The organism is Actinacidiphila bryophytorum (assembly GCF_016916835.1).
Taxonomy (GTDB): Bacteria; Actinomycetota; Actinomycetes; order Streptomycetales; family Streptomycetaceae; genus Actinacidiphila; species Actinacidiphila bryophytorum.
Genome location: NZ_JAFFIX010000011.1, coordinates 114800 through 172127, shown reverse-complemented (window position 1 = coordinate 172127; position 57328 = coordinate 114800). Strand labels below are relative to the sequence as shown.

48 protein-coding genes, 1 tRNA gene and 1 pseudogene (2 of these 50 cut by a window edge) are annotated in these 57328 nt (G+C 72.7%); 33 read left to right on the top strand and 17 right to left on the bottom strand.

Features of this window, described 5'->3' with window-relative positions; translation table 11 throughout:
* Positions 1–1308 (top strand): annotated as a pseudogene (locus tag JT723_RS18455) (ATP-binding protein); it begins 1617 nt to the left of the window's first position.
* 94 nt (positions 1309–1402) lie between these two features.
* Entirely contained in the window at positions 1403–2227 is an 825-nt protein-coding gene (locus JT723_RS18450) for an SAM-dependent methyltransferase (protein ID WP_205045767.1), read from the top strand.
* Positions 2228–2276: 49 nt separating this feature from the next.
* On the opposite strand, the gene JT723_RS18445 is transcribed toward JT723_RS18450, so the two are convergent.
* Together JT723_RS18445 and JT723_RS18440 are read right to left on the bottom strand one after the other, a co-directional pair.
* A complete protein-coding gene (locus JT723_RS18445; RefSeq protein WP_205045766.1) occupies positions 2277–3188 on the bottom strand; it encodes a helix-turn-helix domain-containing protein in 912 nt (303 codons plus the stop codon).
* A gap of 96 nt (positions 3189–3284) precedes the next feature.
* A complete protein-coding gene (locus JT723_RS18440) occupies positions 3285–3578 on the bottom strand; it encodes a DUF397 domain-containing protein (RefSeq protein ID WP_307794025.1) in 294 nt (97 codons plus the stop codon).
* Between the two features lie 364 nt (positions 3579–3942).
* Between JT723_RS18440 and JT723_RS18435 the strand changes: the two genes are divergently transcribed.
* Both JT723_RS18435 and JT723_RS18430 read left to right on the top strand, forming a co-directional pair.
* Positions 3943–6951: a beta-galactosidase gene (locus tag JT723_RS18435; RefSeq protein WP_205045765.1), complete on the top strand. Its 3009-nt coding sequence runs from the start codon at positions 3943–3945 to the stop codon at positions 6949–6951.
* Positions 6952–7089: 138 nt separating this feature from the next.
* Entirely contained in the window at positions 7090–8091 is a 1002-nt protein-coding gene (locus JT723_RS18430; RefSeq protein ID WP_205045764.1) for a serine/threonine-protein kinase, read from the top strand.
* 99 nt (positions 8092–8190) lie between these two features.
* Here JT723_RS18430 and fahA read toward each other — a convergent pair whose 3' ends face one another.
* Entirely contained in the window at positions 8191–9423 is a 1233-nt protein-coding gene (gene fahA / locus JT723_RS18425; RefSeq protein ID WP_205045763.1) for a fumarylacetoacetase, read from the bottom strand.
* A gap of 173 nt (positions 9424–9596) precedes the next feature.
* On the opposite strand from fahA, the gene JT723_RS18420 reads away from it, so the two are divergent.
* The 3 genes from JT723_RS18420 (at position 9597) to JT723_RS18410 (ending at position 14010) form a co-directional block, all read left to right on the top strand.
* A complete protein-coding gene (locus tag JT723_RS18420; protein ID WP_205045762.1) occupies positions 9597–11075 on the top strand; it encodes an SDR family NAD(P)-dependent oxidoreductase in 1479 nt (492 codons plus the stop codon).
* 105 nt (positions 11076–11180) lie between these two features.
* Positions 11181–12929 (top strand): multicopper oxidase family protein, encoded by a 1749-nt coding sequence (locus JT723_RS18415; protein WP_205045761.1) that lies wholly within the window; start codon positions 11181–11183, stop codon positions 12927–12929.
* A gap of 58 nt (positions 12930–12987) precedes the next feature.
* Positions 12988–14010, top strand: coding sequence for a zinc-dependent alcohol dehydrogenase family protein (locus tag JT723_RS18410; RefSeq protein WP_205045760.1), 1023 nt, complete (start codon positions 12988–12990; stop codon positions 14008–14010).
* A 60-nt stretch (positions 14011–14070) separates the two neighbouring features.
* Here JT723_RS18410 and JT723_RS18405 read toward each other — a convergent pair.
* Positions 14071–14158: transfer RNA gene (locus JT723_RS18405), tRNA-Leu, on the bottom strand.
* A gap of 188 nt (positions 14159–14346) precedes the next feature.
* Between JT723_RS18405 and JT723_RS18400 the strand changes: the two genes are divergently transcribed.
* The 3 genes from JT723_RS18400 to JT723_RS36155 all read left to right on the top strand — a co-directional run bounded on the left by JT723_RS18400 (position 14347) and on the right by JT723_RS36155 (position 17061).
* Entirely contained in the window at positions 14347–15696 is a 1350-nt protein-coding gene (locus JT723_RS18400; RefSeq protein ID WP_205045759.1) for a M20/M25/M40 family metallo-hydrolase, read from the top strand.
* A gap of 148 nt (positions 15697–15844) precedes the next feature.
* A complete protein-coding gene (gene chpH, locus JT723_RS18395; RefSeq protein ID WP_205045758.1) occupies positions 15845–16078 on the top strand; it encodes a chaplin ChpH in 234 nt (77 codons plus the stop codon).
* A gap of 128 nt (positions 16079–16206) precedes the next feature.
* Positions 16207–17061, top strand: a complete 855-nt coding sequence (locus JT723_RS36155) for a chaplin (protein WP_205045757.1) — start codon at positions 16207–16209, stop codon at positions 17059–17061.
* A 16-nt stretch (positions 17062–17077) separates the two neighbouring features.
* On the opposite strand, the gene JT723_RS18385 is transcribed toward JT723_RS36155, so the two are convergent.
* Complete coding sequence (locus tag JT723_RS18385) at positions 17078–17266, bottom strand: DUF5703 family protein (RefSeq protein ID WP_205045756.1); 189 nt, start codon at positions 17264–17266, stop codon at positions 17078–17080.
* Between the two features lie 47 nt (positions 17267–17313).
* Here JT723_RS18385 and JT723_RS18380 point away from each other — a divergent pair, with 47 nt between their 5' ends.
* Positions 17314–17922 carry a hypothetical protein gene (locus JT723_RS18380; protein WP_205045755.1) on the top strand — a complete coding sequence of 203 codons (609 nt, stop codon included), beginning with the start codon at positions 17314–17316 and terminating at the stop codon, positions 17920–17922.
* Between the two features lie 42 nt (positions 17923–17964).
* Here JT723_RS18380 and JT723_RS18375 read toward each other — a convergent pair whose 3' ends face one another.
* Positions 17965–20616, bottom strand: coding sequence for an AAA family ATPase (locus tag JT723_RS18375; protein WP_205045754.1), 2652 nt, complete (start codon positions 20614–20616; stop codon positions 17965–17967).
* A 35-nt stretch (positions 20617–20651) separates the two neighbouring features.
* A complete protein-coding gene (locus JT723_RS18370; protein ID WP_205045753.1) occupies positions 20652–21632 on the bottom strand; it encodes an aldo/keto reductase in 981 nt (326 codons plus the stop codon).
* A gap of 129 nt (positions 21633–21761) precedes the next feature.
* Between JT723_RS18370 and JT723_RS18365 the strand changes: the two genes are divergently transcribed.
* A complete protein-coding gene (locus JT723_RS18365; protein ID WP_205045752.1) occupies positions 21762–22811 on the top strand; it encodes an LLM class F420-dependent oxidoreductase in 1050 nt (349 codons plus the stop codon).
* A gap of 21 nt (positions 22812–22832) precedes the next feature.
* Here JT723_RS18365 and JT723_RS18360 read toward each other — a convergent pair whose 3' ends face one another.
* Positions 22833–23444, bottom strand: a complete 612-nt coding sequence (locus JT723_RS18360) for a hypothetical protein (RefSeq protein ID WP_205045847.1) — start codon at positions 23442–23444, stop codon at positions 22833–22835.
* A 224-nt stretch (positions 23445–23668) separates the two neighbouring features.
* Here JT723_RS18360 and JT723_RS18355 point away from each other — a divergent pair, with 224 nt between their 5' ends.
* The 4 genes from JT723_RS18355 (at position 23669) to mshC (ending at position 27184) form a co-directional block, all read left to right on the top strand.
* Positions 23669–24370: a histidine phosphatase family protein gene (locus JT723_RS18355; protein WP_205045751.1), complete on the top strand. Its 702-nt coding sequence runs from the start codon at positions 23669–23671 to the stop codon at positions 24368–24370.
* A 109-nt stretch (positions 24371–24479) separates the two neighbouring features.
* Positions 24480–25070 carry a DUF3090 domain-containing protein gene (locus tag JT723_RS18350; RefSeq protein ID WP_205045750.1) on the top strand — a complete coding sequence of 197 codons (591 nt, stop codon included), beginning with the start codon at positions 24480–24482 and terminating at the stop codon, positions 25068–25070.
* Positions 25034–25855, top strand: coding sequence for an SCO1664 family protein (locus JT723_RS18345; protein WP_205045749.1), 822 nt, complete (start codon positions 25034–25036; stop codon positions 25853–25855). Before JT723_RS18350 ends, JT723_RS18345 begins: the two co-directional genes overlap by 37 nt.
* A gap of 99 nt (positions 25856–25954) precedes the next feature.
* Positions 25955–27184, top strand: a complete 1230-nt coding sequence (gene mshC / locus JT723_RS18340; RefSeq protein ID WP_205045748.1) for a cysteine--1-D-myo-inosityl 2-amino-2-deoxy-alpha-D-glucopyranoside ligase — start codon at positions 25955–25957, stop codon at positions 27182–27184.
* A 150-nt stretch (positions 27185–27334) separates the two neighbouring features.
* Here mshC and JT723_RS18335 read toward each other — a convergent pair whose 3' ends face one another.
* On the bottom strand, positions 27335–27595 hold the full coding sequence (locus JT723_RS18335) for a helix-turn-helix domain-containing protein (protein ID WP_205045747.1): 261 nt from the start codon (positions 27593–27595) through the stop codon (positions 27335–27337).
* 333 nt (positions 27596–27928) lie between these two features.
* On the opposite strand from JT723_RS18335, the gene JT723_RS18330 reads away from it, so the two are divergent.
* On the top strand, positions 27929–28909 hold the full coding sequence (locus JT723_RS18330) for an AraC-like ligand-binding domain-containing protein (protein ID WP_240165799.1): 981 nt from the start codon (positions 27929–27931) through the stop codon (positions 28907–28909).
* A gap of 219 nt (positions 28910–29128) precedes the next feature.
* On the opposite strand, the gene JT723_RS18325 is transcribed toward JT723_RS18330, so the two are convergent.
* Entirely contained in the window at positions 29129–30148 is a 1020-nt protein-coding gene (locus tag JT723_RS18325; protein ID WP_205045746.1) for a PAC2 family protein, read from the bottom strand.
* A gap of 86 nt (positions 30149–30234) precedes the next feature.
* Entirely contained in the window at positions 30235–31272 is a 1038-nt protein-coding gene (locus JT723_RS18320; protein ID WP_205045745.1) for a glycoside hydrolase family 18 protein, read from the bottom strand.
* A gap of 108 nt (positions 31273–31380) precedes the next feature.
* Between JT723_RS18320 and JT723_RS18315 the strand changes: the two genes are divergently transcribed.
* From JT723_RS18315 to JT723_RS18285, 7 genes are all read left to right on the top strand, one after another.
* Positions 31381–32697, top strand: a complete 1317-nt coding sequence (locus tag JT723_RS18315; protein WP_205045744.1) for an L-fuconate dehydratase — start codon at positions 31381–31383, stop codon at positions 32695–32697.
* Entirely contained in the window at positions 32694–33482 is a 789-nt protein-coding gene (locus JT723_RS18310; RefSeq protein WP_205045743.1) for an SDR family NAD(P)-dependent oxidoreductase, read from the top strand. Before JT723_RS18315 ends, JT723_RS18310 begins: the two co-directional genes overlap by 4 nt.
* A 91-nt stretch (positions 33483–33573) precedes the next feature.
* Positions 33574–34611 carry a sugar ABC transporter substrate-binding protein gene (locus JT723_RS18305; protein WP_205045742.1) on the top strand — a complete coding sequence of 346 codons (1038 nt, stop codon included), beginning with the start codon at positions 33574–33576 and terminating at the stop codon, positions 34609–34611.
* A gap of 6 nt (positions 34612–34617) precedes the next feature.
* A complete protein-coding gene (locus tag JT723_RS18300; protein WP_205045741.1) occupies positions 34618–36177 on the top strand; it encodes a sugar ABC transporter ATP-binding protein in 1560 nt (519 codons plus the stop codon).
* Entirely contained in the window at positions 36174–37211 is a 1038-nt protein-coding gene (locus JT723_RS18295) for an ABC transporter permease (protein WP_205045740.1), read from the top strand. The genes JT723_RS18300 and JT723_RS18295 overlap by 4 nt, the downstream gene beginning before the upstream one ends.
* A 44-nt stretch (positions 37212–37255) precedes the next feature.
* Positions 37256–38245 (top strand): aldo/keto reductase, encoded by a 990-nt coding sequence (locus JT723_RS18290; RefSeq protein WP_205045739.1) that lies wholly within the window; start codon positions 37256–37258, stop codon positions 38243–38245.
* 2 nt (positions 38246–38247) lie between these two features.
* Positions 38248–39075 carry an amidohydrolase family protein gene (locus JT723_RS18285; protein ID WP_205045738.1) on the top strand — a complete coding sequence of 276 codons (828 nt, stop codon included), beginning with the start codon at positions 38248–38250 and terminating at the stop codon, positions 39073–39075.
* A gap of 277 nt (positions 39076–39352) precedes the next feature.
* Here JT723_RS18285 and JT723_RS18280 read toward each other — a convergent pair whose 3' ends face one another.
* Both JT723_RS18280 and JT723_RS18275 read right to left on the bottom strand, forming a co-directional pair.
* On the bottom strand, positions 39353–40024 hold the full coding sequence (locus JT723_RS18280) for a FadR/GntR family transcriptional regulator (RefSeq protein ID WP_205045737.1): 672 nt from the start codon (positions 40022–40024) through the stop codon (positions 39353–39355).
* A 100-nt stretch (positions 40025–40124) separates the two neighbouring features.
* Positions 40125–40922 carry an AraC family transcriptional regulator gene (locus tag JT723_RS18275; RefSeq protein ID WP_205045736.1) on the bottom strand — a complete coding sequence of 266 codons (798 nt, stop codon included), beginning with the start codon at positions 40920–40922 and terminating at the stop codon, positions 40125–40127.
* 67 nt (positions 40923–40989) lie between these two features.
* On the opposite strand from JT723_RS18275, the gene JT723_RS18270 reads away from it, so the two are divergent.
* Both JT723_RS18270 and JT723_RS18265 read left to right on the top strand, forming a co-directional pair.
* Positions 40990–41553: a TIGR03086 family metal-binding protein gene (locus JT723_RS18270; RefSeq protein ID WP_205045735.1), complete on the top strand. Its 564-nt coding sequence runs from the start codon at positions 40990–40992 to the stop codon at positions 41551–41553.
* On the top strand, positions 41550–42308 hold the full coding sequence (locus tag JT723_RS18265) for a nucleotidyltransferase family protein (RefSeq protein ID WP_205045734.1): 759 nt from the start codon (positions 41550–41552) through the stop codon (positions 42306–42308). Before JT723_RS18270 ends, JT723_RS18265 begins: the two co-directional genes overlap by 4 nt.
* Before the next feature lie 6 nt (positions 42309–42314).
* Here the strand turns inward: JT723_RS18265 and JT723_RS18260 are convergent, their stop codons facing one another.
* The 4 genes from JT723_RS18260 to JT723_RS18245 form a co-directional block, all read right to left on the bottom strand.
* Positions 42315–43919, bottom strand: a complete 1605-nt coding sequence (locus JT723_RS18260) for a glycerol-3-phosphate dehydrogenase/oxidase (protein ID WP_205045733.1) — start codon at positions 43917–43919, stop codon at positions 42315–42317.
* Positions 43920–44042: 123 nt separating this feature from the next.
* Positions 44043–45599 (bottom strand): glycerol kinase GlpK, encoded by a 1557-nt coding sequence (gene glpK, locus JT723_RS18255; RefSeq protein WP_205045732.1) that lies wholly within the window; start codon positions 45597–45599, stop codon positions 44043–44045.
* A 63-nt stretch (positions 45600–45662) separates the two neighbouring features.
* Positions 45663–46451 carry an MIP/aquaporin family protein gene (locus JT723_RS18250; RefSeq protein WP_205045731.1) on the bottom strand — a complete coding sequence of 263 codons (789 nt, stop codon included), beginning with the start codon at positions 46449–46451 and terminating at the stop codon, positions 45663–45665.
* A 111-nt stretch (positions 46452–46562) separates the two neighbouring features.
* A complete protein-coding gene (locus tag JT723_RS18245) occupies positions 46563–47327 on the bottom strand; it encodes an IclR family transcriptional regulator (protein WP_205045730.1) in 765 nt (254 codons plus the stop codon).
* A gap of 232 nt (positions 47328–47559) precedes the next feature.
* Here JT723_RS18245 and metH point away from each other — a divergent pair, with 232 nt between their 5' ends.
* The 7 genes from metH to JT723_RS18210 all read left to right on the top strand — a co-directional run.
* A complete protein-coding gene (gene metH, locus JT723_RS18240) occupies positions 47560–51081 on the top strand; it encodes a methionine synthase (protein ID WP_205045729.1) in 3522 nt (1173 codons plus the stop codon).
* 194 nt (positions 51082–51275) lie between these two features.
* Positions 51276–51992 (top strand): HAD family hydrolase, encoded by a 717-nt coding sequence (locus JT723_RS18235; protein ID WP_205045728.1) that lies wholly within the window; start codon positions 51276–51278, stop codon positions 51990–51992.
* Between the two features lie 315 nt (positions 51993–52307).
* Complete coding sequence (locus JT723_RS18230; protein WP_205045727.1) at positions 52308–53888, top strand: ABC transporter substrate-binding protein; 1581 nt, start codon at positions 52308–52310, stop codon at positions 53886–53888.
* A gap of 121 nt (positions 53889–54009) precedes the next feature.
* Positions 54010–55029: an ABC transporter permease gene (locus tag JT723_RS18225; RefSeq protein WP_205045726.1), complete on the top strand. Its 1020-nt coding sequence runs from the start codon at positions 54010–54012 to the stop codon at positions 55027–55029.
* Positions 55029–56072 (top strand): ABC transporter permease, encoded by a 1044-nt coding sequence (locus JT723_RS18220; protein WP_240165798.1) that lies wholly within the window; start codon positions 55029–55031, stop codon positions 56070–56072. Before JT723_RS18225 ends, JT723_RS18220 begins: the two co-directional genes overlap by 1 nt.
* Positions 56069–57130, top strand: a complete 1062-nt coding sequence (locus JT723_RS18215) for an ABC transporter ATP-binding protein (RefSeq protein WP_205045725.1) — start codon at positions 56069–56071, stop codon at positions 57128–57130. The genes JT723_RS18220 and JT723_RS18215 overlap by 4 nt, the downstream gene beginning before the upstream one ends.
* On the top strand, positions 57114–57328 hold the 5' portion of the coding sequence (locus JT723_RS18210; RefSeq protein WP_205045724.1) for an oligopeptide/dipeptide ABC transporter ATP-binding protein. Its footprint extends 1141 nt past the window's final position; only the first 215 of its 1356 coding nucleotides appear in the window; the start codon lies at positions 57114–57116; its stop codon lies beyond the right edge, outside the window. The genes JT723_RS18215 and JT723_RS18210 overlap by 17 nt, the downstream gene beginning before the upstream one ends.

The window sequence follows — 57328 nt, the reverse complement described above, 5'->3', positions numbered from 1 at the left end:
GACGCCTTCAGGGCCGACGAGCAGGACTCCACCGCGCGCTCCCGCAAACTCGCCAGGCTCGCCGACCACCTGACCGCCCGCGGCACGGCGGAGCGCTACATCCTGGGCCTGCGCGCCTGGGACGCCATGGTCAGGGGCGAACCCGCGGCCACCGCGCTGCACTTCGCGGAAGAGGCGCTCGGCGGCGGGCTGCCGTGGACCGACGACCAGTGGGGTTTCGAGGTGCCGGTCCTGGTGGCCCTCACCTTCCTGTACTGCGACCAGCCGGGCCGGGCCGAGGACCTCTTCCACCAGGGCATCGTGGAGTGCCAGGACAAGGGCTGGCGCGGCGCCCACCTGTCCTTCGGGCACACCCTGCTCGGCTACATCCGCTTCCGCCGCGGCCGGCTGGACTCCGCCGAGACCATGGTCCGCGAGGGCCTGCGGATCGCCGACCGGGTCGGCCACCAGGTGCCCGCGCAGTACTTCGCGGTCGGCATCCTCATCGAGATCCTGCTCGCCCGCGGCCGCACCGAGGAGGCGCGGATGCTGGCCGTCTCCTACCACTACGGCGACATCGTGCCCAGCGCGGTGGTCTACCCCGACGCGCAGACCGTCCACAGCGAACTGCTGCTGGCCCTCGGCCGGGACCGCGAGGCCGAGCGGCAGCTGACCGCGGTCGGCGAGCGGCTGGACGCCCGCGGGATGCGCAACCCCGCATGGTGCCCCTGGCCGCTGCACCTGGCGGCGGCCAGGGCGGCCACCGACCCCGACGGGGCCGTCCAGGCCGCGGAGGAAGGCGTCCGCAGGGCGCGCAGGTTCGGTACGCAGTCCGCCGTCGGCTAGGCGCTGCACGCCCTGGCCGCGGTCACCCCGCTGCCCGGGCGGGCCGGCGTCCTGGCCGAGGCGGTCGCGCACCTGGAGCGCTCGCCGTCCGGCTACGACCTGGCCAGGGCGCTGGTCGACCACGGAGTCACCCTGCGCCGCACCGGACTTCCCCAGCAGGCCGCCGAACAGCTGCACCGCGGCCTGGAGTCGGCCGTGCAGTGCGGCGCCGACGCGCTCGCGGCCCGCGCCCGCGAGGAGCTGAACGCCACCGGCCTGTGGCCGCTGCAGCCGCGTACCGCGGACGCGGACTCGCTCACCGTCCAGGAGCGCGCGGTCGCCGAGTGGGCCGCCGGCGGATGGTCCAACGCCCGGATAGCGGAGGCACTGGGCGCCTCCGACGCGGTGGTGCGGCGGCTGCTGTCCGACATCTACCTCAAGGCCGGCTGCGACCACGCGGGCCTGCCCCGGCTGGTCGCCGAGAGCCCCGGCGCGTCCGGGTAGGCCGGGGGCGCGTCCCGGCAGCCCGGGCGGGGTACTGCGGCGGCCGGCCACTGCATAGGCTGGCCCCGGTGGACCGGCAGACCGGGGGAGTGGCGTGGACGAGGAATTGGCGCAGGCCGCGGGGGACAGGCTGCGGCAGGACCTGCCGCACAGCGCGCGGATGTACGACTACTACCTGGGCGGCAACACCAACTACGCCGTCGACCGGGAGGCAGCAGAGCGGGTCATCGCGACCTTCCCCGCCGTCCGGGCCGCCGCCCGCGTCAACCGGGCCTTCGTGCACCGCTCCGCGCGGATGCTGGCCCGCGACCACGGCATCCGGCAGTTCCTCGACATCGGCACCGGCATCCCCACCGCTCCCAACCTGCACGAGGTGGTGCAGCGCGAGGCACCGCAGGCCCGGGTCACCTACGTGGACAACGACCCGATCGTGCTGGTCTACGCCGACAGCCTGCTGCGCTCCTCCGCCGAGGGCGCCACCGGCTACGTCGAGGCCGACGTGACCGACCCCGTGCACCTGCTGGACGTGGTCCGCAGGGACGGCTGCCTGGACCTGGACCTGCCGGTGGGGCTGAGCCTGAACGCGCTGCTGCACTTCGTGCCCGACGAGCAGGACGCCCACGGTGTGGTCGCCGCCCTGGTCGCGGCGCTCGCCCCCGGCTCGTACCTGACGATCTCGCACTGCACACCGGACTTCGCCCCCGAGATGTGGGCGGCGATCGTGGACGTCTACACCAAGGGCGGCACGGCGCTGCAGGTGCGCAGCCGCGCCGAGGTGCGGGAGTTCTTCGCCGGGCTCGACCTGCTGGAGCCGGGCGTGGCGGTGGCGCACCGCTGGAATCCCGAACCGGGGAGCGGGCCGAGCCTGATCTCGGACGCGGACGCGTCGCTGTACGCGGGCGTCGCCCGCAAGCCGTAGCCGTGCACGCGGCCGGGTCCGTACCAGCTGCCGCTGCCCTGAGCGGTCGTCAACGGTACTTCTGGCAGTAGTCCTTGAGCTTCTGCAGGCAGGCCGCGGACCCCAGCGAGCCGACCATCAGCCGGTCGAAGCCGCGCTCGTAGGCGTCGACCTCCTGGCGGTCCTGCAGGTACAGCCCGCCGTTGCAGCGCTCGACGTAGACGATGGCGGGCAACTGGTCGGCGGCGAAGTCGAAGACGGTGGTCGTACCGATCTGCACGGGCAGGTTGAGCCGGGCGGAGGGCGCCAGCCGGAAGCTGATCCGCTCGTGGCCCGCCAGCTCGATCAGGTGCTCGATCTGCCGCCGCATGATCGGGTTGGTGCCGTAGCCGCGGGACAGCGTCACCTCGTCCAGCACGCAGATCAACTGCGCCGCGGAGTCCCGCAGGAAGCGCTGCGCGCGCATGGCCCGCAGCTCCATGATCCGCTCGGCCGTGCGCACGTTGGGCTCCAGCGAGTTGGCCCTGACCAGCGCCCGGGTGTAGTCCGGGATCTGCAGCAGCCCGAGCAGCTGCCCGCTCTCGTAGGAGCGGATGCGCGCGGCGATGTCCTCCAGGCTGACGTAGGTCTGCAGTTCCTTGGGCGCGACGTCCCGCCAGGCCTCCCACCAGCCCTTCTCGTTGGCCTGCTGGGACAGTTCCAGCAGCCGGTCGCGCTCGGTGCCCTCCGCCACCTGGTAGACGTCCAGCAGGGACAGCACGTCCCGCTCCTTGAAGTCGTGCTCGCCGGACTCCAGTCGGCTGATCTTGGAGGCGGAGCAGCCGCCGATCGCGCGTGCGACCTCCTTCTCCGTCAGGCCGAGCGCGTCGCGGTGCTTGCGCAGCGTCTCGCCGAAGATCATGCGCTGCGCGGTCGGCGCCCGGCCGGAGAGCGGGCGGACATGGCGGACTCCGCGCGGGGCGCGGGACGGCTGGGCAGGCACGGGCGGGCTCTCCCTCGCGCTGAGCGGGCGGATTCCATGGCCCCCTCATCCTGCCTCAGTCATATGAGATCGGAAGTTGCCGAAACCGGCGGCCGGTTACCGACCTCCAGTGAACTCGCCCGCCGCCACGGCGGCAACGAAAGCGCGGGCCGCATCGCGCCCGAAGATCAGAACCGCCCCTTCCGGGTCCTTCGAGTCGCGGAAACCGACCGTTTCGCGACCGATTCCGCCCACTTCCACGCACGCACTCTGGTGGTTGCTGTAGGAGCTTTTCTGCCATGCGACGGCTGATGTGCCCCTGCCGTCCGCCACCGCCGGGTCTTCCCTGCCGTCCTCGTGCTGCCCGTGACCGGCCATGAGTCCTCTTTCCGTGCCGAGACCGATGATCACGCCGGCGGTCTGCAAATGCAGAGACCGGCTTCCCGGGAAGGATGGCCTGCCGCCGGCCACTTCATGCGCGGCCGGCGGATGCAAGGGTGCTCCGCCGGGGGCACGCGCGTACGCGGTGGCGGCCGCGGTCCGCCGGAGTGCCCACGGGCGCCGGTGGCGCGCGCCGGGGCGCACCGGCGCCGCGGTACCCCGTCTGAAACTGTTCAATTGTGTGCGCCCAGGATGAGTGGTTGTGTGCGAACTCTTGCATGTGGGTCGTCCCAAGGCTAGGTTTCCGGCTCGTTAAGACGTTTCAAGCGCTGTGCAGCCCCTGATGTCCCCGCACGCCCCCGCCTCCGCCGCTCCCTGCCGAAGGGAAACCTCCGTGGACCTGTCCCGCCGCGCCTTCTCCGCCCTGACCGGGTCGGCCGCCGCCGCGCTGGCCCTGCCGTCCGTCGCGCACGCCGCCGAGCCCGGCGCCGCCTCTCCGGCCGGCACCGCACCGTCCCCCGCCGCAGGCGGCCCCGGGCAGGGCACCGCCCACACCGTGTCCTTCGACCGCTACTCGCTGCTCGTCGACGGGCAGCGGGTGCCGATCTGGTCGGGCGAGTTCCACCCCTTCCGGCTGCCCAGCCCCTCGCTGTGGCTCGACGTCCTGCACAAGATGAAGGCCAACGGCTACAACGCCGTCAGCATCTACGTCTCCTGGAACTTCCACTCCCCGGCCCCCGGCGTCTACGACTTCACCGGCGTCCGCGACCTGGACCGCTTCCTCGACCTGGCCGCAGAAGCCGGGCTCTACGTCATCGCCAGGCCCGGCCCCTACATCAACGCCGAGGTGGACGGTGGAGGCTACCCCGGCTGGCTGGCCGTCACCCCGGGCCGCGCCCGCACCAGCGACCCGGCCTACCTCGCCCACGCCGACGAGTACCTCACCGCGGTGAACGCGGTCATCGGCCGGCACCTGTACACCAAGGGCCAGGGCACCGTGGTGCTCTACCAGTTGGAGAACGAGTACGCGTCCTTCGTCACCAGCGCCACCGGCAAGGACTACATGGCCCACCTCTACGCCAAGGTGCGCGCCGACGGCATCGACGTACCGCTCTTCCACAACGACAAGGGCCGCAACGGCTACTGGGTCCCCGGCGGCTTCGACACCGGCGGCGAACAGGGCCGCTACCTCTACGCCTTCGACGGCTACCCGTCGCCGTCCAGCACCCCGCCCGACTGGGGCTACTTCGGCACCGGCGGCGCCAAGGGCGGCTCCACCGCCAGCCCCGACACCCCCGGATTCACCGCGGAGTTCGGCGGCGGCTGGTTCGACCCGTGGGGCGGCGCGGAGTTCGGCGGCCTCGGCTACGGCGAGTCCCGCAGGACCCGCGACGCGGCCTTCGAGCGGCGCTTCTACCTCACCAACCTCGCCAACGGCATCAAGGTCCACAACGTCTACATGACCTTCGGCGGCACCTCGTGGGGCTGGCTGCCCGCCCCGGTCGTCTACACCTCCTACGACTACGGCGCCGCCATCGACGAGGCCCGCAACCAGACGTCCAAGCTGCTGCCGATGCGGCAGATCGGCGCCATGCTCGCCACCTTCCCCGACCTGGCGGAACTGGACCGGGCCGAGGACACCGCGGCCGTCGGCGCGACCCTGCGCGTCTACCACCTGGCCAACCCCGAGCGCGGCTCCCACCTGTACTTCCTGCGCAACGACAGTACGCAGCCGGCCGTCTGCACCCTGCCGGTCAGCACCGCGGCAGGCGCACTCACCGTCCCGGCCGCCCCCGGCGGCATGCAGGTGGCGGGCAAGGACATGAAGGTCGTCGCCACCAACCTCTCGCTCGGCCGCAGGGCACTGCTCTACACCACCGCCCAGCCGATGTGGCGGGCCTCCGGCGACACCCAGGACATCGCCCTGCTCACCGGCAGGCCCGGCGACCCCGTCGAGACCGTTCTGCTCTGCCGTACCCGCCCCACCGTCACGGTCACGGCGGGCAGCGCGCAGACGGCCTACGACGCCGAGGCCGGCACCCTGCGCGTCAACGCCGTCCTCGACGGCCTCACGCGCATCCGCGTCCAGGGCGGCGGCAGCGACACCCCGCTGCTGCTGCTCCTCGCCGACGACACCGCCGCCGCCACCCTGTGGACCCGCGACACCGCGGAAGGCCCGGTGCTGGTCAGCGGCCCCGCACTGCTGCGTACCGCCGAAGTCCACGGTGTGAACCTGCAGTTGACCGGCGACACCGCGGAGCCCGCGCCGCTCGAGGTGTGGGCGCCCGGCCGGGTCGAGCACCTGGACTGGAACGGGCACCGCGTCAGCGCCCGCGCCACCCGCGACGGCAGCCTCGCCGCCGACCGCCCGCTGCCGGGACCCGGCTCCGTACGGCTGCCCGCCCTCACCGGCTGGCGGTACGCGGCCGAGAACCCCGAGAGCGAGCCCGGCTACGACGACCGCACATGGCGGGTCTGCGGCCTGACGTCCTCGGCGAGTTCCACGGCGGTGCCCGCGGGCCAGCCCGCCGTGCTCTTCGCCGACGACTACGGCTTCCACTACGGCGACGTCTGGTACCGCACCACCGTCGAGGGCGCCGCAGACCCGCAGGACCTCCGACTCACCTACCAGGGCGGCACCCTGGGCCTGCTGATGGCCTGGTGGGACGGCCGGCCGCTCGGCACCCACCGGCTGCCCACCCCCACCAAGGCGCAGGACACGGTGGCCAGCTGGACCGGCACCGCGCAGTTCACCGTGCCCGACGACCTGCGGGGCGACGGCCCGCACACCCTCGCCGTCCTGGTCAGGCCGATGGCCCACGCCGAGGACGGCGGCGCCAACGACGCGTTCAAGGCCGCCCGCGGCCTGCTCGCGGCGACCCTCGACGGCGCCGCACCGGCCGCCTGGCGCATCCAGGGCGCGACCGGCACCGAGGACCCGGTGCGCGGGCCGCTCAACTGCGGCGGCCTGCACGGCGAACGCGAGGGCTGGCACCTGCCGGGCCTGCCGGACCGCGGGTGGACCCCGGTCGCGCTGCCGCACACCGACACCCGGCAGGGCGTCGCCTGGTACCGCACCGACTTCACCCTGGACGTCGACCGCGGCACCGACGCCTCGATCGGCCTGACCCTCACCGACGACCCGGCCCGCGCCTACCGGGTGCAGATCTTCCTCAACGGCTGGAACCTCGGCCAGTACGCCAACGACGTCGGCCCGCAGCACACCTTCGTGCTGCCGAACGGCATCCTGCGCACCGGCGGCTCCAACACCCTGGCGCTCGCCGTCCTCAGCGACGGCAGCACCCCGGCGGGCCTGCCCGCGCCCGCCCTGACCCTGCTCGGCGCCGCCGCGGGCGGCGTCCGGGTGGAGGACGTCCCCTCGCCCGGCTACCGCCGCCGGTAGCCGCCCCGGGGGGACGGACCGCGGCCCGGTACCCGGTGGGGGGTGCCGGGCCGCACGGCGTCCGCGTCGTGTTGCGGGCGGGCGCGACCCTTGGTGGAATTTCAGCCGGGGCGCACGGCCACCGACGGAAGGACCAGCATGGCGGGCGACATCGCCACACCCGGCATCGCCAATCCCGAGACCGCAAATCCCGAGACCGCCGACACGCAGATCGCCAACCCGGACTTCGCGGAGCCCGGCGTCGGACCCGCACCGAAGCACAAGGCCTTCACCACCAAGAACCCCGACGGCATCCCCGGCTGGGAGGTCACCCAGGACGCCGTCCGGCTCGTCGCCCTGGCCCCCGGCGACCGTCCCGCCGGCAGCTCCGCGGTCCAGGCCCTGCGGCTCGGGGGCGAGGACACCCAGTCGGGCGCCGTCAGCCAGACCGTGCCGACCACCGCGGGCCGCAGGACCGCCATCAGCTGGATGGAGTCACCCGACATCGCGGACCCGGCGGACCGCGGGTCCGCCGAGCCGGCGCCGGCCGAGCAGGAGTACATGGTGCTGGTCCGCCCCGTCGAGTCGGCCAAGGGGCCGGGGGTGACGAAGGAGGCCTTCGTGCCGGCCGGGGCGGCGGGGCCTGCCTGGTCCCGGCGCTGCGTGGAGTTCATCCCGACGGGCTCGAACGTGACGGTGGAGTTCACCGCCGCACGCGCCGGCGCCCTGGCGCCGCTGATCACCGGCCTCACCCTGACCGCGGGCGGCGCCCCGCCGCCGCAGCCCGTCGCCCTGTACGGCACGGCGACCGGCAGCCCGGTCACGGCGGAGCCGGGCGGCACCGTCCGGCTGACCTTCGCCGTCGGCAGCCGGGCGGCCGACGCCGTACCCGGCGAGAAGGTCACCGCGGCCCTGCGCCCGCAGCCGCCGCTCGCCCCGGCCGCCGGCAGCCCTGGCACCGTGGCCTTCGCGGGCAGCGTGCTCACCGCGGGCGGGCCGCCGCAGGAGGGCGTCTTCGAGGTGACCGTCCCGCCCGGCACCGCCCCCGGCGTCTACCAGGCCGTGGCCGACCTCGCCCACGACGGGGCACCGCTCGCCCACGGCACGCTGGCCTGGGACGTCGAGGTGGTCCACGCCGAGGCAGCCGTCGAACCGGCGTAGCCGCCGGCCGGCATCCCGGCCCGCCCCGGGTGTCGTACCCGGGACGGACCGGGCCGGCTGTCATGCGCGGGCACGCTGTCAGTCCCCGGGCCTCGTGAGTCAGTCGCGGGCCGGCTCGACCCGGCCCGCGACCTCGCCGAGGCCCACCCGCACCCCGCCGGGACCCGGCGCGGACCCGGTGATGACGACCTCGTCGCCGTCCTCCAGGAAGGCCCGCGTGCTGCCGTCGGGCAGTGCGACCGGCCGCTGCCCGCCGTGCGTCAGCTCGATCAGCGCGCCCACGCTGTCCGGCTCCGGGCCGCTGACGGTGCCCGAGGCGAAGAGGTCCCCCGGCCGCAGGCTCGCCCCGTTCACCGTCATGTGCGCCAGCATCTGCGCGTACGTCCAGTACATCGCCGCGAAGGGCGGCCGGGAGACCGTGTGCCCGTTGAGCCGCAGCTCCATGGCGATGTCCAGGCCGCGCGGCGGGGCGGCGGCGTCGTCCAGATAGGGCAGCAGCGGGGTGTCGCGCGGCGGCGGGGCCGTCCGCGCGTGCGCCAGCGCGTCCAGCGGCACCACCCACGGCGACACGGACGTCGCGAAGGACTTCCCGAGGAAGGGACCCAGCGGCACGTACTCCCAGGCCTGTACGTCGCGCGCCGACCAGTCGTTGAGCAGGCACACCCCGAAGACGTGCTCGTCGGCGCCGTCCATCGCGACCCGCGACCCGCGCCCGGTGGCCCCGCCCACCACGAAGCCCAGCTCCGCCTCGACGTCCAGCCGCAGCGACGGGCCGTACGAGGGGGCGTCCTCGCCCCCCGCCCTGCGCTGCCCGCAGGGCCGCACCACGGGGGAGCCCGACACCACGACGGTGCCGGCCCTGCCGTGGTAGCCGATCGGCAGGTGCTTCCAGTTCGGGGTCAGCGGGTCGGCGCCTGCCCGGAAGATCCGGCCGACGTTCACCGCATGGTGCTCGGAGGCGTAGAAGTCGACGTAGTCGGCGACCTCGAAGGGCAGGTCGAGCGCGACGTCCGCGAGCGGCACCAGCAGCGGCCCGACCGCCGCCCGGTGCTGCTCGCCGGTCAGCCACTCGGTCAGCGCGGCCCGCACCCGGGTCCAGGCCGGGCGGCCCGCGGCCAGCAGCGGGTTCAGCAGCGGCGCCGACAGCAGCCCGGAGACCTCCGCGGGCGCCCCGACCGCCCGGGCCGCGGCTCCCGCGTCGAGCACCCGGCCGCCGAAGCGGACCCCGATCCGCGGCTGCGGCCGGCCGGCGGTGCGGAAGACCCCGTAGGGCAGGTTGTGCACCCCGAAAGGGTCGTCGTACGGCACGGCGAAGGGGCTGTCGGTGCTCAACGGACCTCCAGGGCGGGGCGGCGCGGCCGCCCCGAGACTACCGGCCTGCCGCCCGCCGCCGGGTTTGGAGCTGCCAGCAGGTCAAACGTAAAGTTCGCCCCAGGACCCGGGGGAGTGCCCGGGTTGCCCCAGGACCCGCGAGGACCCGGGCCGACAGGGAGAGCAGCGGCGGCATGACGGCGACAACACAGGACTTCCACGACCTCGGACCCGGGGAGGACGCGCCCGGCATCGACCCGGCACGCCTCCAGGTCTGCCTGGCCGTGCTCGCCGAACTCGACGGCCTGCCCGTCGACCACCCCGACGCCATCGCCGTCCGCCGCGCCACCGCGGGCATCTACCGTACGGTCAAGCAGCGCCGCCGCCAGGAGCGCAGGGCCGCCAAGACCGCCAACGACAAGGCCGTCACCGAGGCCACCGCGACCGGCGCCGCCGACCGCATCGACGACGAGACGCTCGGCATCCAGCTGACCACCTCGGTCACCACCGAGATCGCCGGCATCCTGGAGCGCCCCCGCTCCTGCTACGTCTGCAAGACCCGCTACGTCGAGGTCGACGCCTTCTACCACCAGCTGTGCCAGGACTGCGCCCGCGAGAACCGCGTCCGCCGCGACGCCCGCACCGACCTGACCGGGCGGCGCGCCCTGCTCACCGGCGGGCGGGCCAAGATCGGCATGTACATCGCGCTGCGGCTGCTGCGCGACGGCGCGCACACCACGATCACCACCCGCTTCCCGAACGACGCCGTCCGCCGCTTCAAGGCGATGCCGGACAGCGACCAGTGGATACACCGGCTCAAGGTCGTCGGCATCGACCTGCGCGACCCGGCGCAGGTGGTGGCCCTGGCCGACTCCGTCGCCGCGGACGGCCCGCTGGACATCCTGATCAACAACGCCGCCCAGACCGTCCGCCGCTCGCCTGCCGCCTACCGCGAGCTGGTCGCCGCCGAGGGCGCACCGCTGCCGGCCGGCGAGCTGCCCGCCACCGAGGTCTTCGGTGCCTACGGCAGCGGCGCCAGGACCGCCGCCGCACTGCCCGCGCCCCGCGGCGAGGTGCTCACCGCCCAGGACGTCACCGACCTGGCCCTGGTCAGCGGCTCCGCCTCGCTCGCCAGGATCGAGGCCGGCACCGCCATCGACGCCGGCGGTCTGGTACCGGACCTCGACCCGTCCAACACCTGGGTCCAGACCGTCGGCGAGGTCGACCCCGTCGAGCTGCTCGAAGTCCAGCTGTGCAATGTGACCGCGCCCTTCGTGCTGGTCAGCAGGCTGCGCCCGGCGATGGCCGCGGCGGCCGCCCGCCGCAAGTACGTCGTGAACGTCTCCGCCATGGAGGGCCAGTTCTCCCGCGGCTACAAGGGCGCGGGACACCCGCACACCAACATGGCCAAGGCCGCCCTCAACATGCTCACCCGCACCAGCGCGCAGGAAATGCTGGAGACCGACGGCATCCTGATGACCGCGGTGGACACCGGCTGGATCACCGACGAGCGCCCGCACCCCGACAAGATCCGGCTCGCCGCCGAGGGCTTCCACGCGCCCCTCGACCTCGTGGACGGCGCCGCGCGGGTCTACGACCCGATCGTCCGCGGCGAGCAGGGCGAGGACCTCTACGGCTGCTTCCTCAAGGACTACGCACCCGCCGCCTGGTGACATCCCCGGCGGGGGAGGCGGCGATGTCCGACACGGGTGGAAATCGTTGACGATGCGTCATATGGATGCTTATCGTCAAGCGCGTCCTACCCCAGAGGAGCCCGTATGCCGCACGGTCCGTCCCGTCGCTCACTCCTCACCGCCGGAGGCGTCGGCCTCGGCGCCGCCGCCCTCGGCGCGTTCGGCGCCCCCAGGCCCCAGCAGGCGGACGCGGCGGCCTCGCTCACCTTCGCCTCCCCGCAGCTGACGCCTTACGTGGACGAGCTGCCGGTGGCCCCCGTGCTGACGGGCGACCGCACGATCACCACGGCCGCGTCCACCCACCGCTTCCACCGGGACCTGGGCGTCGCGAAGACCTGGTCCTACGGCGGGCAGCCGTACCAGGGGCCGACCATCGAGGCGCACCGCGGCGAACCGCTCACGCTGACCTTCAGCAATGCCATCGACGGCGGCCACCTCTTCGCCGCCGACGTCGATCCGACCCTGCAGGGCGCATCCGAGCTGGACCGCACGCAGCCGCGGACCACGGTGCACATCCACGGCGCCGTCACCCCGCCGGAGGCCGACGGGCACCCCGAGGACACCGTCAGGCCGGGCGGCACCATGACCTACCGCCACCCGAACGGGCAGGACGCGGCCCACCTCTGGTACCACGACCACGCCATGGGCATCACCCGGCTCAACGCGGTGGCGGGCCTGGCCGGCACCTACCTGCTGCGCGACGAGTACGACACCGGCACCGCGGCCAACCGGCTCGGGCTGCCGAGCGGCGAGTTCGAGGTGCCGCTGACGCTCGCCGACCGCCGCTTCCTCGCCGACGGCTCGCTGAACTTCCGCACCGCCCGCGAGGTGCCGCAGGGGCACTGGGAAGGCGGCATGTTCGGCGACCTGATGACCGTCAACGGCATCGTGTCGCCCTATCTGAAGGTCGCCCGCGGCTTCTACCGCTTCCGGGTGCTCAACGCCTCCAACGCCCGCGGCTACCGGCTGTTCTTCAGCAACCAGATGCCCTTCTGGGTGGTCGGCACCGACGGCGGCCTGCTGGACGCCCCCGCCCGCACCACCTCCGTGCGCCTGGCACCCGGCGAACGCCTCGACCTTGTCGTGGACTTCGGCTCGCTCGCCGCCGGCGACCACGTCGACCTGACCAACGACCAGCAGGAGTCACCCGAGGTCGTCGCCGCCACCGCGGTCGTGCCGACCGCCGACATCCTGCGCTTCGTCGGCACCGGGGCACGCGGCTTCACCACCCCGCCGCCCACCGTCCTGCGCGGCGCCGCAGGCCTGCCCGCGGCCCTGCCCGCGCTGCCCGCCGCAGGCACCCTGCCGCGCCGGATCGTCACCCTCACCCCCGCGACCGCCCCCGGCTGGCCGCCCGCCGGGATGATGATGAACAACCTGCGCTACGGCGACGGGCCGGTCCTCACCCCGCGGCAGGGCACAGCCGAGGTGTGGGAGTTCGTCAACGCCTCCTCCGAGCCGCACCCCATGCACCTGCACCTGGTGCACATGCGCATCCTGGACCGCCAGGTCTTCGACGCCGCCGCCTACCGCAAGGCCAACCCGCGCCCGGAACCCGGCACCGCCTGGTCGCCGTCCCCCGACGCCCACCTGCTGGGCACCGCCCAGCCGCCGCAGGCGTGGGAAGCGGGCGTCAAGGACACCGTCGGCTGCCCGCCCGGCATGGTCACCCGGGTCCTCGTGCGCTTCCCCGCCGCCGCCGAGCTGGGCTTCGACCCCGACGCGTCCTTCGCCGCCATGGACGGCATGCGGCTGCGCGGCTACGTCTGGCACTGCCACATCCTCGACCACGAGGACGACTGCATGATGGCCCGCTACCGCATCGGCACCTGAGCCCGCCGCCCTCCCGCGGGCGATTGCCGGGGCCGCGCCCCGGTCCCATGCTGGAGGTATGGCGATCGACGGTACTTCGCAGGCAGGCGGCTGGGCGGTCGGCACACCGGGGCCGGCCGAGGGCGGCCCCCTGGTGCGGGTCGACCGGCAGGCCGGCGACCCCGGCCCCGGCGAACTGCTGGTCGAGGTCGAGGCGTGCGGGGTCTGCCGCACCGACCTGCACCTGGCCGAGGGCGACCTGACCCCGCACCGCCCGGCCACCGTCCCCGGGCACGAGATCGTCGGCCGGGTGCTGGCCGTGGGCCAGGGCGTGACGGGCCACGCACCAGGCGACCGGGTGGGCGGCGCCTGGCTGCGCGGCACCTGCGGGACCTGCCGGTACTGCCTGTTCGGCCGGGAGAACCTGTGCCCGTACTCCCGCTACACCGGGTGGGACGCCGACGGCGGCTTCGCCGAGCGCACCCTGCTGCCCGCCGACTACGTCTACCCGCTGCCCCCCGACGCCGACCCGGCCCAGCTCGCACCGCTGCTGTGCGCGGGCATCATCGGCTACCGCGCCCTGCGCCGCAGCGACCTCCCCGCGGGCGGCCGGCTCGGCCTCTACGGCTTCGGCGGGTCCGCCCACCTGGCCGCCCAGGTCGCCCTGGCCGAGGGCGCCACCGTCCACGTACTGACCCGCTCGCCCGCCGCCCGCGACCTGGCCCTCTCCCTGGGCGCCGCCTCGGCGGGCGACGCCTACGACGCACCGCCCGAGCCCCTCGACGCCGCCGTGCTCTTCGCCCCGGTCGGCGACCTGGTCCCGGTGGCCCTCGCCGCCCTGGACCGCGGCGGCACCCTCGCGGTGGCCGGTATCCACCTCACCGACATCCCGCCGCTGAACTACCAGCGCCACCTCTTCCAGGAGCGCACCCTGCGCAGCGTCACGTCCAACACCCGGCAGGACGGCGCCGACTTCCTGTCCACCGCCGCCCGCATCGCCCTGCGCGCGACGGTCACCCCCTACCCCCTCGACGCGGCCCCCCGCGCCCTCGCCGACCTCGCCGCCGACCGGGTCAACGGCGCCGCGGTACTGCTGCCCTGAGGTGCCCTCGCGGGGACGGCGGGAAACGCAAAAAATCCCTGCCTGAGCAGGGATTTCCGCTGGTGTCCGAGGGGGGACTTGAACCCCCACGCCCGATAAAGGGCACTAGCACCTCAAGCTAGCGCGTCTGCCATTCCGCCACCCGGACGGGTGTGACGACACGGCCTCGCGGCCGTGGCGACGGGGTAAACCATAGCAAAGATCGGGAGGTGCCGATCACCGCGCTGCGGGGGTGCGGGGCGGGTGATCCTTGGGGGTCGCGGGGGGTGCGGGGCAGGATGGGGGAGGCATCCGGCGCGTGCGGCGGGCGGGTGGGCTACGAGGAGGAGAGACAGCGTGAGCGAGTCCAGGCCTGGCAGTGCGGACGGCGGAGCGGGCAGCGGGGGTGTCAGGGGCGAGGACGAGGTCGTCGACCTGTGCAGCGAGCTGATCAGGATCGACAGCAGCAACTACGGGGACCACTCGGGTCCGGGGGAGCGGGCGGCGGCCGAGTACGTGGCGGAGAAGCTCGCCGAGGTGGGCCTCGAACCGCAGATCTTCGAGTCGCACCCGGGCCGGGCCTCGGTGGTGGCCAGGGTCGAGGGCGTGGACCGGTCCCGGCCGGGGCTGCTCATCCACGGGCACACCGACGTCGTCCCGGCCAACGCCGACGACTGGACCGTGCACCCCTTCTCCGGCGAGGTCGCCGACGGGTGCGTGTGGGGCCGGGGCGCGGTCGACATGAAGGACATGGACGCGATGACGCTGGCGGTGATCCGCGACCGGCTGCGCAGCGGCCGCAAGCCGCCGCGCGACATCGTGCTCGCCTTCCTCGCCGACGAGGAGGCCGGCGGCACCTTCGGCGCCAAGCACCTGGTCGCCGAGCACCCCGACCTCTTCGAGGGCGTGACCGAGGGGATCGGCGAGGTCGGCGGCTTCTCCTTCACCGTCAACGACGACCTGCGGCTGTACCTGATCGAGACCGCGGAGAAGGGCATGCACTGGATGCGGCTCACCGTGGACGGCACCGCCGGCCACGGGTCGATGACCAACAAGGACAACGCCATCACCGAGCTGTGCGAGGCCGTCGGCCGGCTCGGCAGGCACGAGTTCCCGGTCCGGGTCACCAAGTCCGTGCGCGGCTTCCTCGACGAGCTGTCCGACGCCCTGGGCACCGAACTCGACCCGGAGGACATGGAGTCGACGCTGGCCAAGCTCGGCGGCATCGCCAAGATGATCGGCACCACGCTGCGCAACTCGGCCGCGCCCACGATGCTCGGCGCCGGCTACAAGGTCAACGTCATCCCCGGCCAGGCCACCGCCCATGTCGACGGCCGCTTCCTGCCCGGCTACGAGGACGAGTTCCTGGCCGACCTCGACCGCATCCTCGGGCCGCGCGTCAAGCGCGAGTCCCTGCACACCGACAAGGCGGTCGAGACCGACTTCGACGGCGCCCTCGTCGACGCGATGCAGCGCGCCCTGGTCGCCGAGGACCCGGGCGCGCGGGCGGTGCCGTACATGCTCTCCGGCGGCACCGACGCCAAGTCCTTCGACGACCTCGGCATCCGCTGCTTCGGCTTCGCCCCGCTGCGGCTGCCGCCCGAGCTGGACTTCGCCGGGATGTTCCACGGCGTGGACGAGCGGGTGCCGGTCGACGGCCTGCGCTTCGGCGTCCGGGTGCTGGACCGCTTCATCGAACACAGCTGACCGGTCGCCCGTGTGTACCCGTACCGGTGGTCTGCTTCGCCGGTACGAGTGAATGCCCCGATGCTTTCGTAGCTCTATTCCCCGGGAGGTCGTTACGACGGTGTGGTCCGCAGGCTGGGGCCGCACTTGTCCATGAGGAGGAAAGAGAATGATCAAGAAGGTCGTCGCCGCTGCGGTCGCCACCGGCGGTCTCGTGCTCGCAGGTGCGGGCATGGCTGCCGCCGACTCCGGTGCCCAGGGCGCCGCGGTGCAGTCCCCCGGTGTGCTGTCTGGCAACCTGATCCAGATCCCCGTGCACATCCCGGTGAACGTCTGCGGAAACACGGTCTCCGTGATCGGGCTGCTCAACCCTGCCTTCGGCAACGCCTGCGCCAACAACTGATCCCGGCCGGCCGCGCCACCGGGCGCGGCCGTGCCGGATCGGCCCCGGAAACGCAGTCCGCTGCGCTTCCGGGGCCGCTCGCCATTCCAGGGGAAGTCCCTGGAAGCTGCGGAAGGTTAGGGGAAGCAATGCGACAGGTCGCAACCAAGGGCCTGCTCACCGTGGTCGCCACCGGCGGGGTGATCGCCGCGACCGGCGGTCTCGCGCACGCCGACGCGGGCGCGTACGGCGCGGCCGCCGGCTCGCCGGGCGTGCTGGCCGGCAACGCGGTCCAGGTCCCGGTGCACGTGCCGGTCAACGCGTGCGGCAACACCGTCGACGTGGTGGGCCTGCTGAACCCGGTGTTCGGCAACCACTGCGCCAACGTCTCCGCCCACCCGGGCGGCGGCGGCTCCACCGCCCACGGCGGCACCCACGGCTCACCGGGCGTCGGCTCGGGCAACACCGTGCAGGCACCGGTGGACGTGCCGGTCAACGTGTGCGGCAACAGCGCCTCGGTCGTGGGCGCGCTCAACGCGGTCTTCGGCAACGACTGCGCGAACACCGACACCCCGCCCGGCAACCCGGGCAACCCGGGTACGCCCGGCAACCCGGGCACCCCCGGTACACCCGGCACCCCCGGCAACCCGGGTACGCCTGGGAACCCGGGCACCCCCGGCAACCCCGGTACACCCGGTACGCCCGGAAACCCGGGCACCCCCGGCAACCCCGGTACACCCGGTACGCCCGGAAACCCGGGCACCCCCGGCAACCCCGGTACCACCGGCAACCCAGGTACGCCCGGAAACCCGGGCACTCCCGGGACCCCCGGAAATCCCGGCACCCCGGACACCCCCGTGTCCGACCGCACCCCGGCGGTGCCCGGCACCGGGACCCTGGCGCACACCGGCGCCGACGGCATGGCCCTCAGCGCCTTCGCCGCCGGAGCGCTGCTGCTCGGCGGCGCCCTGCTCTACCGCCGCGGGCGCGGCGAACAGGGCTGAACCGGAGCGGGTCACCTCACCAGGTGGCCCGCACCTGACGGATGATCCGGCGCCGCAGGCGCACGCGTCTGCTCCCGTCGGGATAGAGGCGGAGCCGGTCGACCTCCCAGTGCCCGTACTCCGCCTCGTCGGTCAGCAACCGTGCCGCGTCCTTGCGGGAGACCCCACGCGGCACGTACATCTCTCTGAATTCGTATTCCGGCATCGCATCTATTGTGCAAGCAACGCCCCGGTGCGGATAGCGTCTGCCTCATGTCTGATGACGTGCAGCCCACGGCGGCCGAGGTCCGTGCCGCAGTCGAGGCGGTCAAGGCCGCGCTCGACCGGCATCTCGACGCGATCGAGAAGCGCAGCGGCGAGGACGACCCCGCCGTTCACGAGGCGTTCGAGGCGCTTGCCGAGGCCGCCGAGTCGTATGACGAGTTGCTGTACGAGGCCTACGACGAGGTGACCCCGCTCGAAGTGCCCACCGGCGGTGCCATGCCGGAGTACGAGGGGCCCGAGGAGCCGGAGGCGATCAGCGTGCTGATCCGCCGCGACTACACGATCGTGGCCCCCGACCGGCTCTACTCGCAGGCCAGGCACGCCAGCGAGGACACCGACGGGTCGGCGACCGCGACCGTCAACGCGGCGCTGGGGGTGATCTTCGGGGAGTACGAACCCGACGAGATCGCCCAGCGGCACAAGGACTTCGGCTTCGAGGAGGGCGACTCCACGGTGTGGGTCTCGGCGGTGGAACCGGCCGAACCAGGGGAGTGGCTCGAAGCGCCCTTCGACCAGGCCGACCCGCACCTGGTGGTGTGCCGTTTCGACGTCAGCGCCGTCTTCGACGACGAGTTGAGCGCGCTCGACCCCGAATGACCGCCGTCCGGCCCCGGGGTTCCCGCCCCGGGGCCGGACGCCCTACTCGGCGGTCAGCTCGCGCAGCGCGGAGACCAGCCGGGTCGTGCGCTCCGCCGCGGGCGGTCCCGCCACGGCCTGCGCCAGGCGCTGTTCCGCGCCCTGGACGACCGACAGGTGGCGCTCGCCGCGGCCGAAGGCGGTGTAGACCCAGGAGCGGGTCAGCAGCGGCCCCGCGTCGCCGGGGACGACCACCACCGCGGCGGGCCAGCGCATGCCGGCCGCCTGATGGCCGGTCACCGCCCACCCGTGCCGTACGGTCGCCGCGACGTCCTCGCGGGGGACCAGGACCGGTCCCCGCTCGCAGTCCAGCCGCAGCCCTTCCGGCTCGGCGCCGGCCACCGTGCCGGGCAGCGTACGGCCGGGCAGCGGTACGTACACGACGCGGTCGCCGGGGTCGAAGCCGCCGAAACGGCCGGGGCCGGGGTTCAGGCGCTCTTTCAGGGCCGCGTTGAGCGCCCGGGTGCCGACCGGGCCGCCGTGCCCTGTCGTGACGACCTGGACCTGCGCGCCCTCGACGCCGAAAGCCCGCGGCACGGAGTCGGCGACCAGCTGCACGGTGCGGTGCACGGCCTCCCGCGGGTCGCGCACCGGGACCACCACGACCTCCTTGTCCGGCGCCTCCACGGGGGTCAGCTCGCCCTCGCCGACGCAGGACACCAGCTCGCCGATCGGACCCGGGTCCGGGGTGCGCGACACCACCCGCGGGCACACGCGGGCCGCGAGCAGGTCGGCGAAGACCCGGCCGGCCCCGGCCGACCACAGGGCGTGCGGGTCGCCGCTGAGCACCAGCCGGGCGCCGTCGGGCACCGACTCCACCAGCGTCGTCGCCTCCTCGACGGACAGCTGCGGTGCGTCCAGCACGGCGAGCACGTCGAGGTCCAGCGTGCCGTCCGGGGCACGCCCGGGACCCTCGGCGCCCGACAGCAGGCCGTCCACCGTCACGGCCGCGTCCTCGCCCAGCACGGCGGCGAGCCGGCGGCGGCCGTTCTCGGTGTACGCCGCCGCATACCCGCGCAGACCCGCCTCGCGCACTGCGGCCACCAGGGCGGCGGGTTCTGCGCGGGCCGCCTCGCCGCCGGAGTGCACCACCAGGCCGCTGCCCGCCGCGGCTCCGATCAGCTCGGCGGCCGACGGGGACGGGGCCGCGGCCTGCGCCCACTCCGGTTCGCCGGTGTCCTCAAGGGACCGCAGCAGGCGGAAGAAGCCCTCCGCGAGGCTTTCCTCGGCCATGGCGTAACGGTCGAGGCCGAGCAGCACAGGGGCCTCGCCCTCGCCCTCCTCGTCGCCTTCGCGGAAGACCAGCACCTGGCCGTCGGCGACGGCGGCGCCGACCGCCGCCTCGGGGTCGGGCAGCGCGTAGCCGCGCAGGGCCGTGTACAGGTCGGCGGGCGCCAGTGCGGTGTGGCCGCGCAGGGCGGCGTCCTCCAGCACCCGGGCGACCAGCGCCCGCGCCCGCCGCTCGTCCCCCGGCCCGCACGCGTCACCGAGCAGCCCGCGCGCGAACGCGTCCCCCTGCTCCACCCGCACCCCGCCGACCCCGAGCACCAGCCAGGGATCCCCCCGCAACTCCCCCCCGGCCCCCTCCCCGAGCACCCGCACCACGTCCCCGGCCAACTCCGCCGGAGCCCCGCCCTCGACCAACACGGCCGCCGCGGCCTCGACGGCCCGCGCATCCAGTGCCCCCCGCCCCGGAACCCCGGCGGCCCCACCCACCGAGCCCGCGACCTGCCCGGCGCGGGTGCCTGCGGTGCCGGGCGGTTGGGCGGTGGCACCGGCCCGGGGGGCTGGGGTGTCCGCGCCCGTGCCTGGTTGCCCGGCGGCTCCGCCCGCCGGGCCTGGGACCTGCCCGGCGTGGGCGGCGCCGGGCAGGTGGGCGCCTGCGGCGGCTTCGTCCGCTGAGCCCAGGACCTGCTCACCGTCGCCCGTCCCGCCGGGACCACCGGCGGCTTCGCTTGCGGGGTACGGCGTCTTTCGGTCGGCCCGACGGTTGCCGCCGTCCCCGCCCGGGGTGCCGGCGGCTCCGCCTGCCCGGGCCGGGGCCTGCTCGCCCTCGGGGCGCGGTGGTGCGGCGGTCTCGCCGGGGGGCGCCGTGGCTTCGTGCGCCGAGCCTCGGACCTGCTCGCCGTCGCCCGCGTTGCTGGAGCCGTCCCCGCCTGCCGGGACCGGGGCCTGCTCGCCCCGGGCGCCTCCGGGGCGGTGGGCGGCTGCGTCCGCCCCGTCTGCGGCCGAACCCGCGCCGGGCTCGGCGGCGGCTTCGGTGGCCGGGGCAGCGGCGCGGTCGCCTGCGTCGGGGGCGGGCGCGTCGGCGCCGTCGGCGGGGGCCTCGGCCCCGTTGGCCGGCCCGGCGTCAGGGCCAGGGGAGGGCTCATCGTCGTCCGGGGCCGGGGCGGCGTCGGTGGGGGTCTCGGCCTCGTCCCCCGGACCGGCGTCGGGGGCCGGGGCGGCGTCGGTGCTGGGAGAGACCGGGGGCGGGGCGGCGCCAGGGTGGGCGGCCTCGGTGGCCTCGGCCGCCTGGAAGGCGGCGGCTTCTGCCGCCATCGCCTCGCGGCGCTTGCGGCGGGCCGCGGCCGCGTCGCCGCGGGGGGCGGGGGCCGCCGGGGACTCGCCGCGTTCGATGGAGCGGACGGCCGCCGCGAGGCCGGCGATGTCCACCGGGGGGCGGCCGGACGCGGGAGGCGGGCTGGCGTTCAGAGCGTGCTCCAGTCGTGGTCCGGGTAGCGGTGCAGCGGCGCGGAGACGTCGTCGAGCGCCTGGCAGATCTCATCCGGAAGCGTAAGGGCCTCCACTGACAGGGCCGCCGCGAGCTGCTGGGCGTTGCGCGCACCGAGCAGCGGTGCGGTCACGCCGGGCCGGTCGCGTACCCAGGCCAGTGCCACGTGCAGCGGGGACACGGCGAGTCCGTCGGCCGCTATGGCCAGCGCGTCCACGATGAGGGCGGCGGTGTCGTCGAGGTAGGGCGCGACGAAGGGCGCCATGTCCTCGGAGCCGCCGCGCGAGTCCTGCGGTGTGCCGCCGCGGTATTTGCCGGTCAGGACGCCGCGGCCGAGCGGCGACGAGGGCAGCAGCCCGACCCCGAGGTCGATCGCGGCGGGCAGCACCTCCCGTTCGACCCCGCGCTGGAGCAGCGAGTACTCCATCTGCGTGCTGGCCAGCGCGGTGCGGCCGGGCGCCGCGAGCTGCCAGGTCGCGGCCTTGGCGAGCTGCCAGCCGCAGAAGTTGGACACTCCGACGTAGCGCGCACGGCCGGAGCTGACGGCGATGTCGAGCGCCTGGAGCGTCTCGTCGAGCGGTGTGCCCGGGTCGAATGCGTGCACCTGCCACAGGTCGACGTAGTCCGTGCCGAGCCGCTGCAGGGACGCGTCCAGCGCGGCCAGCAGGTGCCCGCGGGAGGTGTCGAACCGCCGGTCGGGGTCGGGCACGCTGCCCGCCTTGGTGGCGATGACCAGGTCGGAGCGCGGCACCAGGTCCTCGATGAGCCGCCCGAGCAGGTACTCGGCGCCGCCGTCCGCGTAGACGTCGGCGGTGTCGACCAGCGAACCCCCGGCGTTCCAGAAGGTCTTGAGCTGGTCGGCGGCGTCGCGTTCGCCGGTGTTGCGCCCCCAGGTGAGCGTGCCGAGCCCGAGCCGGGACACGCGCAACCCGGTCCGGCCGAGGTGCCTATGCTCCATGGGCGCTGAGATTACTGCCCGCACCGGCCGAATGGGCGGCAGTGACGTACCCGACAGGTCCCCGTGGCGGCACCGCACGCTACAGTCCGTGGGAACACCGACGTTACCGACCAGTACAAGGGGAGCGCGATGAAGCTCGGGATCAACCTCGGCTACTGGGGTGCCGGCATGGACTCGGACAACCTGGCCGTCGCCCAGGAGGCGGACCGGCTCGGCTACTCCGTCTGCTGGGCCGCCGAGGCCTACGGTTCCGACGGCGCCACCGTGCTGTCCTGGGTGGCCGCCCAGACCGAGCGGATCGACGTCGGCTCCGCCATCTTCCAGATCCCGGCCCGCACCCCTGCGATGACCGCGATGACCGCCGCGACCCTGGACTCGCTGTCGGGCGGCCGCTTCCGGCTCGGCCTCGGCGTGTCGGGGCCGCAGGTCTCCGAGGGCTGGTACGGCGTCAAGTTCGACAAGCCGCTGTCCCGCACCCGCGAGTACGTCGAGATCGTCCGCAAGGCCATGTCCCGCGAGCGGCTGAGCTACCAGGGCGAGCACTGGACGCTGCCGCTGCCCGGCGGCCCGGGCAAGCCGATCAAGCTGACCGTGCACCCGCAGCGCGAGCACATCCCGCTCTACATCGCCGCCATCGGTCCGAAGAACCTGGAGCAGACCGGCGAGATCGCCGACGGCGCCCTGCTGATCTTCCCGTCCGCCGCGCACCTGGAGGACACCGCGCTGCGGCACCTGCGGGCGGGCCGCGAGAAGGCCGGCCTGACCCTGGACGGCTTCGACGTCTGCCCGACCCTGCCGCTCGCCCTCGGCGACGACGTCTCCGCGCTCGCCGACGTCTTCCGCCCCTACACCGCGCTGTACGTCGGCGGCATGGGCAGCCGCAAGCAGAACTTCTACAACCAGCTCGCGCAGCGCATGGGGTACGAGAAGCAGGCCGCCGAGATCCAGGACAAGTACCTGGCGGGCGACAAGGACGGCGCCGCGGCCGCCGTGCCGCAGGAACTCATCGACTCCACCTGCCTGCTGGGCTCGGTCGCCAGGATCGCCGACCGGATGCGCGAGTACGCGGCGGCCGGCGTCACCACCCTCACCCTCGCCCCGGCCGGCTTCACGCTGGAGGAGCGGGTGGCGGGCCTGCGGGCCGGCGTCGAGGCGATGGAGCTGGCAGGACTGGCCTGAGGCCCCCCCGGGGGGCGCGGGTCAGCTGGGGACGAGGCGGCCGAGCAGCCGCCCGAAGTCGATCAGCCGGGCTATCTGCCCGGCACCTCCGTCGTCCAGCGACTTGCTGAACCGGAAGGCCTCGGGCCGGAACTTCGCCGAGGCCACCGGCAGCGGCGAGTCCGGGTCGGCCTGCACCGCGCTCAGCTCGTGCGGCATCGCGGTGGCCAGCACCAGGTAGACCCCGCGGTCGATGCGCCGCCCCAGCTCGTCGTGCCCGACCAGGGTCCGCATCCCCACATGTCCGATCGAGTCCAGCGGCAGCACCTGCACCGAGGAGTCCAGGACCGTGCCGCCCGGCGCCTTGGCGTCGGCCAGCTCCTCGCTGTGCCACAGGATCAGCCGCCGGCCGTCGCACACCGCGGCCTCCTGCCACACCGAGGCGCCCGCCTCGGTCAGGTCCACCACCCGCTCCAGGGTGAAGCCGCGCACCCGGCGCCGGCCCAGCACTCCCTCGATGGCGTCCAGCGCGACGTCCGCGTGCAGGAAGTACACCTGCGCGGCGTCCTCCAGCCGACCGTAGGGGGACCAGTCGGTTCCGGCGGGGCGCGCCCCGCTCGCAGCCGGGCGGCTCCTCGTCGCCTTGCTGAACATCTCCACCCGCTTCGCGATACCGACTCCCGAGGCCCTCTCGACCCCTGCTGCACCTTACCCAGGGGGCGGTACGGCGGGACCTATGCCGGAGAGAGCGGATCGCAGGAAAATCGCAGTCGTGCCACGGGAGTTCAGCGGCCGTGGTGGGGGCTCGGGGGAATCATCCCCGCCACGGCCGTCACCCAGCACAACGGACCCGGTGCGGAAGGGTTACGGTGGCGGACATGCCCACCGCGATCCTTGTCCGGCACGGCCGGTCCACCGCCAACGCCGAGGGAGTGCTGGCCGGCTGGAGCCCCGGCGTCGCGCTCGACGACGCCGGCCGCGCACAGGCCGCAGCCCTCGCCGCCCGGCTGGCCGCCCTGCCGCTGGCCGCCGTCGTCAGCAGCCCGCTGCAGCGCTGCCAGGAGACCGTACGCCCGCTGCTCGACACACGCGCCGGGCTGCCGCTGCACACCGACGACCGGATCGGCGAGTGCCACTACGGCGACTGGACCGGGCGCAAGCTCGCGGAGCTGGCCGACGAGCCGCTGTGGGCGACCGTGCAGCGGCACCCCTCCGCCGCGGTCTTCCCCGGCGAGAACGGCGAGTCGCTGCGCGCCATGCAGGCCCGCGCGGTCGACGCGGTCCGCGACTGGAACAGCAGGATCGAGGCGGAGCACGGCCCCGACGCGCTGTACGTGCTGTGCTCGCACGGCGACATCATCAAGTCGCTGGCCGCCGACGCGCTGGGCATGCACCTGGACCTCTTCCAGCGGATCAGCACCGACCCGTGCTCGGTCACCGTCATCCGCTACACCCCGCACCGCCCGTTCCTGCTGCGGCTCGGCGACACCGGCGACCTGTCGGCGCTCGCCCCGCCGCCCGCACCGCCCGAGGGCGCCACCGACGACGCGGTGGTGGGCGGCTCCACCGGCGCCCCGTGATCAGCTTCCGCAGTAGGGTGGTGGCCACACCGCTTCGACGGTGACGGCGACACCGCACAGCACGGACACGCGCACCACAGACACCACAGCCGAGCAAACGGAGCAGGACGTGCCCCGCCAGGTCTTCTTCTACGAGCACCCGGACCGTTTCGTGGCCGGGACGGTCGGCCAGCCGGGCCAGCGTACGTTCTTCCTGCAGGCCACAGCGTCCGGCAGGACCACCAGTGTGGCGCTGGAGAAGACCCAGGTGGCCGCGCTGGCCGAGCGGATCGACGAGCTGCTGGACGAGGTGGTGCGGCGCAGCGGCGGCAATGCCCCGGTGCCCGCCGTCGCCCCCACCGAGCTGCACGACACCGCGCCCCTCGACGTACCGGTCGAGGAGGAGTTCCGCGTCGGCACCATGGCCCTGGCCTGGGACGGCGCACACGACCGCATGGTCATCGAGGCGCAGGCGCTGGTCGAGCTGTCCGGCGAGGACGAGGACGACCTGGAGGCGGCCGAGGAGGAGATGCTCCAGGACGACGAGAACGGGCCGCCGCTGCTGCGGGTGCTGCTCACCGGCGCCCAGGCCCGCTCCTTCGCCAAGCGCGCGCTGGACGTGGTCTCGGCCGGCCGCCCGCCCTGCCCGCTGTGCAGCCTCCCCCTGGATCCGGAAGGACACGTATGCCCGCGTCAGAACGGGTACCGGAGGTCGGCCTGAGCGCCGCCGCCGCGGCGCTGACCGAAGGCGAGCTGACCGTACGCGGCCGGGTCCAGGGCGCGTCCAACGCCGTGCTGTACTGCGAGACCGAGCACGACGGCGGCACCCTGGCCTGCGTGTACAAGCCCGTCGCGGGGGAGCGCCCGCTGTGGGACTTCCCCGACGGCACCCTCGCCCAGCGCGAGGTCGCCGCCTACCTGGTCTCCGAGGCCACCGGATGGGGCCTGGTGCCGCCCACCGTGCTGCGGGACGGCCCGTACGGCGAGGGCATGGTCCAGCTGTGGATCGAGGCCGTGCAGGACGAGGAGACCGCGCTGCTCGCCCTGATCGAGGAGGACGAGCCGGGGCCGGGCTGGAAGGCCGTCGTCGAGGCCGAGGTCGCCGAGGGGCGCACCGCCCTGCTGGTGCACGCCGACGACGACCGGCTGCGCCGCCTCGCGGTGTTCGACGCGGTCGTCAACAACGCCGACCGCAAGGGCGGCCACCTGCTGCCGGCCCCCGGCGGGCGGCTCTACGGCATCGACCACGGCGTGACCTTCCACACCGAGGACAAGCTGCGCACCCTGCTGTGGGGCTGGGCGGGCGAGCCGCTGCCCGCCGAGGCCCTCGCGGTGCTCAAGGGGCTCGGTACGGCGCTGGAAGGGGAGCTGGGCGAGCAGCTGGGGGCGCTGATCACGGCCGCGGAGACCGACGCGGTCAGGGCCAGGGTCGGCCGGCTGCTGGAGACCGGTGTGCACCCGCTGCCGAGCGGGAACTGGCCCTCCATACCATGGCCCCCGGTCTGAGCACCCGGCGGCCGGCCGCGGCGGCCCGCCCGGCGCCTGCCGGGGCGAACGCGCTGCTCCCGGTCGTTTGACCCGGAGCCACCCGGTTAATCTCATGACATGCATGCCTGGCCAGCTTCCGACGTCCCTGCCCTTCCCGGCACTGGACGCGCACTCCGTCTCCACGACTCCGCGACCGACGGCCTGGTGGCCGTCGAGCCCGGACCGGTCGCCCGCCTCTACGTCTGCGGGATCACTCCCTACGACGCCACCCATCTGGGGCACGCGGCCACCTACAACGCGTTCGACCTCGTCCAGCGCGTGTGGCTCGACACGAAGCACCAGGTCCACTACGTGCAGAACGTCACCGACGTCGACGATCCGCTGCTGGAGCGCGCCGCCGCCACCGGCGAGGACTGGACCGCGCTCGCCGAGCGCGAGACCGCGCTCTTCCGCGAGGACATGACCGCCCTGCGGATGCTGCCGCCCGCCCACTACATCGGCGCCGTCGAGGCCATCCCCGGCATCGTGCCGCTCATCGAACGGCTCAGGCAGTCGGGCGCGGCCTACGAGCTGGACGGCGACACCTACTTCGCCGTCGAGTCCGACCCGCACTTCGGCGGCGTCTCGCGCTACGACGCCGCCGCGATGCGGCTGCTGTCCGCCGAGCGTGGCGGCGACCCGGACCGCCCGGGCAAGAAGAACCCGCTCGACCCGATGCTGTGGATGGCCGCCCGCCCGGGCGAGCCGAGCTGGGACGGCGCCTCGCTGGGCGCGGGGCGGCCCGGCTGGCACATCGAGTGCGTCGCCATCGCGCTCGACCACCTCGGCATGGGCTTCGACGTCCAGGGCGGCGGCTCCGACCTGGTCTTCCCGCACCACGAGATGGGCGCCTCGCACGCCCAGGCGCTCACCGGCGAGTTCCCCTACGCCAAGGCGTACGTGCACGCCGGGATGGTGGCGCTGCACGGCGAGAAGATGTCGAAGTCCAAGGGCAACCTGGTCTTCGTCTCCACGCTGCGCCGCGAGGGCGTCGCGCCCGCCGCCATCCGGCTGGCGCTGCTCGCCCACCACTACCGGTCGGACTGGGAGTGGACCGACGCCGTACTGGACGAGGCACTGGCCCGGCTGGGCCGCTGGCAGGCCGCGGTCTCCCGCCCCGACGGCCCGCCCGCCGACGCGCTGGTCGAGGAGATCCGCACGGCTCTCGCCGACGATCTGGACGCCCCGCGCGCCCTCGCCGCGGTGGACCGCTGGGCGGCGGCGCAGGAGGCGGACGGCGGCACCGACACCGGCGCGCCCGGGCTGGTCTCGCGGGCCGTGGACGCCCTGCTCGGCGTGGCCCTCTGAGGCTGCCCCGCACATCGGAAAGGCGGTCGCCGCGCACACGCGGTGACCGCCTTTCCGTCCCCCCTCCCCGGGTCGATTCCGGAAGCCCGGATTCCCCCCCGGCATCCGGAATTCCCCCGCTCCCGAGGAATCCTCAGGCCTGCTGCCGGCTCACCTCTGCAAGCCGGTCAGCTCCCTGGCGTGTGCGGTGACCGCACCGTCCTGGCCGGCCAGTAAATTGAGTTCCGCCACCTTGAGCCCCAGCGCGAATCGCCCGGAAACGCCGAGGCTGTCCATCATGTGACAGATACGCCGCTGGATCGTGCGATGTCCGCGCGAGAGCCTTCTTCCAATCGTCGCGTCGGAAAGTCCGTCGCGCATGAGAGCAAGAATTCGGAAATCCACGTCGTCCATGCGTTCGTCGATTGCCATAATCCCCCCCCGGGGAAAACGTTCCAAGGAATGAACCGTCTTATGGTAACTCGCGGCGGCAGCCGGGCGACAGCGTAAAAGAGCAGCCGGTGTGACGCCGGGGACACGGCGGTCCGCGGTGGTGTGTTTTCGTCACGTCTGCTCCCAGCTGCCCGGTCTGTCGAGCGGAATGCCCGCCGCCGCCCGACCCCTTGAGAGTGGCAGGCCTTTGTACAGTGGCGTTGGCACCGAGTGCACAGGACTTTGACGATCCGTGGCCGGGTGCCGGCGGCGACGGCCGGGCGGGGTGCCCGCGCCGGGGGGCGAGTGCGGGGGACGACCGGAGGGCGCAGCATGATCAGGACGGTGTTCCGCAGCGACGACCTCCCACCCGAGGAGCGGCTGCCGCGCTTCGACGAACTGCAGGCCACCAGCGTCCACCCGATGCGGGTGCGCAGCGACGAGCCGAACGACTTCCGCGCCACGGCACGGGAGTTGGAGCTGAGGTCGGTCAACGTGGTCGAGCTGACCAGCTCCTCGGCGGAGGTGTGGCGCACCGCGAAGCTGGTCCGGGCCGGCGACCCGGGGCTGTTCTCCGTGGTCTTCTCCCGCAGCGGCGGCATCGCGCTGTCGCAGCGGGGCCGCGAAGCGGTGCTCGGCGCCGACGACTTCGCCGTCTACGACAGCTCCCAGCCCTTCGACCTGCGCATCACGGCGGCCGAGGGCGCCACCACGACGCTCACCCGTATCCATGTGCCGCGCAGCCTGCTGGTGCTGCCGCAGAACAAGGTCGACCAGATCCTCGCGGTGCCGCTGCCGACCCGGCAGGGACTCGGGGCGCTGCTCACCCAGTTCTTCACCACGCTGACCGCCGACACCTCGCCCTACGGGCCTGCCGACATCCCGCGGCTGGGCAATGTGGCCGTCGAGCTGCTCACCTCGACGCTGGCCCACCACATCGACGCGGTGCGCGAGCCGGCCCCCGAGTCGCAGGGCGAGCTGCTGCACCTGCGGGTGCTGGCCTTCATCCGGGAGCACCTGCACGACCCGCAGCTGACGCCCGGCGTCATCGCCGCGGCCCACCACATCTCGGTCAGCTACCTGCACCGGATCTTCCAGGCGCAGGAGACCACCGTCTCGGCCTGGATCCGCCGCGAGCGGCTGGAAAGCGCCCGCCGCGAACTGGGCCAGCCCGCGCTGCGGGCGGTCCCCGTCCACCGGATCGCGACGCGCTGGGGCTTCAACGACCACGCCACCTTCACGCGCGCCTTCCGCGCCGCCTACGACATCCCGCCCAAGGACTACCGGCACCACGCCCTGGGGCCGCGCCACTAGGCCGTGTTTTGGAAGTCCCGCCTGCCCCGCGACGCCTGGCACGCACGCTCGCTGCGTTGTCGGAGTCGTCCGAGTAGGCCCACTACGAGGACGACCCTCCGCCTTGCGATCGCACGCACCAGACGCCGCGCGGCCCGCCCTGTGGGCGGACGGCCCTACTTCCAAAACACGGCCTGGCGCACGGGTCCCGGGGGAGTCCAGGGAGCCGGGGAGGGAGCCTCAGGAGGTGCCGTCCTCGCCCTGCTCCCCGCCGTCCTCGCCGTCGGCGCCGCCCTCCGTGTCCTCGGCTGAGTCCTTCTCGCCGGGGCGCGGCTGCCGGCCGAGGTCCCGGAACTGCGGTACGCCGTCGCCCCCGCCGCTCGCATAGCCGCCAGGGGTGCTGCCCGAGCCGCCGGCCTGCGGGTCGCGGCGCCGCAGGTAGCGCTCGAACTCCTTGGCGATGGCTTCGCCCGACGCCTCGGGCAGCTCCGCGGTGTCGCGGGCTTCCTCAAGGGTCTGGACGTACTCGGCGACCTCGCTGTCCTCGGCGGCCAGCTGGTCCACGCCGACCTGCCAGGCCCGCGCGTCCTCGGGCAGCTCGCCCTGCGGGATGCGCAGGTCGAGCAGGTCCTCGAGCCGGTTGAGCAGCGCCAGGGTGGCCTTGGGGTTGGGCGGCTGGGACACGTAGTGCGGCACCGCGGCCCACAGACTGACCGCCGGGATGCCGGCGTGGGTGCACGCCTCCTGGAGGATGCCGACGATGCCGGTCGGCCCCTCGTAGCGGGACTCCTCCAGATTCAGCGCGGTCGCCAGGTCGGGGTCGGAGGTGACCCCGGTGACCGGGACCGGGCGGGTGTGCGGGGTGTCGCCGAGCAGTGCGCCGAGCACCACCACCATCTCCACGCCCAGCTCGTGTGCGAAGCCCAGGATCTCGTTGCAGAACGACCGCCAGCGCATGCTGGGTTCGATACCGCGGACCAGCACCAGGTCGCGGGGCTTGGGCGCCTGGATCCTGACCACGGAGAGCCGGGTGGTGGGCCAGGTGATCTTGCGGACGCCGTCCTCCATCCACACCGTGGGCCGGTTGACCTGGAAGTCGTAGTAGTCCTCCGCGTCCAGCGCGGCGAAGACCTCGCCCTTGAACTCCCGGTCCATGTGGCCGACGGCGGTGGAGGCTGCGTCCCCGGCGTCGTTCCAGCCCTCGAACGCGGCGACCATGACCGGATCGATCAGCTCGGGAACCCCCTCAAGCTCGATCACCCGGCGCCTCCTTCCGGCCGGCGGGGGCGGGCGGGCCGTCCCCTGACCGGCTGCTGCTGTGCTGCGTGTCTGCGTGCGCCACCAGCCTACGTGCCCCAACCCGCACGGAAGGCGGTCCAGTCGCTCTCGGTGGCGTGGAAGTCCACATAGAGCGCCATGCCGAAGCTCTCCCGGTCGCGGTCGTGCCGGGCCAGCGAGACCCGGGCGCCGCGGATGGCGGCGGCCACCGTCTCTGCGTAGCCGTGGTGGCCCATGTTCTCCGTGTGGTAGCCGGGCAGCCCGATCAGCAGCTGGGTGCCCTGCGGCGTCGCCTCCAGCGCCAGAGCGGTCTGCTGGGCGACGTAGCCGCCGAAGAGCGACGAGGTCGGCATCGAGGTGTCGTAGGCCATCACCGCGATCTGGTCGCAGCGCTTGGCGACCTGTGCGAAGTAGCCCTGCGACCACCACTTGGGGTGGCTGAAGGGCAGGTAGGACACCGCGTGCAGGTGCGGCAGGGGGTCGATCTGCGGGACGGCGACCGACAGCGGCACACCGCGGACCGCGGTGAGGGTGTGCACCGAGTCCAGTGTCTCCAGGTAGCCCGCGTCGCCGTCCGCGACCGGCTCCAGGTCCAGGTGCACGCCCTGGAAGCCGGCGCCGAGTGCCGCGTCGGCCGAGGCGCGGATGCGGTCGCGTACCGCCGGGTCCGACAGGTGCAGCCCCGCCGTGCCGCCGTGCGCGACGGTGTCGCCGAGCCAGGCCTGCACCCGCACCCCGGGGAGGACCCGGTGCATGGCGGCGATCATCCGTGCGGCTCCCGGGTAGAGGGCCGGGTCGAGGCTGCCGTCGTGCTCCAGGGGTCCTGTGTGCACATACAGGTCGTGCACCCCGGTGCCGGCCAGGTGCGCCCGCAGCCGCTCCAGGTCGGCCGGGGTGCGGCGGCCGTCCACCCAGGCGTGGCCGAGCCACACCGCGTCATGCCCGCGGCTGTGCCCTGCGGCGGCGGGATCGCCGCGGTATTCGAGCCGCAGCGCGGTCGCGGCGGCCAGGACGGCGAGCACCGAGACCACCGCCGCGGCCATCGCCGCACGTCGCACCCAGGTCAGCCATGTCAGCCCCGACACCGAAGCGAGACGTCGAGACATCCGATCTGTTATCAACAACTTCCGGTCTCCCCCTGGACGAGCACCCCCGCCCGCCGCTATACATCGGATCATCAAGAAAAGATCCGATGTCTCGCGACGGGAGTGTGCATGAGTCCGACCATTACCGAGGTCGACGTGTACGACATCCGCTTTCCGACCTCGGAGCAGCTCGACGGCTCGGACGCCATGAACCCCGACCCCGACTACTCCGCCGCCTACGTCGTGCTCCGTACGGATTCCCCCGGCGGACTGGCGGGGTACGGTCTGTGCTTCACGATCGGCCGCGGCAACGACGTCGTCGCCGCGGCGATCAGCACCCTGCGACCCTACGTCGTCGGCCGCTCGGTGGACAGTGTCACCGGCGACCTCGGCGCCTTCTACCGGCTGCTCACCCATGACTCCCAACTCCGCTGGCTCGGCCCGGAGAAGGGCGTGATGCACATGGCGGCCGGCGCGGTGGTCAACGCCGCGTGGGACCTGGCCGCACGGGAGGCGGGCCGGCCGGTCTGGGACCTGCTGGCGTCCATGAGCCCGGACCAGCTCGTCGACCTCGTCGACTTCCGCTACCTCAGCGACGCGCTGACCCGCGACGAGGCCCTCGACATCCTGCGCAGGGCCGAGCCCGGCAGGGCCGCCCGCGCCGAGGCGCTGCGCCGGGAGGGCTACCCCGCCTACACCACGGAACCCGGCTGGCTCGGCTACTCCGACGAGAAGCTGACCCGGCTGGCCAAGGAGGCGGTCGCCGCCGGCTTCGCGCAGATCAAGCTCAAGGTCGGCGCGGACCTGCAGGACGACCTGCGCAGGATGCGGCTGGCCCGCGAGGCGGTCGGCCCCGACATCCGCATCGCGGTGGACGCCAACCAGCGCTGGGACGTGGCCGACGCCGTGGAGTGGATGCACGCGCTGGCGCCGTACGACCCCTACTGGATCGAGGAGCCCACCAGCCCCGACGACGTGCTCGCGCACGCCGCGGTCCGCAAGGGGCAGCCCACCAGGGTCGCCACCGGCGAGCACGTCGCCAACCGGGTGGTCTTCAAGCAGATGCTGCAGGCCGGCGCGGTGGACTTCGTCCAGATCGACGCCGCCCGGGTCGGCGGGGTCAACGAGAACATCGCCATCCTGCTGCTGGCCGCCAAGTTCGGCGTCCCGGTCTGCCCGCACGCCGGCGGCGTCGGCCTGTGCGAGATGGTCCAGCACCTGGCGATGTTCGACTACGTCGCGGTCTCCGGCAGCCTCGACGACCGGGTGATCGAGTACGTCCCGCACCTCCACGAGCACTTCACCGACCCGGTCGTCATGGAGAACGGGCGTTACCAGGCCCCCTCCGCACCCGGATTCTCCGCCCGTATGGTGCCGGAAACACTCGCCGACTACCGGTTCCCCGAAGGCCCGGTGTGGCAGGAGCGACAGGAGAGGATCCGATGACCGGCACCACCACCCCCGCACAGGACTTCGCCGGGCTGACCGCCCTGGTCACCGGCGGCGCCTCCGGCATCGGCGCGGCCACCGCGGCCCTGCTCACCGCCCGCGGCGCCCGCGTCGCCGTCCTGGACCGCGACACCGCCGGCGCCCCCGAGGGCACCGTCCCGGTCGCCGCCGACGTCACCTCCGACAGCCAGGTGCGCGACGCGGTCGAGGCCGCCGTACGCGAACTCGGCGGCCTGCACATCCTGGTGAGCAACGCCGGCATCGGCTCCATCGGCACCGTCGAGGACAACCCCGACCAGGAGTGGGCGCGGGTGCTGGACGTCAACGTCCTCGGCATGGTCCGCGCCGCCCGCGCCGCGCTGCCCCACCTGCGCGCGGCCGCCCTGGAACGGCCCGGCTGCGCCTCGATCACCCACACCTGCTCCATCGCCGCGACCGCGGGGCTGCCACAGCGTGCCCTGTACAGCGCGAGCAAGGGCGCGGTCCTCTCGCTGACCCTGGCGATGGCCGCCGACCACGTACGCGAGGGCGTACGGGTCAACTGCGTCAACCCCGGGACCGCCGACACCCCGTGGATCGGCCGGCTGCTCGACCAGGCCGAGGACCCGGCCGCCGAGCGCGCGGCACTCGACGCCCGGCAGCCGCTGGGCCGGCTGGTCTCGGCCGACGAGGTCGCGGCGGCCATCGCCTACCTGGCGAGCCCGGCCGCGGCGAGCGTCACCGGCACCGCGCTCGCCGTGGACGGCGGAATGCAGGGCCTGCGCCTGCGTCCCGCCACCTGACCGGCCCGCACCACCGCAGCACGACCCCGCAGCACCCCGGCAGCACCTCCGTACCACCAGAGCCGACACTCTCGAAGGGCAGAACTCGACGATGAGACTGCGCAACACGACCGTCGCCGCGATTGCGGGCCTCCTCGCGGTCACCGCGCTCGCGGGCTGCAACAGAGGCAGCGACGACAAGGCCGGCACCTCCGGCAAGGTGGGCATCGACCTGCCCCGCTCCGACAGCGACTTCTGGAACTCCTACAACACCTACATAGAAAAGGGCGTCAAGGCCGGCGAGGTGTCCGCGCTGCCCCGCACCAACTCGCAGAACGACATCGGCAAGCTCGTCGCCAACGTGCAGACCTTCACCGACCAGGGCGCCAAGGCGATCGTCATGGCCCCGCAGGACACCGGCGCCATCGCGTCCACGCTGGACAAGCTGGCCGGCAAGAACATCCCGGTGATCAGCGTCGACACCCGCCCCGACAAGGGCAAGGTCTACATGGTGGTGCGCGCCGACAACAAGGCGTACGGCACCAACGCCTGCGACTACCTGGGCAAGCAGCTCGGCGGCAAGGGCAAGGTCGTGGAGTTCGAGGGGGCGCTGGACTCGATCAACGGCAGGGACCGCTCCGAGGCGTTCGCGGACTGCATGAAGACCAAGTTCCCCGCCATCAAGGTCATCGCGCTGGCCACCGACTGGAAGGGCGACGTCGCCTCGGCCAAGCTGCAGACCACGCTGGCCTCCGACCCCGACATCAACGGCATCTACATGCAGGCCGGCGGTGTCTTCCTGCAGCCGACCCTCGCCCTGCTGGAGCAGAAGCACCTGCTCAAGCCGCCCGGCACCCCCGGCCACATCACGATCATCTCCAACGACGGCATCCCCGACGAGTTCAAGGCCATCAAGGCCGGCCAGATCGACGCCACGATCTCCCAGCCCGCCGACCTCTACGCCAAGTACGCGCTGTACTACGCCAAGGCCGCCCTCGCGGGCCAGACCTTCAAGCCCGGTCCCACCGACCACGACTCCACGATCGTCAGCATCCCCAACGGCCTGGAGGACCAGCTGCCGGCCCCGCTGGTGACCAAGGACAACGTGGACGACCCCAACCTGTGGGCCAACCAGCTCGGAAAGAGCTGAGCGCACATGAGCAACGGTCAGGCCTCAACCCCGCCTCCCGCGGTGCACGCCGAGGGCGTCGTCAAGCGCTTCGGACCCACCGTCGCGCTGGACCAGGTGGGCATCACCGTGGCGGTCGGCGACTCGCACGCGCTGGTCGGCCGCAACGGTGCGGGCAAGTCCACCCTGGTGTCGGTGCTGACCGGGCTGCACGCACCCGACGCGGGCCGGGTCGCCTTCAACGGCGAACCCGCGCCCGCCCCGGGTGACACCGCCGCCTGGCAGGCCAGGGTCGCCTGCGTCTACCAGAAGTCCATGGTCGTGCCGGAACTGACGGTCGCGGAGAACCTGTTCCTCAACCGGTTCGAGCGCGGCCGGATCCGCTGGTCCCGGCTGCGCGCCGACGCCCGCGACCTGCTCGCCGAATACGGCGTCGACGTCGACCCCGCCACCCGGGCCGCCGACCTCACCGTGGAGCAGGGCCAGTTCGTGGAGATCGCCCGGGCACTGTCCTTCGGCGCCCGCTTCATCATCCTGGACGAGCCCACCGCGCAGCTCGACGCGGCAGGCATCGAGCGGCTGTTCACCAAGCTGCGCGAACTGCAGCAGCAGGGCGTCGCGTTCCTGTTCATCTCGCACCACCTGCAGGAGGTCTACGACCTGTGCAGCACCGTCACGGTCTACCGCGACGCCCGCCACATCCTCACCGCGCCCGTCGCGGAGCTGGGCAAGGCGGACCTCGTGGCGGCCATGACGGGCGAGGCGGCGCAGGCCGCGACGACCTGGCACGCCAAGTCGTCGCCCGCGCAGCAGCCGGCGGAGCCGGCGGCCGGCGACACCGTGCTGCGGGCCGAAGGGCTCGCCCTGGACGGCGTCTTCCAGCCGATCGACTTCGCGGTGCGCGCCGGTGAGGTCCTGGGCCTGGCCGGCGCCACCGCAAGCGGCAACACCGCGCTCGGCGAGACGCTGGTGGGCCTGCGCAAGGCCACCGGTGGCAGCGCCTCGGTCGACGGCAGGGGCGTACGGCCGGGCAGCGTGCCGCACGCGCTGAACGCCGGCATCGGCTACGTCCCCGAGGACCGGCACCGGCAGGGACTGGTGCTGGGCCGCAGCGTCGCGGAGAACGCCACCCTCACCGTGACCGACCAGCTCGGTCCGTACGGCACCGTCCTGCCGTCGCGGACCCGCACCTTCGCCCAGCGGATGATCGACTCGCTGGACATCAAGACCTCAGGACCCGCCCAGCCGGTCTCCGACCTGTCGGGCGGCAACCAGCAGAAGGTCGTCATCGCGCGGGCGCTGGCCCGCGACCCGCGGGTGCTGGTGGCCATCCGGCCCACCGCGGGCGTCGACGTGAAGTCCAAGGACGCGCTGCTCGGCGTCGTCCGCGGGGTCGCCGACCGGGGCGACGCGGCCGTCATCGTCTCCGACGAACTCGACGACCTGCGGGTCTGCGACCGGGTGATCGCGCTCTTCCACGGGCGGGTGATCGCCGAGTTCGGCAGCGGATGGACCGACCGGGACCTGGTCTCGGCGATGGAAGGGCTGCCCGCGGGCGCGGGCGGCGACAAGGGAGCCGAGGAATGAGTGAGACCACCCAGTTGAGCGCCGACCTGGCCGTCACCGGCACACCCAGGACCGCGGCACCGCGCTTCCAGCTCAGCCGCTACCGGGACCTGTCGCTGATCCCGGTGATCTTCGTGCTGGGCGTCATCGGCTTCATCGTGTCGCCCGTCTTCCTGACCTCGGACAACCTCATCGGCGTGCTCCAGCAGAGCAGCGAACTGAGCCTGCTGGTGCTCGCCGAGGCGATGATCCTGATATGCGGCCGGATGGACCTGTCGCTGGAGTCCACCATCGGCGTCGCGCCCGTCATCGCGATGTGGCTGGTGCTGCCCAGCAGCGGCCCCGCCACCTTCCACGGCATCGGCCTCTTCCCGACCTGGTCCTCCATCCCGGTCTGCCTGGCCGTCGGCCTGGTCATCGGCGCCGTCAACGGCTTCCTGATCCTCAAACTGCGGGTCAACGGCTTCATCGCCACGCTCGGCATGCTCACCATGCTGCGCGGCCTGCAGGACGGCGTCGCCCAGGGCAAGTCCATCGTCGCGGTCCCCGCGTCCTTCTCCTACCTCGGCAAGACCGAGTGGATGGGCGCCCCCGCCGCGGTGTGGATCTGCCTGCTGCTCTTCGTCGCCGGCGGCCTCGCCCTCGGCTACCTGCGGCACGGCCGGGCGCTGTACGCGATCGGCGGCAACACCGAGGCGGCCAGGGCCGCCGGCATCCGGGTCGACCGGATCACCTGGATCGTGCTGGCGCTCGGCGGCCTGATCGCCGCCTTCGCCGGTGTGCTCTACGCCGGACACTACGGCGCCATCTCCGCCACCCAGGGCGACGGCTGGATCTTCCAGGTCTTCGCCGCCACCGTCATCGGCGGGGTCAGCCTCAACGGCGGGCGCGGCACCCTCTTCGGCGCCCTCACCGGCGTCGTGAGCCTGCAACTCGTCGTGAACGTCACGACGCTGGGCGGTGTGCCGCCGCTGTGGGACAAGTTCCTCTACGGTGCCATCATCATCGTCGCCCTGATCATCTCCCGCTTCGCCAGCGGCGAGAAGCAGGACTGACCCGAGCCCACCGCCCCTCCCAGCGAAGCAGGAAGACACCCCGTATGCCCGTACCGGCACTGCCCCGGCTCGGCCTCGGCTGCGCGCCACTGGCCAACCTCTACCGCACCGTCACCGACGAGGAGGCGGAGGCCACCGTGGCCGCCGCCTTCGACGCCGGGCACCCCGTCACCTACCTCGACACCGCCCCGCACTACGGCCTGGGCCGCTCGGAAGAGCGGCTCGGCCGGGCGCTGGCCGGCCGGGACCGCGCCTCCTACGTGCTGTCCACCAAGGTCGGGCGGCGGCTGCGCGACCTGGAAGCGGGGGAGCTGCCGGACGGGCAGGGCTTCACCGACGTCCCCGACCGGGCCAGGGTCTGGGACTTCACCGCCGACGGCATCCGCGCCACGCTGGAGGGCTCGCTGAGCCGGCTCGGCGTGGACGCCGTCGACATCGTCTACCTGCACGACGTCGAGAACCACCTGCCCGAGGTCTACGCCACCGGCTTCCCCGCGCTCGCGGAACTGCGCGACCAGGGCATGGTCAAGGCGATCGGCTTCGGCATGAACCACAGCGACGTCCTCGCCCGGCTCGTCGCCGACCTCGACGTCGACGTCGTGCTGTGCGCGGGCCGCTGGACCCTGCTGGACCGCACCGCCCACGACGACCTGCTGCCGGTGTGCGAACGCCGCGGCACCCAGGTCGTCGTCGGCGGCGTCTACAACTCCGGGCTGCTCGCCGATCCCAGGCCCGGGGCGCACTACGACTACGCCGCCGCCCCGCAGGCACTCCTCGACCGGGCACTCGCCATGGCCGCGGTGTGCGGCGAGTTCGGCGTCCCGCTGCGGGCCGCCGCCCTGCGCTACCCCTTCGCCCACCCCAGCGTGGTCTCCGCCGTCGTCGGCGCCGCGAGCGCGGACGAAGTGCGCGACAACACCGCGATGTTCGGCCACGACATCCCCGACGCGATGTGGCACGCCCTCGTCGAACGCGGCCTGCTCGACCCCGACGTGCCGCTGCCGCTCGCGACCGGCCCCGCCGCGGGGGAGTAGCCATGCGCATCGACGCCCACCACCACCTGTGGGACCTCACCAGACGGCCCCAGCCGTGGCTGACCGGACCGGAACTCGACCCCATCGCCCGCAGCTTCGACTTCGCCGAACTCCAGCCGCTGCTGGACCGGCACGGCATCGACGCCACCGTCGTCGTCCAGTCCAGCTCCTCGCTGGACGAGACCCGCGAACTGCTCGCCGTCGCGGAGGCGTCCGGCGGCCGCATCGCCGGCGTCGTCGGCTGGGCCGACCTCACCGACCCCGCGCTCCCCGACGTCCTCGCCTCGCTGACCGGCCCGCTCGTCGGGATACGCCACCAGGTCCAGGACGAGCCCGACCCCTGGTGGCTGGCCCGCGCCGCCGTCCGCCGCGGCCTCGCCACGGTCGCCGCCGCGGGACTCGCCTACGACCTGCTCGTCACCCCGCGCGAGCTGCCCGCGGCGCTGGAGACTGCTGCCGCGCTGCCGGAACTGCGGTTCGTGCTCGACCACGCCGGCAAGCCGGAGATCGCCTCCGGCGGGTGGGAGCCGTGGGCCGCGCAGCTTGCTGCGCTGGGCGCGCTGCCCAATGTCAGCTGCAAGCTGTCGGGGCTGGTGACCGAGGCCACCTGGGCCGGCTGGGAGCCGGCCGACCTTCTGCCGTATGCACGGCATGTGCTGGACGTCTTCGGGCCGGCCCGCACCCTCTTCGGCTCCGACTGGCCCGTCTGCACCCTCGCCGCCCCCTACGGCGCCGTCCTCGCCGTCGCGGAGTCCGCCGCCACCGGCCTCTCCCCGTCCGACCGCGCCGCCCTCTTCGGCACCACCGCCGCCCGCGTCTACGGCCTGTGACTGCCCCTTGCGGTGCGTTGCCTTCTTTCCGCCCATTCGGGCGGGGCGCGCAGTTCCCCGCGCCCCTTAAAAACGCTCACCCTGCGGGAAGGGGGCACCCCCCCAGGGGCGCGGGGAACTGCGCGCGCAACCACAACGCACCGAAAGGTGCGAGCGCGCCGCAAGTGGCACCCACCTGGGGGCGCGGGGAACTGCGCGACCAGCCCGGACGGGCGGGGAGAAGGCAACGCCACAGCAAGCGGCGGTAACCGAAGGGGCGCGGGGGAACCCCGGGGGGCTAGAGGGTGGAGCGGAGCCATTGTTCGACGCTCGCTACATGGACCGTGGCCCAGGAGCGGGCAGCTTCCGGATCGCGATCCCTGAGCGCGCTCAGGATCGCCCGGTGCTCATGCAGCGTCCGCGACACCGCATCCTCCTGCGTCAGCCCGCGCCAGACCCGCGCGCGGGTCGTCGGCCCGGACAGCCCGTCGAGCAACGAGCACAGCACGGAGTTGCCCGAGCCCTGGACGATGCCGCGGTGGAACTCCAGGTCGGAGGCGACCAGTTCCTCCACCGACGGCTGCGGCCCGAGCGCGTCGAGCTTGCCCTCCAGCGCGTCCAGCTCCTCCGCGGGGATGCGCAGCGCGGCCATCGCGGTGGCGGCGGGTTCGAGGATGCGGCGCACCGCGAGGAATTCGAGCACCGTGTCGTCGCGGTGGAAGTCCACGACGAAGCTGAGTGCTTCGAGAAGCAGCTGCGGGTCGAGGCTGGTGACGTAGGTGCCGTCGCCCTGCCGTACGTCGAGGATGCGGATCAGGGAGAGCGCGCGTACGGCCTCGCGCAGCGAGTTGCGCGACAGGCCCAGCTCGGCCGCGAGCTCGCTCTCCTTGGGGAGGCGGTCGCCGGGCCGCAGCGCCCCGGAGACGATCATCTCCTTGATCTTCTCGATGGCCTCGTCGGTGACCGCCATCTGGGTCCTCCCCTTGTTCCGGTCCCGCAGCGCCGCCAGACCTCCGATGTATAGCCTCATTATGTGCCCGGGAAGCCCGATCACCTAACGAAACGGGAATTCAGCGGCCCGCGTATCTGCTGGGCGGCGCCCCCACCGCCGCGGTGAAGTCCCGCGTGAGGTGCGCCTGGTCGGCGTATCCGAGGTCAGCGGCGAGTGCGGCCCAGTCGATGCCGGCGCCCTCGTCGGCCCGGGCGGCGGCCTCGTGCAGCCGCGCCCTTCGCAGGACCCACTTGGGAGAGGCGCCCACGTACTCGGCGAACAGCCGCTGCAGCCGGCGTACCGGCATGTCCAGCTCGCGGGCCAGCTCGTCGACCCGGAAGAGCTGCGGCCTGGCGGTGATCGCCTCGACGAGCGCGGCGACCTCGGCGACCTGCGGGTCGGGCGGCAGCGCGGGGAGCAGGCCGAGCAGGAAGCCGTCGGCGTGTGCGGCCATCGCGGGGAGGTCGTCCAGGTCCAGGACGCGCCGCCCCACCTCGTCGGCGTCCGTCCCGAGGATGCCGGCCGCGGGCACGGCGCGGTCGGCGAGGTCGGCCACCGGGCCGCCGGCGAAGGGCCGGAAGGCTCCCGGCCGGAACTTCACCCCGAGGACCTGCCCCGCGCCTTCCAGGCGCCGCACGAAGACCCCGCGCTGCACCCCGTAGACCAGCGCACCCTCCGGTTCGAAGACCAGGTGCACGTTCGGGTGCGCGAGCACCTTCTGCTCGTACGGGTCGCGCCCGCGCAGGTCCCAGCGGGGGTTCCAGTAGAAGTCCACGAGGGCGGCCAGGCCCGGCGCCGGCGGGTGCTGCCGCACCTGGAGGAAGCCGGCCGCCGCGCCGGGGCGCAGCACACCGCGTCCCAAGCCGTGCCTGCTCATGGCCCCAGCCTATGCGGTGTCGCGTTTGTTCAAGACGGTCCGCCGGGCGCTGCGTAGCGTCGCCGGTATGAACTTCCACGCAGAGATCGCCGACAGCGCCCGGGAGGCGGCCCGAGTCACCGCCGCGGTGGGCGCGGACAGCCTCACAGGACCGACCCCCTGCCCCGACTTCGACACCCGCGCCCTGGCCAACCACCTGGTCGCCTACACGGGCATCGGCATGGAGCTGCGGGCCAGGCGCGAGCCGCACCCGGACGACCTCGCGACCCGGGACTTCACCGCGGACCCGCAGTGGGCGCGGCAGTACGCCGAGCAGCTGGACCGCTCGGTGGCCGCGTGGGCGGACCCGGCGGCCTGGGAGGGCGAGGTCGCCTCGATGCCGGCCGAGGGCATGGCCGCCATGCTCTTCATGGAGCTGAGCCTGCACGGCTGGGACCTGGCGAAGGCGACAGGGCAGGACTACCGCGTCGCCGACGCCACCGCGGCCCGGCTGCTGGCCCTGGTGCGGGAGTACGCGCAGATGTACCGCGACTACAAGGGCTTCGGGGAGCCGGTCGAGGTCCCGGCGGGCACGGGCGACCTGGAAACCGCTGTCGCCCTCTCGGGCCGCGACCCATACTGGGCCGGGTGATCCAACACGACCTCATCGCCCGGGTGCGGCAGCGGTGCCGGGAGGACCCGGGCGTCCGGGCGGCCCTGATGTACGGCTCCTTCGCCGCCGGGCAGGGGGACGAGCACAGCGACGTCGAGTTCTGGCTGTTCTTCGAGCCGGCCGCGAGAACCGCCCTCGACCCCGCCGCCTGGTGCGCGCGGGTCGCCCCGGTGAACCTGGTGGTGCGCAACGAGTTCGGCACCCATGTCGCCTTCTTCCCCGGGCCGGTGCGCGGCGAGTTCCACTTCGCCACCACCGCGGACATCCCGTCGGTGGGGGAGTGGCCGGCCCGCGGCGCCGGCGTGGCGTCGATGGTGGTGGTCGACAGGGACGGCCTGCTCACCCCCGTGCTCGCGTCGGTGCCCGAGCGGCCCGCGATCCCCGCGGACCCGGTGGAGGTCGCCGAGCTGTGCGGCAGGTTCGCCAACTGGCTCGTGCTCGCAGCGCACGTCACCGCCCGCGGCGAGCAGTTGCGGGCAAAGGACGCGCTCGGGCACGCCGCCCGCCACCTGCTGTGGATGGCCCGGCTCGCCGAGGGCAGCACCGGGCACTGGCTGACGCCCTCGCGCGGCGCCGAGGCGGAGCTGCCCTCCCGTACGGTCGCGGCCGTCGCCGAGTCGACGCTCGCGGCCCTGTGGCGCGAGGGCCGCGAGCGCTGGCTCACCCTGCTGGCGGCGACCGGCGGCGAACCGCCGGCCGCCCTCTTCGCGGAACTCGACCGGCTGGCCGCCTGACCCCGGTCAGGAGTCCAGCAGCCGTTCGACCTCCGCCCTGATCTGCGGGGTGTCCAGGCCGCGGATCGTCAGGGTGGTGCGCCGCCGCAGCACGTCGTCGGCGCGCTGCGCCCACTCGTGGTCCCTGGCGTAGACGACCTGCGCCCAGATCTCGGGTGCGTCGGGGTGGATACGGCGTGCCAGCGCCGGGTCCTCCGCGGCCAGCCGGGCGATCTCGAAGGCCAGCGAGCCGTAGTGGCCCGCCAAGTGCCTGGCGGTGTCGGGGGCCATCCGCGGCCCGGGGACGCCGGCGTCGGCCTGCAGCCGGTGGGCGACGGCGCCCTGGCTGGCGAAACCGGGCAGCGGCGCCCGGCGCGGCAGCGACGACATCGGCTCCATGTCGTCGGCGAGCGGCCGGCCGGGCAGCTCGGCCAGCTTGTTCATCACCGTTCTGCCGATGTGCCGGAAGGTGGTCCACTTGCCGCCCGCGACCGACAGCATCCCGCCGCGGCCCTCGGTGACCACCGTCTCGCGCTTGGCCTTCGCGGTGTCGCCCGGCCCGCCCGGCAGCACCCGCAGCCCGGCGAAGGCGTACGTGACCAGGTCGCGGGTCAGCTGCCGGTCGCGGACCGAGAAGGCGGCCTCGTCCAGGATCTGGGCGGTGTCCGCCTCGGTGACCCGCACGTCGCCCGGGTCGCCCTCGTAGACCTCGTCGGTGGTGCCGAGCAGCAGCATGTCCTCCCACGGCAGCGCGAAGGTGATGCGGTACCTGTCGACGGGTGTGGCCAGCGCCGCCCGCCAGGGGGAGGTGCGGCGCAGCACCAGGTGGGCGCCCTTGGACAGCCGGATCGACGGGTCGGCCGCCGGGTCCTCCATCCTCCGCAGCCGGTCCACCCACGGCCCGGTGGCGTTGAGCACCAGCCGCGCGTCCACCCCGAACTCGCTGTCGTCGATGCGGTCGCGCAGGTCGGCGCCGGTGACCCGGCCCCGGGTGAAGCGCAGCCCGGTGACCTCGGCGTGGTTGAGCACGGTCGCGCCCGCGTCGACCGCGGCACGTACCGTCATCAGAGCCATCCTGGCGTCGTTCATCTGGCCGTCCTCGTAGACGGCGACGGCCCGCAGGTTGTCGGTGCGCAGCTCGGGCACCTCACGGGCGGCCTTCGACGGGCTGATCACATGCCCGACGCCGTCCCTGAAGGCGGACAGCGCCGAGTACGCGAAGACGCCCGCGCCGAGCTTGGCGGCACCGTGCGGGCCGCCCTTGTAGACGGGCAGGTAGAAGGTCAGCGGATTGGCCAGGTGCGGTGCGACGTCCCGGGACACCGCACGCCGCTCCAGGTGGTTCTCCGCGACCAGCCGCACGGCGCCGGTCTGCAGGTAGCGCAGCCCGCCGTGCAGCAGCTTGGAGGACGCCGACGAGGTGGCGCCGGCGAAGTCGCCGGCGTCCACCATCGCCACCCGCAGACCCGACTGGGCGGCGTGCCAGGCGGTGGTGATGCCCAGGATGCCGCCGCCGATCACCAGCAGGTCGTACGTCGCCCGGCCGAGCTGGTCCCGGGTCTGCGCCCGGCCCGCCTTCGCGCCGGCAGTCGGTCGCGTCCCCGGCACGGGAACGCATCGCGGGATGGTCATCGATGCCTCAGCTCTCCCTTTTGATGGTCGATCTTCCTCCTCCCCCCCTACCTTCGGCGGGAGGTGCCCCCTTCCTTCGCGGACGGCCTCGTTCCTCGGCCGGCCACTGCGGAAGCTCGCTCGTCAGCTCTCCTCTTCGTCAAGCCAGCCCATGGTCGCCTGCACGGCCTTGAGCCACTGCTTGTACTCCTTGTCGCGCTCCGTGGCGTCCATCTGCGGGGTCCACTCGGCCGCCCGCTTCCAGTTCGCCCGCAGGGCGTCGGTGTCCGGCCAAAAGCCGATCGCCAGGCCCGCGGCGTAGGCGGCGCCCAGACAGGTGGTCTCGGCGACCATCGGGCGCACCACGGGCACGTCGAGGAAGTCGGCGAGGGTCTGCATGAGCAGGTTGTTGGACGTCATGCCGCCGTCGACCTTGAGGGTGGTGACCTCGGTGCTGGAGTCCTTGAACATCGCGTCGGCGATCTCCCTGGTCTGCCAGGCGGTCGCCTCCAGCACGGCCCTGGCGATGTGCGCCTTGGTCACGTACCGCGTCAGGCCGGCGATCACGCCGCGCGCGTCGGAGCGCCAGTAGGGCGCGAACAGGCCGGAGAAGGCCGGTACGAAGTAGGCGCCGCCGTTGTCCTCCACCGAGGAGGCCAGCGTCTCGATCTCGGCCGCGGTGCTGATCAGGCCCATCTGGTCGCGCATCCACTGCACCAGCGCGCCGGTCACCGCGATGGAGCCCTCCAGCGCGTACACCGGCTTGGCGTCGCCGATCCGGTAGCCGACCGTGGTGATCAGGCCCGCGTAGGAGTTCACCGGGGTCTCGCCGGTGTTCATCAGCATGAAGGTGCCGGTGCCGTACGTGGACTTCGCCTCGCCGACCGCGAAGCAGGTCTGGCCGAACAGCGCGGCCTGCTGGTCGCCGAGTGCGGAGGCCACCGGGACCGCGTCCAGGCCGCCGACGTCGGTGGTGCCGTAGACCTCGGAGGAGGACCGGATCTCCGGCAGCACGGCCATCGGGACGCCGATGGAGTCGCAGATCTTCGGGTCCCACTGGAGGGTCTTGAGGTCCATCAGCAGGGTGCGGGAGGCGTTGGTGACGTCGGTGACGTGCTTGCCGCCGTCGACGCCGCCGGTGAGGTTCCAGATCACCCAGGAGTCCATGGTGCCGAAGAGGATGTCGCCGCGCTCGGCGCGCTCCCGCAGCCCGTCGACGTTGTCGAGCAGCCAGCGGACCTTCGGCCCTGCGAAGTACGACGCGAGCGGCAGGCCGGTCTGCCGCCGGAAGCGGTCCTGGCCGACGTTGCGGCCCAGCTCCCGGCACAGCGCGTCGGTGCGGGTGTCCTGCCAGACCAGCGCGTTGTGCACCGGCTGGCCGGTGTTCTTGTCCCACAGCATGGTGGTCTCGCGCTGGTTGGTGATGCCGATGGCCTTGACATCGGCGGGCGTGAAGCCGGCGATGTCCTGGCCGGCCTTGGTGATGGCGCCGGCGACCACCTCCTGGACGTTGGTCCAGATCTCGGCCGCGTCGTGCTCGACCCACCCCGGCTTGGGGAAGATCTGCTCGTGCTCCTTCTGGTCGACGGCCACGATCCGGCCGTCGCGGTCGAAGATGATGCAGCGGCTCGAAGTGGTGCCCTGGTCGATCGCGGCGATGAAGGGTCCTGTGCCGTGGCTGCTGGTGGGCGTGTCGGTCATGGTGTGCTCCTCGTCGGGTCTGCGCTCGGTGGTCCGGGGTGGGCGGAGTGGTCCCGTACGGCTCTATGTGAACGCGAGCCGGTACAGTCCGCCCGCGATGGCGGCGCCGGCCAGCGGGCCGACGACCGGGATCCATGCGTAGCCCCAGTCGGAGCCGCCCTTGTTCGGCAGCGGCAGCAGGCTGTGCACGATCCGCGGGCCGAGATCCCGGAACGGGTTGATCGCGTAGCCGGTGGGCCCTCCGAGTGACAGACCGAGTCCGACCACGATCAGCGCGGTGAGCAGGATGCCCATTCCATTCTCCGCCAGACCGTCGGTCATGCCCTGCGTAAGGATGAAGAGCACCAGGACCGCGGTGGCGACGGCCTCGGTGAGCAGGTTCTGCACCGGGTTGCGGATCTCGGGGCCTGTGGAGAAGACACCGAGCACCGGGCCGCCGGGCTGGGCCTTGTTGCCGGTGGTGGGGCCTGCGGGGTCGGACTCCAGGCCCGCGACGACCTCCGGGTCGGTCAGATGGGCCTGGAACTGCCCCAGGTAGGCCACCCAGACCAGAAAGGCGCCGATGAGTGCGCCGATCAGCTGACCGATCAGGTAGTAGGGCACCTTCGACCACTCGCCGGTCTTGATCGCGATACCCAGGGTGACCGCCGGGTTGAGGTGCCCCCCGGAGTAGCCGTTGGCTATGTAGGCGCCGCCCAGCACGCCGAATCCCCAGCCGAAGGTGATCGCCAGCCAACCGGCGTCCCTGGCCTTGGACCGTTTGAGTGTCACGGCGGCGCAGACGCCGCCGCCCAGCAGGATGAGTACGGCGGTACCGAAGATCTCGCCGATGACGATATGGCCGTTGGACACAGCGACTCCCTTGTCACAATCCGTCCGGTGTTCGACATTGTCGATCGCTGGACGAGAGTGTTCTCCCCTTGGGTTGCGCAGGTCAAGAGGGATGTGACCCAGAACTCCGGTTCAGAAACGCCCGGCACCCAGATCGCGGGAGACCGCACGGGCGCAGTCGCGTACCGCCGCGACCAGCCGGGACCGGATGCCGTCCGCGTCGCAGAGCCGTTCCACGGCCCCCGTCACGCCCACCGCGCCCACCGGCATCCGCCGCCGGTCGTAGACGGGCGCGGCCACCGAGGCCACGCCGTCCCAGGTCTCCTCCAGGTCCGAGCCCCAGCCGCGGGACCTGGTCAGCTCCAGAACCGACTCGAACTCGGCACTGCCGGTCACCGTTCGGGCGGTCAGCGCGGCCAGTTCGCCCTCGGCGACCTCGTTGTGCGCCACCGGGTCGAAGGCGGACAGCACCTTGCCGAGCGCCGTGCTGTGCAGCGGCTGCATCGCGCCGACCTCCAGCACCTGCCGGCCGTCGTCGGGCCGGAAGACGTGGTGCACGATGAGCACCCCGTGCTGATGCAGCACCCCCAGGTACGCCGCCTCGCCGCTGGACCTGGCCAGGTCGTCGGTCCACACCAGGGCGCGCGCCCGCAGCTCGTGCACGTCCAGGTAGCTGTTGCCGAGCCGCAGCAGCTCCGCTCCCAGCTGGTACTTGCCCGAGACCGGCTCCTGCTCCACGAAGCCCTCCTGCTGCAGGGTGCGCAGGATGCCGTGCGTGGTGCCCTTGGCCAGTCCCAGCGAGGAGGCCACGTCCGACAGGCCCAGCCGCCGCTCGCCCCCGGCCAGCAGTCGCAGAACCGCGGCTGCGCGCTCCAGCGACTGGATAGAACCGGGCATCGCATGCACTCCAGGGACCGGGGCCGGACATCGGCCCATATCAGGGAAACGGGGGGTGGTCGGCATTGTCGACCTTCATCATCGCAGAGAAGAGTGTGGCACCACCCGTCCGCCCTTCGGAATGCCTTCGAGGCCCGGCACCCCGGACGGCTACTCTGGCCAGGTGCGCCATCCGTCCCCCGGGGAAGGACAGCGCATAGCCGACAGCCGTCGCACCCCAGGGAGCACCTCCATGGCCTCGCCGTCCCCTTCGTCCGCCGCATCCGCCGCCGCGAGCAACGCGCGCGCCGCCGACCTGCGCCAGGCACTCGCGACCCGGGTGGTCGTCGCCGACGGCGCCATGGGCACCATGCTCCAGGCGCAGGAGCCCACGCTCGACGACTTCCAGCAGCTCGAAGGCTGCAACGAGATCCTCAACGTCACCCGCCCGGACATCGTCCGCTCCGTCCACGAGGCCTACTTCGAGGCCGGCGTGGACAGCGTCGAGACCAACACCTTCGGCGCCAACCACTCGGCGCTGGGCGAGTACGACATCCCCGAGCGCATCCAGGAGCTGTCCGAGGCCGGCGCCCGGCTCGCCCGCGAGGTCGCCGACGGCTACGCGGCCGACGGCCGCCCGCGCTGGGTGCTCGGCTCGATGGGACCCGGCACCAAGCTGCCCACCCTCGGCCACGCCCCCTACACCGTGCTGCGCGACGGCTACGAGGCCAACGCGGCCGGCCTGATCGCCGGCGGCGCCGACGCGCTGCTGGTGGAGACCACCCAGGACCTGCTGCAGACCAAGGCCGCGGTGATCGCCGCCCACCGCGCCATGCGGTCGGCCGGGGTGAGCCTGCCGCTGATCTGCTCGGTGACCGTGGAGACCACCGGCACCATGCTGCTCGGCTCCGAGATCGGCGCCGCGCTGACCGCGCTCGAACCGCTCGGCATCGACATGATCGGCCTGAACTGCGCCACGGGACCGTCCGAGATGAGCGAGCACCTGCGCTACCTCGCCCGGCACTCGCGCATCCCGCTGTCCTGCATGCCCAACGCGGGCCTGCCGGTGCTCACCAAGGACGGCGCCCACTACCCGCTGACCCCCGCGGAACTCGCCGACGCCCACGAGGTGTTCACCCGCGAGTACGGCCTGTCGCTGGTCGGCGGCTGCTGCGGCACCACCCCCGAGCACCTGCGCCAGCTCGTGGAGCGGGTCGGCGGCCAGGACCTGCACCCGCGCACCGCACGCCCCGAGCCGGGCGCGGCCTCGCTCTACCAGACCGTGCCCTTCCGCCAGGACACCTCCTACCTGGCGATCGGCGAGCGGACCAACGCCAACGGGTCGAAGAAGTTCCGCGACGCGATGCTCGAAGGCCGCTGGGACGACTGCGTGGAGATGGCCCGCGAGCAGATCCGGGAGGGCGCGCACCTGCTCGACCTGTGCGTGGACTACGTCGGCAGGGACGGCGTCGCCGACATGGCCGAGATCGCCGGGCGCTTCGCGACCGCCTCCACGCTGCCGATCGTGCTGGACTCCACCGAGGTCCCGGTCCTGCAGGCAGGGCTGGAGAAGCTCGGCGGCCGCGCGGTGCTCAACTCGGTCAACTACGAGGACGGCGACGGCCCCGAGTCCCGCTTCGCCCGGGTCACCGCGCTGGCCCGCGAGCACGGCGCCGCGCTGATCGCGCTGACCATCGACGAGGAGGGCCAGGCCCGTACCGCCGAGAAGAAGGTCGCCATCGCCGAGCGACTGATCGAGGACCTGACCGGCAACCACGGCATCCACGAGTCGGACATCCTCATCGACTGCCTGACCTTCACCATCTGCACCGGCCAGGAGGAGTCCAGGGGCGACGGTGTGGCCACCATCGAGGCGATCCGCGAGCTCAAGCGCCGCCACCCCGACGTGCAGACCACGCTGGGCCTGTCCAACATCTCCTTCGGCCTCAACCCGGCCGCGCGCGTGGTCCTGAACTCGGTCTTCCTCGACGAGTGCGTCAAGGCCGGCCTGGACTCGGCGATCGTGCACGCCAGCAAGATCCTGCCGATCGCCCGGCTGGACGAGGAGCAGGTCAAGACCGCGCTCGACCTGGTCTACGACCGGCGCTCGGAGGGCTACGACCCGCTGCAGCGCCTGATGGAGCTGTTCGAGGGCGTCGACAACAAGTCGCTGAAGGCCGGCCGCGCCGAGGAGCTGCTCGCGCTGCCGCTGGAGGAGCGGCTGCAGCGGCGGATCATCGACGGCGAGAAGAACGGCCTGGAGGCGGACCTGGACGAGGCGCTGGCCGAGCGCCCGGCCCTGGACATCGTCAACGACACCCTGCTGGCCGGCATGAAGGTGGTCGGCGAGCTGTTCGGCTCCGGTCAGATGCAGCTGCCGTTCGTGCTGCAGTCCGCCGAGGTCATGAAGATCGCGGTGGCCTACCTCGAACCGCACATGGAGAAGTCCGACGACGAGGGCAAGGGCACCATCGTGCTGGCCACCGTCCGCGGCGACGTCCACGACATCGGCAAGAACCTGGTCGACATCATCCTGTCCAACAACGGCTACACGGTGGTCAACCTCGGCATCAAGCAGCCGGTGTCGGCGATCCTGGAGGCCGCGCAGGAGCACAGGGCCGACGTCATCGGCATGTCGGGGCTGCTGGTGAAGTCCACGGTGATCATGAAGGAGAACCTGGAGGAGCTGAACCAGCGCGGCCTGTCCGCCGACTTCCCGGTGATCCTCGGCGGCGCCGCCCTGACCCGCGCCTACGTCGAGCAGGACCTGCACGAGATCTACGAGGGCGAGGTCCGCTACGCCCGCGACGCCTTCGAGGGCCTGCGGCTGATGGACGCGCTGATCGGCGTCAAGCGCGGGGTGGCGGGCGCCGCCCTGCCGGAGCTGAAGCAGCGCAGGGTCGCCAAGCGCGCGCAGCCGGAGCCCGAGGCGGAGGAGGTCAACCTCGGCCAGATCAGGTCGGACGTGGCCACCGACAACCCGGTGCCTGCCCCGCCGTTCTGGGGCAGCCGGGTCGTCAAGGGCATCCAGCTCGCCGACTACGCCTCCTGGCTGGACGAGGGCGCCCTGTTCAAGGGGCAGTGGGGGCTCAAGCAGGCCCGCAGCAGCGGTCCCAGCTACGAGGAGCTGGTGGAGTCCGAGGGCCGGCCGCGGCTGCGCGGGCTGCTGACCCGGCTGCAGTCCGAGAGCCTGCTGGAGGCCGCGGTCACCTACGGCTACTTCCCGTGCGTGTCCAAGGGCGACGACCTGATCGTGCTGCACGAGGACGGCACCGAGCGCACCCGCTTCACCTTCCCCCGGCAGCGCAAGGGCCGGCGGCTGTGCCTGGCGGACTTCTTCCGGCCCGAGGACTCCGGCGAGACCGACGTGGTGGGCTTCCAGGTGGTCACCGTCGGCAGCCGCATCTCGGACGCGGCGGCCGAGCTGTTCGCCGCCGACTCCTACCGCGACTACCTGGAGCTGCACGGCCTGTCGGTGCAGCTCGCCGAGGCGCTGGCCGAGTACTGGCACGCGCGGGTGCGCGCCGAGCTGGGCTTCGCGGGCGAGGACCCGGGCGACGTCGAGGACATGTTCGCGCTGAAGTACCGCGGTGCGCGCTTCTCGCTGGGCTACGGGGCCTGCCCCGACCTGGAGGACCGTTCCAAGATCGCGGCGCTGCTGGAGCCGGAGCGGATCGGCGTGAAGCTCTCGGAGGAGTTCCAGCTGCACCCGGAGCAGTCCACCGACGCGATCGTCATCCACCACCCGGAGGCGAAGTACTTCAACGCCCGCTGATTCACCGGGCCGTCGCCGGGCCGTCGTACGCCCGTCAGGCGTGCCGCAGGGGGCCGACGTAGACTGGACGGTCCGGCAGGGGCCGGTCGCCTTCCCGTACCAGGGAAGCGGCGACCGGCCTTTGTGTCCCCCGGAAAGGGGCACGTCGGCAGTACTGCGGCGCCCGGTCAGCAGCCCGGCCGAGGAGTGAGCCTATGACCAGCAGCATCCCCGTCGTCGACACCCGTCCGGCGGCAGGCGGCGGCCTGCACGCGGTACTGCTGGACATGGACGGCACCCTGGTGGACACCGAGGGCATCTGGTGGGCGGCGGAGACCGGGGTCTTCGCCGACCTCGGCCATGTGCTGGACGAGGTGCACAAGGCGGTCGTAGTGGGCGGGCCGATGGCCCGCAGCGTCGGGCACCTGATGGAGGTGACCGGCACGACGGCGACGCTGGCGGAGCTGATGGTGGCGATCGACACCCGCTTCGAGGAGCTGATCGAGCGCGGCGCCCCGCTGATGCCCGGCGCCCGGCGGCTGCTGACCGAGCTGGCGGCGCACGGGGTGCCCACCGCGCTGGTCTCCGCCTCGCACCGGCGCACGATCGACGCGATGCTGCGCACCCTCGGCGCGGAGAACTTCGCCTTCACCCTCGCGGGCGACGAGATCGCCCGCACCAAGCCGCACCCGGACCCGTATCTGGCCGCCGCGGCCCGGCTCGGGGCGGACCCGGCGGCCTGTGTGGTGGTCGAGGACACCCTCACCGGGGTCGCGTCCGCGGAGGCGGCGGGCTGCCAGGTGGTCGCGGTGCCGTCGGTGGTGCCGATCGAGGCGGCGCCGGGGCGTACCGTCGTGACATCTCTCGACCAGGTGAATGTCCCTTTTCTCCGGTCCCTGGTCGGCCGCTCTGTGAACGTGGATCTTCACTGAGGGTGATCTCTGAATAAAATCTCACCAAGTGGAATCCGGTGGGTGTGATGATTGTCACACGACGGCCCATCGACAGCGGGTGCTCCGACTGGATGAGATTTCACTTACTGCATCTTTACCCGGGCGAAGTGTCCGTTTTGACGTGCCGAGGGTCGATAGCCCACACGTCCGCATATCGGAGGTGAACGTCCTGTTACCGGTATGTAATGTCCCCTCAATCACTCCGTGTCCCAGTGGCCCCCGGCCGTCCCGCTAATGTCCTCGACGGTCGATGCCGACTCAACCGACCGGCATGTGAGCAAGGGGATTCACTGGATGTCACGAAACAAGCGTGTCGTCGCCGCAGCCGCCGTGGCCTTCCTGGCCATCGGCGCCTCCGCGTGCGGTGGCAAAAAGGATAATTCGTCAGGCAGTGGCGACAACGGCGGTGGCGGGGCCAAGGGCGGCGCCGTGATCGTGGGGACCACCGACTCGGTGTCCTCGCTGGACCCCGCGGGCGCTTACGACTACGGCTCCTGGGAGATCGTCGACAGCGTCTACCAGAAGGTGATGCACTTCGAGACCGGCGCCGTCACGCCGACCCCGGACGCGGCCAAGAGCTGCACCTTCACCGACCCCAAGACCTACACCTGCGAGCTGCAGCCCGGTCTGACCTTCTCCAACGGCGACCCGCTGACCGCGGCGTCGGTGAAGTTCACCTTCGACCGGATGCTCAAGATCGCCGCCCCGAACGGCCCGTCGAGCCTGCTGGCCAACCTCGACAACACCACCACCTCGGGCACCGGCACGGTCGTCTTCCACATCAAGAACCCCGACTCGACCTTCCCCTCGGTACTCGCCACCGACGCCGGCGCCATCGTCGACGAGAAGGTCTTCCCGGCCGACAAGCTGCTCGACGGCTCGGGCATCATCGGCTCCGGCCCGTACACGCTGGACAAGTACACGGCCAAGCAGCAGGCCTCGCTGAAGGCCAACCCGAAGTACAAGGGCACCGCCAAGCTGAACAACAGCCAGGTCGTGCTGCAGTACTTCTCCGAGCCGTCCGCGCTCAAGCAGGCCGTCAAGGACGGTACGGTGACCGCCGCCTTCCGCAGCCTGTCGCCCACCGACATCCAGGACCTGAAGAAGACCTCCGGCATCCAGGTCCTCGACGGCACCGGCACCCAGAAGCGCTACATGGTCTTCGACGCCAAGGTGAAGCCGTCCGACCAGAAGGCCGTGCGGCAGGCCGTCGCCCAGGTCATCGACCGGGCCGGCATCGCCAAGGAGGCCTACGACGACACCGTGGCGCCGCTGTACTCGATGGTCGGCAACGGCATCGAGGGCCACACCGAGGCCTTCAAGGACAAGTACGGCGCCCCGGACACCGCCAAGGCCAAGGCGCTGCTGACCGCGGCCGGCATCACCACCCCGGTGCAGCTCGCCTACGCCTGGACCCCCAGCCACTACGGTGCCGAGTCCGCGGACGAGGCCACCACGATCAAGCGGCAGCTGGAGGCCACCGGCCTGTTCAAGGTGACGCTCAGCTCGACCGAGTGGCAGCAGTACCAGAAGGACGAGAAGTCCGACACGTACGCGTCGTACATGATCGGCTGGTTCCCCGACCTGCCGGACCCCGACAACGACGTCGCACCGTTCCTGACCAAGGAGCCCTTCCTGGGCACCGGCTACGTCAACCCGCAGATCCTGTCGCTGCTCAGCAAGGAGCAGGGCACGACCGACAAGACCGTGCGCGACCAGGCCTTCGCGGAGATCCAGAAGATCGTGGCGGAGGACGTCCCGATCATCCCGCTGTGGCAGGGCAAGCAGACCGTCGTGGTCCGCGACGGGGTCACGGGCGCCGACAAGGCCCTCGACCCGACGATGTTCCGGTTCTACGAACTCGGCACCAAGTGACCGACGGCCGGCCCGCGGGGGAGTGATCCCCCGCGGGCCGGCCCCGGCACGCGGCCCCCCCGCCCCGCACCCCGCCGTCCTCGGTCCGGGCCAGACCGGACTGCCACCGGAAAGTCACCGCATGAGCAACACGAGCAAGCAGTCGGGCTCGCTGCGGCGCTACATCCTCACCCGGATCGCGCTCGCCGTGCCCATGGTCCTGATCCTGCTGATCCTGGTCTTCGTCATGATGCGGGTGGCACCGGGAGATCCGATCTCGGCGTCGCAGGGCGGCAAGCTGAACGCGGCGGAACTCGCCGCGAGACGCAAGGCGGCGGGCTTCGACGCCCCGCTGTACCAGCAGTTCTGGGACTACCTGAAATCGGTGGTCACCCTGAACTTCGGCACCACCTTCTCCGACCGCCGCAGCGTGCGCGACATCATCATCGAGAACGGCGGCGCCACCCTGACGCTGACCGCCGGTGCGCTGGTCTTCGCCACGGTCATCGGCATACCCGTCGGCCTGCTGGCCGGCCGCTACCGCGACCGCCCGGTCGACGTGGTCGCCCGGCTGGCGAGCACCGTCAGCTACGCGGCCCCGGTGTTCGTCACCGCACCGCTGCTCATGCTCGCCTTCGGCTCGACGTCAGGGCAGGCCTCACCGCTGATCCAGCTGAACGTGCCCACCCAGACGCACATCCTGATCCTGGACGCGGCACTGGACGGCGACTGGGACGCCGTCGGCGACATCGCCCAGCACCTGCTGCTGCCGTCGATCGCGCTCGGCCTGCTCATCGTCGGCGTCTTCATCCGGATGATCAGGATCAACCTCATCCAGTCGCTGCAGGGCGACTACATCGAGGCCGCCCGCGCCCGCGGGGTGCGCGAGCGCCACGTCGTCGCCCGGCACGGCTTCCGCAACGCCCTGGTGCCGGTCGTCACGGTGCTCGGCCTGCAGGTCGCCATGCTGCTCGGCGGTGCGGTGCTGACCGAGAAGATCTTCAACTGGCCCGGTATCGGCCGCCAGCTGATCGACTACATCAACCAGCGCGACTACGTCGCGGTCCAGGGCATCGTCACCGTCTTCGCCCTGGTCGTCGTCGTGATCAGCCTGCTGATCGACTTCGTCAACGCGCTGATCGACCCGAGGGTGCGCTACTGATGGCCACGACGACTCTCCCCACCGGGCCGATCGAGCCCACCGTGTCGGCTTCCGCCTCCCGCTTCGGCGGCCTGCGCCGCATCGTCTCGGCGATCCGCGAGGCCCACGGCGTACCGAAGTTCATGCTGTGGACCGGCGCGGTCATCTCCGCACTGTTCGTGATCACCGCGCTGTTCGCGCCGCTGATCGCGCCCTACAGCTTCGACACCTACAAGGCCCACGGCCACAACTTCCCCAAGCAGGGATCGCCCGACGGCGACCACTGGTTCGGCACCACCGTGCAGAGCCTGGACGTGCTCTCCCGCACCATCTACGGCGCCCGCACCGCCCTTGAGGTGATGGTGCTCGCGGTGATCTTCTCGCTGATCCTCGGAGTGCTGCTCGGCCTGCTCGCCGGCTACTTCGGCGGCTGGCTCGACCGCATCCTGGTGCTGGTGATGGACGCGCTCTTCGCCTTCCCCTACCTGCTGCTCGCGATCGTGGCCGGTTTCGTCTTCTCCGGGATCTCCGGCGGCGGCGTCGTCACCGCGGCCCTGTCGATCACCGTGGTCTACATCCCGCAGTACTTCCGGGTCGTCCGCGCCTCCGCGCTGTCCGCCAGGGAGGCCACCTTCGTGGAGGCCGCCAGGGCGATGGGCGCCAAGCCCTCGGTGGTGATCCGCAAGTACCTGTTCGGCAACGTCATCCAGTCGGTGCCGGTCATCACCACCATGAACGCCGCCGACGCCATCGGCACGCTGGCCGGCCTGGGCTTCCTGGGCCTGGGCATCCAGCCCACCGAGGCCGCCGAATGGGGCTACGACCTCGACCGCGCCATCGACGACGTCAACGCCGGCATGTGGTGGACCTGCCTCTACCCGGGCCTGGCCATGGTGATCGCCATCCTCGGCTTCACGCTGCTCGGCGAAGGCCTCAACGACGTGCTCAACCCGACCATGCGGCGCCGCCGCATCCGCAAGGTGCTGCTGCCCGCCCACACCGCGCGCCGTACCGTCACGGCCCCCGCACAGCCCGACGTTCCCGAAGGTGAGGCCGTCAAGTGACCGAACCCGTCCTGTCCGTCCGCGACCTGCGTGTCTGGTACGGCACCGACCGCGGCCCGGTACGAGCCGTGGACGGCGTCACCTTCGACGTACGGCCCGGCGAGACCCTCGGCCTGGTCGGCGAGTCCGGCTGCGGCAAGTCCACCCTCGGCCGCGGTGTCCTCGGCCTGACCCCGGCCGCGGCCGCCGTCGACGGAGAGGTCGTGCTGCGCAGCACCGGCGGCGCGGGACGCAACCTCGTCGGACTGCCCGCCAAGGAGATCCAGCGGCTGCGCGGCCCGGAACTCGGGCTGATCTTCCAGGAGCCGATGACCCGGCTCAACCCGCTCATGCGGATATCGCAGCACTTCGAGGAGGCGCTGCGCTCCCACGAGAAGGGCCTGTCCAAGCAGGAGATCAGGACCCGTGCGCTGGAGTCCCTGCGCGGCATGGGCATCCCCGAGAGCCGCTACCGCAGCTACCCGCACGAGTTCTCCGGCGGCATGCGGCAGCGCATCATGATCGCGCTCGCCCTGGTGCTGCGGCCGGCCTTCATCGTCGCCGACGAGCCCACCACGGCACTCGACGTACTGGTCGAGGCGCAGATCATCAAGATCCTCGCCGACCTGCGGAAGAACTTCGACACCTCACTGGTGCTCATCACCCACAACCTCGGTATCGTCGCCGAGGCGTGCGACCGGGTCGCCGTGATGTACGCCGGCCACATCGTCGAACAGGGCGACGCCCGCGAGGTCTTCGCCAACCCGCAGCACCCGTACACCCGGGAGCTGCTGCGCTCCACCATCTCGCTGTCCACCACCGGGCTGCACTACATCCCCGGCAGCCCGCCGGACCTGGTGGAACCCCCGCAGGGATGCCGTTTCCACCCCCGCTGCCCGGTCGCGATGCGCGGCTGCGCCACGGTGGAGCCGCCCGAGGTGGTCCTGCCGACCGGGGTGGTCAGCGCCTGCTGGCAGCAGGCGATCGAGGCCGAGCCCTCGCTGGTGGACGAGCTGGGACCGGGCGGGCGCGAACCGCTCGCCGCTGTAGAGGAGATCAGCGTTGCTGACGAAGCCTGACATCGAACCCTCCGGCGAGGGAGCCGCCGCCCAGGTCGGCGAGCCGCTGGTGGAGGCCACCGGCCTCGAAGTGCACTTCGGGCTGCGCGGCGGCCTGTTCAGCCGCTTCTCCGGCGGCCCGGCCGGCGCGGTCCGCGCCGTCGACGGCATCGACCTGACCCTGCGCAAGGGCGAGGTCCTCGGCCTGGTCGGCGAGTC

Excerpts from the sequence above, each read along its gene's own strand:
- JT723_RS18430 (WP_205045764.1), top strand. The coding sequence starts at position 7,090 with ATGGCGGGCGACATCGCCACACCCGGCATCGCCAATCCCGAGACCGCA.
- JT723_RS18420 (WP_205045762.1), top strand. The coding sequence starts at position 9,597 with ATGACGGCGACAACACAGGACTTCCACGACCTCGGACCCGGGGAGGAC.
- JT723_RS18415 (WP_205045761.1), top strand. The coding sequence starts at position 11,181 with ATGCCGCACGGTCCGTCCCGTCGCTCACTCCTCACCGCCGGAGGCGTC.
- JT723_RS18410 (WP_205045760.1), top strand. The coding sequence starts at position 12,988 with ATGGCGATCGACGGTACTTCGCAGGCAGGCGGCTGGGCGGTCGGCACA.
- chpH (WP_205045758.1), top strand. The coding sequence starts at position 15,845 with ATGATCAAGAAGGTCGTCGCCGCTGCGGTCGCCACCGGCGGTCTCGTG.
- JT723_RS36155 (WP_205045757.1), top strand. The coding sequence starts at position 16,207 with ATGCGACAGGTCGCAACCAAGGGCCTGCTCACCGTGGTCGCCACCGGC.
- JT723_RS18385 (WP_205045756.1), bottom strand. The coding sequence starts at position 17,266 with ATGCCGGAATACGAATTCAGAGAGATGTACGTGCCGCGTGGGGTCTCC.
- JT723_RS18380 (WP_205045755.1), top strand. The coding sequence starts at position 17,314 with ATGTCTGATGACGTGCAGCCCACGGCGGCCGAGGTCCGTGCCGCAGTC.
- JT723_RS18370 (WP_205045753.1), bottom strand. The coding sequence starts at position 21,632 with ATGGAGCATAGGCACCTCGGCCGGACCGGGTTGCGCGTGTCCCGGCTC.
- JT723_RS18365 (WP_205045752.1), top strand. The coding sequence starts at position 21,762 with ATGAAGCTCGGGATCAACCTCGGCTACTGGGGTGCCGGCATGGACTCG.
- JT723_RS18360 (WP_205045847.1), bottom strand. The coding sequence starts at position 23,444 with ATGTTCAGCAAGGCGACGAGGAGCCGCCCGGCTGCGAGCGGGGCGCGC.
- JT723_RS18355 (WP_205045751.1), top strand. The coding sequence starts at position 23,669 with ATGCCCACCGCGATCCTTGTCCGGCACGGCCGGTCCACCGCCAACGCC.
- JT723_RS18345 (WP_205045749.1), top strand. The coding sequence starts at position 25,034 with ATGCCCGCGTCAGAACGGGTACCGGAGGTCGGCCTGAGCGCCGCCGCC.
- mshC (WP_205045748.1), top strand. The coding sequence starts at position 25,955 with ATGCATGCCTGGCCAGCTTCCGACGTCCCTGCCCTTCCCGGCACTGGA.
- JT723_RS18335 (WP_205045747.1), bottom strand. The coding sequence starts at position 27,595 with ATGGCAATCGACGAACGCATGGACGACGTGGATTTCCGAATTCTTGCT.
- JT723_RS18330 (WP_240165799.1), top strand. The coding sequence starts at position 27,929 with ATGATCAGGACGGTGTTCCGCAGCGACGACCTCCCACCCGAGGAGCGG.
- JT723_RS18320 (WP_205045745.1), bottom strand. The coding sequence starts at position 31,272 with ATGTCTCGACGTCTCGCTTCGGTGTCGGGGCTGACATGGCTGACCTGG.
- JT723_RS18315 (WP_205045744.1), top strand. The coding sequence starts at position 31,381 with ATGAGTCCGACCATTACCGAGGTCGACGTGTACGACATCCGCTTTCCG.
- JT723_RS18310 (WP_205045743.1), top strand. The coding sequence starts at position 32,694 with ATGACCGGCACCACCACCCCCGCACAGGACTTCGCCGGGCTGACCGCC.
- JT723_RS18305 (WP_205045742.1), top strand. The coding sequence starts at position 33,574 with ATGAGACTGCGCAACACGACCGTCGCCGCGATTGCGGGCCTCCTCGCG.
- JT723_RS18300 (WP_205045741.1), top strand. The coding sequence starts at position 34,618 with ATGAGCAACGGTCAGGCCTCAACCCCGCCTCCCGCGGTGCACGCCGAG.
- JT723_RS18295 (WP_205045740.1), top strand. The coding sequence starts at position 36,174 with ATGAGTGAGACCACCCAGTTGAGCGCCGACCTGGCCGTCACCGGCACA.
- JT723_RS18290 (WP_205045739.1), top strand. The coding sequence starts at position 37,256 with ATGCCCGTACCGGCACTGCCCCGGCTCGGCCTCGGCTGCGCGCCACTG.
- JT723_RS18285 (WP_205045738.1), top strand. The coding sequence starts at position 38,248 with ATGCGCATCGACGCCCACCACCACCTGTGGGACCTCACCAGACGGCCC.
- JT723_RS18280 (WP_205045737.1), bottom strand. The coding sequence starts at position 40,024 with ATGGCGGTCACCGACGAGGCCATCGAGAAGATCAAGGAGATGATCGTC.
- JT723_RS18275 (WP_205045736.1), bottom strand. The coding sequence starts at position 40,922 with ATGAGCAGGCACGGCTTGGGACGCGGTGTGCTGCGCCCCGGCGCGGCG.
- JT723_RS18270 (WP_205045735.1), top strand. The coding sequence starts at position 40,990 with ATGAACTTCCACGCAGAGATCGCCGACAGCGCCCGGGAGGCGGCCCGA.
- JT723_RS18260 (WP_205045733.1), bottom strand. The coding sequence starts at position 43,919 with ATGACCATCCCGCGATGCGTTCCCGTGCCGGGGACGCGACCGACTGCC.
- glpK (WP_205045732.1), bottom strand. The coding sequence starts at position 45,599 with ATGACCGACACGCCCACCAGCAGCCACGGCACAGGACCCTTCATCGCC.
- JT723_RS18245 (WP_205045730.1), bottom strand. The coding sequence starts at position 47,327 with ATGCCCGGTTCTATCCAGTCGCTGGAGCGCGCAGCCGCGGTTCTGCGA.
- metH (WP_205045729.1), top strand. The coding sequence starts at position 47,560 with ATGGCCTCGCCGTCCCCTTCGTCCGCCGCATCCGCCGCCGCGAGCAAC.
- JT723_RS18235 (WP_205045728.1), top strand. The coding sequence starts at position 51,276 with ATGACCAGCAGCATCCCCGTCGTCGACACCCGTCCGGCGGCAGGCGGC.
- JT723_RS18230 (WP_205045727.1), top strand. The coding sequence starts at position 52,308 with ATGTCACGAAACAAGCGTGTCGTCGCCGCAGCCGCCGTGGCCTTCCTG.
- JT723_RS18225 (WP_205045726.1), top strand. The coding sequence starts at position 54,010 with ATGAGCAACACGAGCAAGCAGTCGGGCTCGCTGCGGCGCTACATCCTC.
- JT723_RS18220 (WP_240165798.1), top strand. The coding sequence starts at position 55,029 with ATGGCCACGACGACTCTCCCCACCGGGCCGATCGAGCCCACCGTGTCG.